The 55,329-nt window shown below is 71.9% G+C and carries 55 protein-coding genes (2 of these 55 cut by a window edge); 21 read left to right on the forward strand and 34 right to left on the reverse strand.

The features are described 5' to 3' along the window. Together MHO01S_RS09375 and MHO01S_RS09380 are read right to left on the reverse strand one after the other, a co-directional pair. Positions 1-211, reverse strand: the beginning of a protein-coding gene (locus MHO01S_RS09375; protein WP_060959719.1) for a hypothetical protein. 1,196 nt of this gene lie to the left of the window's left edge; 211 of the gene's 1,407 nt are visible here — the first part of the coding sequence; its start codon is at positions 209-211; its stop codon lies beyond the left edge, outside the window. Next, positions 208-501: a type VII secretion target gene (locus MHO01S_RS09380; protein ID WP_060959718.1), complete on the reverse strand. Its 294-nt coding sequence runs from the start codon at positions 499-501 to the stop codon at positions 208-210. Before MHO01S_RS09380 ends, MHO01S_RS09375 begins: the two co-directional genes overlap by 4 nt. A 153-nt stretch (positions 502-654) precedes the next feature. Between MHO01S_RS09380 and MHO01S_RS09385 the strand changes: the two genes are divergently transcribed. Further along, on the forward strand, positions 655-2,877 hold the full coding sequence (locus tag MHO01S_RS09385) for an ATP-dependent Clp protease ATP-binding subunit (RefSeq protein WP_082808061.1): 2,223 nt from the start codon (positions 655-657) through the stop codon (positions 2,875-2,877). Positions 2,878-2,897: 20 nt separating this feature from the next. Here the strand turns inward: MHO01S_RS09385 and MHO01S_RS09390 are convergent, their stop codons facing one another. Continuing rightward, positions 2,898-4,196: an MFS transporter gene (locus tag MHO01S_RS09390; protein WP_082734159.1), complete on the reverse strand. Its 1,299-nt coding sequence runs from the start codon at positions 4,194-4,196 to the stop codon at positions 2,898-2,900. Positions 4,197-4,252: 56 nt separating this feature from the next. Here MHO01S_RS09390 and MHO01S_RS09395 point away from each other — a divergent pair, with 56 nt between their 5' ends. Further along, complete coding sequence (locus MHO01S_RS09395; protein WP_231735092.1) at positions 4,253-4,750, forward strand: ArsR/SmtB family transcription factor; 498 nt, start codon at positions 4,253-4,255, stop codon at positions 4,748-4,750. Between the two features lie 114 nt (positions 4,751-4,864). Here the strand turns inward: MHO01S_RS09395 and MHO01S_RS09400 are convergent, their stop codons facing one another. Then, the gene (locus tag MHO01S_RS09400) at positions 4,865-5,446 is read right to left on the reverse strand and encodes a nitroreductase family protein (RefSeq protein WP_061782202.1); all 582 of its coding nucleotides are present in this window, start codon (positions 5,444-5,446) and stop codon (positions 4,865-4,867) included. Between the two features lie 189 nt (positions 5,447-5,635). Here MHO01S_RS09400 and rraA point away from each other — a divergent pair, with 189 nt between their 5' ends. From rraA to MHO01S_RS09415, 3 genes are all read left to right on the forward strand, one after another. Beyond that, on the forward strand, positions 5,636-6,103 hold the full coding sequence (rraA, locus tag MHO01S_RS09405; protein ID WP_060959715.1) for a ribonuclease E activity regulator RraA: 468 nt from the start codon (positions 5,636-5,638) through the stop codon (positions 6,101-6,103). Between the two features lie 68 nt (positions 6,104-6,171). Beyond that, complete coding sequence (locus tag MHO01S_RS09410; RefSeq protein WP_060959714.1) at positions 6,172-6,552, forward strand: VOC family protein; 381 nt, start codon at positions 6,172-6,174, stop codon at positions 6,550-6,552. A gap of 66 nt (positions 6,553-6,618) precedes the next feature. Then, positions 6,619-7,932: a cation:proton antiporter domain-containing protein gene (locus tag MHO01S_RS09415; RefSeq protein ID WP_060959713.1), complete on the forward strand. Its 1,314-nt coding sequence runs from the start codon at positions 6,619-6,621 to the stop codon at positions 7,930-7,932. Positions 7,933-7,942: 10 nt separating this feature from the next. On the opposite strand, the gene MHO01S_RS09420 is transcribed toward MHO01S_RS09415, so the two are convergent. Both MHO01S_RS09420 and MHO01S_RS09425 read right to left on the reverse strand, forming a co-directional pair. Then, a complete protein-coding gene (locus tag MHO01S_RS09420) occupies positions 7,943-9,031 on the reverse strand; it encodes an ABC transporter permease (protein ID WP_060959712.1) in 1,089 nt (362 codons plus the stop codon). Continuing rightward, on the reverse strand, positions 9,028-9,912 hold the full coding sequence (locus MHO01S_RS09425; protein ID WP_060959711.1) for an ABC transporter ATP-binding protein: 885 nt from the start codon (positions 9,910-9,912) through the stop codon (positions 9,028-9,030). The genes MHO01S_RS09420 and MHO01S_RS09425 overlap by 4 nt, the downstream gene beginning before the upstream one ends. Before the next feature lie 259 nt (positions 9,913-10,171). Here MHO01S_RS09425 and MHO01S_RS09430 point away from each other — a divergent pair, with 259 nt between their 5' ends. Beyond that, complete coding sequence (locus MHO01S_RS09430; protein WP_223848798.1) at positions 10,172-11,542, forward strand: glycosyltransferase family protein; 1,371 nt, start codon at positions 10,172-10,174, stop codon at positions 11,540-11,542. 15 nt (positions 11,543-11,557) lie between these two features. Here MHO01S_RS09430 and MHO01S_RS09435 read toward each other — a convergent pair whose 3' ends face one another. Then, on the reverse strand, positions 11,558-12,241 hold the full coding sequence (locus MHO01S_RS09435) for a response regulator (RefSeq protein WP_082808062.1): 684 nt from the start codon (positions 12,239-12,241) through the stop codon (positions 11,558-11,560). Further along, positions 12,238-13,491 (reverse strand): sensor histidine kinase, encoded by a 1,254-nt coding sequence (locus tag MHO01S_RS09440; RefSeq protein ID WP_061782203.1) that lies wholly within the window; start codon positions 13,489-13,491, stop codon positions 12,238-12,240. The genes MHO01S_RS09435 and MHO01S_RS09440 overlap by 4 nt, the downstream gene beginning before the upstream one ends. A gap of 92 nt (positions 13,492-13,583) precedes the next feature. On the opposite strand from MHO01S_RS09440, the gene MHO01S_RS09445 reads away from it, so the two are divergent. Beyond that, positions 13,584-14,033: a VOC family protein gene (locus MHO01S_RS09445; protein ID WP_060959708.1), complete on the forward strand. Its 450-nt coding sequence runs from the start codon at positions 13,584-13,586 to the stop codon at positions 14,031-14,033. Beyond that, complete coding sequence (locus tag MHO01S_RS09450) at positions 14,033-14,659, forward strand: dihydrofolate reductase family protein (protein ID WP_060959707.1); 627 nt, start codon at positions 14,033-14,035, stop codon at positions 14,657-14,659. Before MHO01S_RS09445 ends, MHO01S_RS09450 begins: the two co-directional genes overlap by 1 nt. Before the next feature lie 7 nt (positions 14,660-14,666). On the opposite strand, the gene MHO01S_RS09455 is transcribed toward MHO01S_RS09450, so the two are convergent. From MHO01S_RS09455 to MHO01S_RS09465, 3 genes are all read right to left on the reverse strand, one after another. Beyond that, the gene (locus MHO01S_RS09455) at positions 14,667-15,506 is read right to left on the reverse strand and encodes an exodeoxyribonuclease III (protein WP_060959706.1); all 840 of its coding nucleotides are present in this window, start codon (positions 15,504-15,506) and stop codon (positions 14,667-14,669) included. Between the two features lie 136 nt (positions 15,507-15,642). Beyond that, the gene (gene pntB / locus MHO01S_RS09460; protein WP_060959705.1) at positions 15,643-17,058 is read right to left on the reverse strand and encodes a Re/Si-specific NAD(P)(+) transhydrogenase subunit beta; all 1,416 of its coding nucleotides are present in this window, start codon (positions 17,056-17,058) and stop codon (positions 15,643-15,645) included. Continuing rightward, positions 17,055-18,611, reverse strand: coding sequence for a Re/Si-specific NAD(P)(+) transhydrogenase subunit alpha (locus MHO01S_RS09465; protein WP_060959704.1), 1,557 nt, complete (start codon positions 18,609-18,611; stop codon positions 17,055-17,057). The genes pntB and MHO01S_RS09465 overlap by 4 nt, the downstream gene beginning before the upstream one ends. A 150-nt stretch (positions 18,612-18,761) precedes the next feature. Between MHO01S_RS09465 and pyrE the strand changes: the two genes are divergently transcribed. Next, positions 18,762-19,337 carry an orotate phosphoribosyltransferase gene (pyrE, locus tag MHO01S_RS09470; protein WP_060959703.1) on the forward strand — a complete coding sequence of 192 codons (576 nt, stop codon included), beginning with the start codon at positions 18,762-18,764 and terminating at the stop codon, positions 19,335-19,337. A gap of 121 nt (positions 19,338-19,458) precedes the next feature. Here the strand turns inward: pyrE and MHO01S_RS09475 are convergent, their stop codons facing one another. The 7 genes from MHO01S_RS09475 to MHO01S_RS09500 all read right to left on the reverse strand — a co-directional run bounded on the left by MHO01S_RS09475 (position 19,459) and on the right by MHO01S_RS09500 (position 25,383). Then, positions 19,459-19,638 (reverse strand): hypothetical protein, encoded by a 180-nt coding sequence (locus MHO01S_RS09475; RefSeq protein WP_223848799.1) that lies wholly within the window; start codon positions 19,636-19,638, stop codon positions 19,459-19,461. Continuing rightward, entirely contained in the window at positions 19,638-19,766 is a 129-nt protein-coding gene (locus MHO01S_RS16895; protein WP_255266080.1) for a hypothetical protein, read from the reverse strand. The genes MHO01S_RS09475 and MHO01S_RS16895 overlap by 1 nt, the downstream gene beginning before the upstream one ends. A 34-nt stretch (positions 19,767-19,800) precedes the next feature. Beyond that, positions 19,801-21,069 (reverse strand): GDSL-type esterase/lipase family protein, encoded by a 1,269-nt coding sequence (locus MHO01S_RS09480; RefSeq protein ID WP_060959701.1) that lies wholly within the window; start codon positions 21,067-21,069, stop codon positions 19,801-19,803. Then, on the reverse strand, positions 21,066-21,869 hold the full coding sequence (locus MHO01S_RS09485) for an alpha/beta hydrolase family protein (RefSeq protein ID WP_060959700.1): 804 nt from the start codon (positions 21,867-21,869) through the stop codon (positions 21,066-21,068). Before MHO01S_RS09485 ends, MHO01S_RS09480 begins: the two co-directional genes overlap by 4 nt. 19 nt (positions 21,870-21,888) lie before the next feature. After that, the gene (locus tag MHO01S_RS09490; protein WP_060959699.1) at positions 21,889-23,202 is read right to left on the reverse strand and encodes an MFS transporter; all 1,314 of its coding nucleotides are present in this window, start codon (positions 23,200-23,202) and stop codon (positions 21,889-21,891) included. Between the two features lie 313 nt (positions 23,203-23,515). Next, positions 23,516-24,577: a LacI family DNA-binding transcriptional regulator gene (locus MHO01S_RS09495; protein WP_061782204.1), complete on the reverse strand. Its 1,062-nt coding sequence runs from the start codon at positions 24,575-24,577 to the stop codon at positions 23,516-23,518. Continuing rightward, complete coding sequence (locus MHO01S_RS09500) at positions 24,574-25,383, reverse strand: HAD-IIA family hydrolase (protein ID WP_060959698.1); 810 nt, start codon at positions 25,381-25,383, stop codon at positions 24,574-24,576. The genes MHO01S_RS09495 and MHO01S_RS09500 overlap by 4 nt, the downstream gene beginning before the upstream one ends. 41 nt (positions 25,384-25,424) lie before the next feature. Here MHO01S_RS09500 and MHO01S_RS09505 point away from each other — a divergent pair, with 41 nt between their 5' ends. After that, positions 25,425-26,387: an SDR family NAD(P)-dependent oxidoreductase gene (locus MHO01S_RS09505; protein ID WP_060959697.1), complete on the forward strand. Its 963-nt coding sequence runs from the start codon at positions 25,425-25,427 to the stop codon at positions 26,385-26,387. Between the two features lie 222 nt (positions 26,388-26,609). On the opposite strand, the gene MHO01S_RS09510 is transcribed toward MHO01S_RS09505, so the two are convergent. Together MHO01S_RS09510 and MHO01S_RS09515 are read right to left on the reverse strand one after the other, a co-directional pair. Continuing rightward, the gene (locus MHO01S_RS09510) at positions 26,610-27,254 is read right to left on the reverse strand and encodes a metal-dependent transcriptional regulator (protein ID WP_060959696.1); all 645 of its coding nucleotides are present in this window, start codon (positions 27,252-27,254) and stop codon (positions 26,610-26,612) included. A 23-nt stretch (positions 27,255-27,277) separates the two neighbouring features. Further along, positions 27,278-28,582: an Nramp family divalent metal transporter gene (locus MHO01S_RS09515; protein ID WP_082734158.1), complete on the reverse strand. Its 1,305-nt coding sequence runs from the start codon at positions 28,580-28,582 to the stop codon at positions 27,278-27,280. 173 nt (positions 28,583-28,755) lie between these two features. Between MHO01S_RS09515 and MHO01S_RS09520 the strand changes: the two genes are divergently transcribed. Beyond that, complete coding sequence (locus MHO01S_RS09520; RefSeq protein ID WP_061782205.1) at positions 28,756-29,415, forward strand: TrmH family RNA methyltransferase; 660 nt, start codon at positions 28,756-28,758, stop codon at positions 29,413-29,415. 13 nt (positions 29,416-29,428) lie between these two features. On the opposite strand, the gene MHO01S_RS09525 is transcribed toward MHO01S_RS09520, so the two are convergent. After that, entirely contained in the window at positions 29,429-30,748 is a 1,320-nt protein-coding gene (locus MHO01S_RS09525; RefSeq protein WP_061782206.1) for an MATE family efflux transporter, read from the reverse strand. Between the two features lie 67 nt (positions 30,749-30,815). On the opposite strand from MHO01S_RS09525, the gene MHO01S_RS09530 reads away from it, so the two are divergent. The 3 genes from MHO01S_RS09530 to MHO01S_RS09540 are packed head-to-tail and all read left to right on the forward strand — an operon-like array spanning position 30,816 to position 35,566. Then, a complete protein-coding gene (locus MHO01S_RS09530; protein WP_061782207.1) occupies positions 30,816-32,618 on the forward strand; it encodes a lipase family protein in 1,803 nt (600 codons plus the stop codon). Between the two features lie 42 nt (positions 32,619-32,660). After that, entirely contained in the window at positions 32,661-34,670 is a 2,010-nt protein-coding gene (locus tag MHO01S_RS09535; protein WP_060959692.1) for a M13 family metallopeptidase, read from the forward strand. Then, on the forward strand, positions 34,667-35,566 hold the full coding sequence (locus MHO01S_RS09540; RefSeq protein ID WP_061782208.1) for a serine hydrolase: 900 nt from the start codon (positions 34,667-34,669) through the stop codon (positions 35,564-35,566). The genes MHO01S_RS09535 and MHO01S_RS09540 overlap by 4 nt, the downstream gene beginning before the upstream one ends. Before the next feature lie 24 nt (positions 35,567-35,590). On the opposite strand, the gene purU is transcribed toward MHO01S_RS09540, so the two are convergent. From purU to MHO01S_RS09570, 6 genes are all read right to left on the reverse strand, one after another. Next, positions 35,591-36,463: a formyltetrahydrofolate deformylase gene (purU, locus tag MHO01S_RS09545; RefSeq protein ID WP_060959690.1), complete on the reverse strand. Its 873-nt coding sequence runs from the start codon at positions 36,461-36,463 to the stop codon at positions 35,591-35,593. 116 nt (positions 36,464-36,579) lie between these two features. Then, on the reverse strand, positions 36,580-38,106 hold the full coding sequence (gene menE, locus MHO01S_RS09550; protein ID WP_060959689.1) for an o-succinylbenzoate--CoA ligase: 1,527 nt from the start codon (positions 38,104-38,106) through the stop codon (positions 36,580-36,582). Further along, positions 38,106-38,558 (reverse strand): MaoC family dehydratase, encoded by a 453-nt coding sequence (locus MHO01S_RS09555; RefSeq protein WP_060959688.1) that lies wholly within the window; start codon positions 38,556-38,558, stop codon positions 38,106-38,108. The genes menE and MHO01S_RS09555 overlap by 1 nt, the downstream gene beginning before the upstream one ends. A gap of 42 nt (positions 38,559-38,600) precedes the next feature. Next, on the reverse strand, positions 38,601-39,794 hold the full coding sequence (locus tag MHO01S_RS09560) for an acyl-CoA dehydrogenase family protein (protein ID WP_061782209.1): 1,194 nt from the start codon (positions 39,792-39,794) through the stop codon (positions 38,601-38,603). A gap of 3 nt (positions 39,795-39,797) precedes the next feature. Further along, on the reverse strand, positions 39,798-40,685 hold the full coding sequence (locus MHO01S_RS09565; RefSeq protein ID WP_060959686.1) for an amidohydrolase family protein: 888 nt from the start codon (positions 40,683-40,685) through the stop codon (positions 39,798-39,800). 7 nt (positions 40,686-40,692) lie between these two features. Further along, positions 40,693-41,619 (reverse strand): SDR family oxidoreductase, encoded by a 927-nt coding sequence (locus MHO01S_RS09570; protein ID WP_061782210.1) that lies wholly within the window; start codon positions 41,617-41,619, stop codon positions 40,693-40,695. A gap of 88 nt (positions 41,620-41,707) precedes the next feature. Here MHO01S_RS09570 and MHO01S_RS09575 point away from each other — a divergent pair, with 88 nt between their 5' ends. Continuing rightward, entirely contained in the window at positions 41,708-42,160 is a 453-nt protein-coding gene (locus tag MHO01S_RS09575; protein ID WP_061782211.1) for a MarR family winged helix-turn-helix transcriptional regulator, read from the forward strand. Positions 42,161-42,166: 6 nt separating this feature from the next. Here MHO01S_RS09575 and MHO01S_RS09580 read toward each other — a convergent pair whose 3' ends face one another. The 4 genes from MHO01S_RS09580 to MHO01S_RS09595 all read right to left on the reverse strand — a co-directional run bounded on the left by MHO01S_RS09580 (position 42,167) and on the right by MHO01S_RS09595 (position 47,307). Next, entirely contained in the window at positions 42,167-43,351 is a 1,185-nt protein-coding gene (locus MHO01S_RS09580; RefSeq protein ID WP_060959683.1) for a 4-hydroxybenzoate 3-monooxygenase, read from the reverse strand. Between the two features lie 98 nt (positions 43,352-43,449). Then, the gene (locus MHO01S_RS09585; RefSeq protein WP_061782212.1) at positions 43,450-44,202 is read right to left on the reverse strand and encodes an IclR family transcriptional regulator; all 753 of its coding nucleotides are present in this window, start codon (positions 44,200-44,202) and stop codon (positions 43,450-43,452) included. A gap of 61 nt (positions 44,203-44,263) precedes the next feature. After that, the gene (locus MHO01S_RS09590) at positions 44,264-45,844 is read right to left on the reverse strand and encodes an amidohydrolase (RefSeq protein WP_061782213.1); all 1,581 of its coding nucleotides are present in this window, start codon (positions 45,842-45,844) and stop codon (positions 44,264-44,266) included. Further along, complete coding sequence (locus MHO01S_RS09595; RefSeq protein ID WP_060959680.1) at positions 45,841-47,307, reverse strand: APC family permease; 1,467 nt, start codon at positions 47,305-47,307, stop codon at positions 45,841-45,843. The genes MHO01S_RS09590 and MHO01S_RS09595 overlap by 4 nt, the downstream gene beginning before the upstream one ends. 139 nt (positions 47,308-47,446) lie before the next feature. On the opposite strand from MHO01S_RS09595, the gene MHO01S_RS09600 reads away from it, so the two are divergent. Continuing rightward, a complete protein-coding gene (locus MHO01S_RS09600) occupies positions 47,447-48,040 on the forward strand; it encodes a TetR/AcrR family transcriptional regulator (RefSeq protein WP_060959679.1) in 594 nt (197 codons plus the stop codon). Between the two features lie 44 nt (positions 48,041-48,084). Here the strand turns inward: MHO01S_RS09600 and MHO01S_RS09605 are convergent, their stop codons facing one another. The 3 genes from MHO01S_RS09605 to MHO01S_RS09615 form a co-directional block, all read right to left on the reverse strand. Then, the gene (locus MHO01S_RS09605) at positions 48,085-49,263 is read right to left on the reverse strand and encodes a cobalamin-independent methionine synthase II family protein (RefSeq protein ID WP_060959678.1); all 1,179 of its coding nucleotides are present in this window, start codon (positions 49,261-49,263) and stop codon (positions 48,085-48,087) included. A gap of 190 nt (positions 49,264-49,453) precedes the next feature. Further along, positions 49,454-50,935: a peptide MFS transporter gene (locus MHO01S_RS09610; RefSeq protein ID WP_060959677.1), complete on the reverse strand. Its 1,482-nt coding sequence runs from the start codon at positions 50,933-50,935 to the stop codon at positions 49,454-49,456. A gap of 9 nt (positions 50,936-50,944) precedes the next feature. Continuing rightward, positions 50,945-52,345 (reverse strand): MFS transporter, encoded by a 1,401-nt coding sequence (locus MHO01S_RS09615; RefSeq protein WP_060959770.1) that lies wholly within the window; start codon positions 52,343-52,345, stop codon positions 50,945-50,947. Between the two features lie 101 nt (positions 52,346-52,446). Here MHO01S_RS09615 and MHO01S_RS09620 point away from each other — a divergent pair, with 101 nt between their 5' ends. From MHO01S_RS09620 to menC, 5 genes are all read left to right on the forward strand, one after another. Then, on the forward strand, positions 52,447-53,196 hold the full coding sequence (locus MHO01S_RS09620) for a hypothetical protein (protein WP_060959676.1): 750 nt from the start codon (positions 52,447-52,449) through the stop codon (positions 53,194-53,196). Beyond that, on the forward strand, positions 53,193-53,588 hold the full coding sequence (locus MHO01S_RS09625; protein ID WP_060959675.1) for a hypothetical protein: 396 nt from the start codon (positions 53,193-53,195) through the stop codon (positions 53,586-53,588). Before MHO01S_RS09620 ends, MHO01S_RS09625 begins: the two co-directional genes overlap by 4 nt. 53 nt (positions 53,589-53,641) lie before the next feature. Further along, positions 53,642-54,094: a MarR family winged helix-turn-helix transcriptional regulator gene (locus tag MHO01S_RS09630; RefSeq protein ID WP_061782214.1), complete on the forward strand. Its 453-nt coding sequence runs from the start codon at positions 53,642-53,644 to the stop codon at positions 54,092-54,094. A 36-nt stretch (positions 54,095-54,130) separates the two neighbouring features. Next, positions 54,131-54,553 (forward strand): organic hydroperoxide resistance protein, encoded by a 423-nt coding sequence (locus tag MHO01S_RS09635; RefSeq protein ID WP_060959673.1) that lies wholly within the window; start codon positions 54,131-54,133, stop codon positions 54,551-54,553. Positions 54,554-54,770: 217 nt separating this feature from the next. Then, on the forward strand, positions 54,771-55,329 hold the 5' portion of the coding sequence (menC, locus tag MHO01S_RS09640) for an o-succinylbenzoate synthase (RefSeq protein WP_061782215.1). It continues 590 nt past the right edge of the window; only the first 559 of its 1,149 coding nucleotides appear in the window; its start codon is at positions 54,771-54,773; its stop codon lies off the right edge, out of view.

Below are 55,329 nucleotides of genomic sequence, written 5' to 3' on the forward strand. Positions count from 1 at the left end.
CGTAGCGCTCCCGGATGCGGGAGAGATAGGTCTTCGTGTCGCCGATCGTGCCGGCCAGGGCCTCGACGGCCTCGCTCGTCTCCTGCGCGGACGCGTCGATCACCGCCTGCAGCATCTCGACCGCGTCCGACACCGCACGGGCGGTCGAGCTGTACCGCGAGGCGTGCCCGCGGATGCCGGCGACATCGCCGCCGAGGGGTGCCATGGTCATCCGTCGCTCCCGTCCGTGAGTTTGTCGGCCAGCTGGCCGTCGACGCCGTCGAACGCCTCCGCCGCGCCGTCGGCGCGCTGCTGGAGCTGGTCCACGCGATCGGCGAGGTCCTTGCGGCGCCGGTCCCACCCGGAGGTGAAGGAGTCGACGGCGGAAGCGAGCCCGGCGTGCGGGATCATGCCCGCCAGGTCGCGCGCGTCGCCGTCCGCGGCGGTGAGGGTGCCGTGGACGGTCGCGAGCTGGTGCGCGAGGTTTCGGAGGTTCTCCGTGTTGACGACGAGATCGGCCACGTCGTCACTTTAAGCGGCCCCGCACGGCATCGCGATGGGGAGGAGTCCCCATCTGCCGCCCCCTTGCCGCCCGCATCACGTTTTGATAAAGTTGAGTCCAGATGGCTCAAGTTTGAGCCTCGCAGATTTCCTCACGAGTTTCAAGGAGAAACGATGAACGCACAACCCCAGCCCGGGCAGGAGGAGCAGCAGAGCGCCCTCGAGCAGTTCGGGATCAACCTCACCGACCGCGCGCGGCAGGGAAAGCTCGACCCGGTGATCGGACGCGACAGCGAGATCCGCCGCGTCAGCCAGGTGCTCACCCGCCGCACGAAGAACAACCCCGTCCTCATCGGCGAGCCCGGCGTCGGCAAGACCGCCGTCGTCGAGGGCCTCGCCCAGCGCATCGTGGCGGGCGACGTCGCCGAGTCGCTGAAGGACAAGGAGCTCGTCTCGCTCGACATCTCCGCTCTCGTCGCCGGCGCGATGTACCGCGGCCAGTTCGAGGAGCGCCTCAAGAGCGTCCTCAAGGAGATCACCGAGTCGGAGGGTCGCATCATCACCTTCATCGACGAGCTGCACGTGCTCATGGGCGCGGGCGGCGGCGAGGGGTCGGTCGCGGCGTCCAACATGCTCAAGCCGATGCTCGCCCGCGGCGAGCTGCGCCTGATCGGCGCCACGACGCTCGACGAGTACCGCGAGTTCATCGAGAAGGATGCCGCGCTCGAGCGCCGCTTCCAGCAGGTGTACGTCGGTGAGCCCAGCGTGGAGGACACGATCGCGATCCTCCGCGGCCTGAAGGAGCGCTACGAGGCGCACCACAAGGTCGCGATCGCCGACGGGGCGCTCGTGGCCGCGGCATCCCTGTCGAACCGCTACATCCCGAGCCGTCAGCTCCCCGACAAGGCCATCGACCTGATCGACGAGGCCGCGTCGCGGCTGCGCATGGAGATCGACTCCGCACCGCTGGAGATCGACGAGCTGCGCCGCCACGTCGACCGGCTCAAGCTGGAGGAGCTGGCGCTCAAGCGCGAGAAGGATGCCGCGTCGAAGGAGCGGCTGGCCACGCTCCGCGAGACCCTGAAGGTCGAGCAGGCCCGCCTCGACGAGCTGCAGGCCCGGTGGGAGCGCGAGCGCGCCTCCCTCAACGCGGTCGGCGACCTCAAGACGCGCCTCGACCAGGCGCGTGTCGAGGCCGAGCGGGCGCAGCGCGAGGGCAACCTCGAAAAGGCGTCGCGGCTGTACTACGCGGAGATCCCGGCGCTGGAGCGCCAGGTGGCGCAGGCCGAGAACGCAGAGGCCGCCGAGGGTGGCGAGCGGATGGTCGGCGACCAGGTCACGGATGCCGACATCGCCGCCGTCATCGCGGCGTGGACCGGCATCCCCGTCGGGCGCCTGCTGCAGGGCGAGAGCGAGAAGCTCGTGCACCTCGAGGCCGAGCTCGGCAAGCGCCTGATCGGGCAGAAGGACGCCGTGAAGGCGGTGTCCGACGCGGTGCGCCGCTCGCGCGCCGGCATCAGCGACCCGAACCGGCCGACCGGTTCGTTCCTGTTCCTCGGCCCGACCGGCGTCGGCAAGACCGAGCTCGCCAAGGCGCTCGCAGAGTTCCTGTTCGACGACGAGCGCGCCATGGTGCGCATCGACATGAGCGAGTACGGCGAGAAGCACTCGGTCGCGCGGCTCGTCGGTGCCCCTCCGGGATACATCGGCTACGAGCAGGGCGGTCAGCTCACCGAGGCCGTCCGGCGCCGTCCGTACTCGGTGGTGCTGCTGGATGAGGTCGAGAAGGCGCATCCCGAGGTGTTCGACATCCTGCTGCAGGTGCTGGACGACGGCCGCCTCACCGACGGGCAGGGGCGCACGGTCGACTTCACGAACACGATCCTGATCCTGACGTCGAACCTCGGCTCGCCGATCCTCATCGACCCGACGCTGTCGGTCGCGCAGAAGCGCGAGCAGGTGATGGCCCTCGTGCGGACGGCGTTCCGCCCCGAGTTCCTGAACCGCCTCGACGACATCGTCATGTTCCAGGCGCTGAGCCAGGACGACCTGGCTCAGATCGTGGAGCTGTCGGTCGACGCGCTGCAGCGGCGCCTGCGCGATCGCCGGCTGACGCTGGCGGTCACGCCCGACGCCCGCGCGTGGCTCGCCGAGCGCGGCTACGACCCGATCTTCGGTGCGCGGCCGCTGCGCCGGCTCATCCAGTCCGAGATCCAGGACCGTCTCGCGATGGCGCTGCTCTCGGGCGGTGTGCGCGACGGCGACCTGGTGCGGGTGGACGTCGCGGCCGACGGTGCGAGCCTCGTGCTCACCAGTGCGGGAGCGGCGCCCGACGAGGGCACGGATGCCGCGGCATCCGACGACGACGTGATCGAGGCCGAGCTGCTCGACGACTGACGACGCCCGGGTCCGCCGACTCAGGCGGCGTCCGCGGGGAGGGTCCGCATCCGCCAGAACGGGCCGATGACGACGGGCAGTGCCGACAGCAGCGCGCCGAGAGCGCCGATCCAGATCGTGGGGACGGTGCCGATGGCGGTGCCGAGAGCCCCGGCGGCCAGTGCGGCCAGCGGCATCACCCCCCAGACGCAGAAGCGGATCGAGGCGTTCATCCGCCCCAGCAGGCGCCGCGGGGTGATGCGCTGGCGGAACGTGACCTGCGTGATGTTGTAGAGCACGACGGCGAAGCTCATGGCCGCCCACTGCGCGGCGAGCAGCACGAAGGCGGGACCCGAGGGCAGCAGCGCCGCGAGCGGCAGCGGGATCGTCGCCAGCGAGAACCCGATGGCGCTCAGCGGGATGGCGCGTGCCTCGCCGACGCGCGCGGCGATGCGGCCGGAGAGGGCGGCCCCGAGCAGCCCCCCGACCGCGCCGAGCGAGAACAGCAGGCCCATCGCCGCGGGCGAGAACCCGAGCACGCGCAGGACGTAGATCGGCACGAGAGTGAAGACGATCGTCGAGAAGAGGTTCGAGATCGCCGTCGTCGCCACGATCCGCCGGAGCAGTCCGTGTCCCAGCACCCATCGCAGACCCTCCCCGATCTCGCGGTGCAGCGGCGCGCGGTCGACCGGGGAGCGGAGCACCTCATGGTCCCGCGTGAAGGCCAGGGAGGCCAGGGAGAGCACGTACGTGAGCGAGGTCGCCGCGATCGCGAACGGCGCCGAGAGGATGCCGACGAGCCACCCGCCCGCCGCAGGGCCCGCGAGTCCGGCGAGCTGATTGGTCGACTCCAGTTTGCCGTTGGCCTCGGCGATCTGGTCCCCGCGCACGAGCGAGGGGACGATGCTCTGGTAGGACACGTCGAAGAACACGGTCGCGACCCCGACGGTCAGGGCCACGGCGTAGAGGTGCCACATCTCGAGACGTCCGGTCAGATGCAGCAGCGGGATGACGGCGAGGGCGAGCGCCCGGGCGCCGTCGGCCACGATCATGACGCGACGCTTGCGCATGCGGTCGATCCACGCGCCGGCCGGGAGCCCCACGACGAGGAAGGCAGCCGTCGCCGCCGCAGTGAGATAGCCGACCTGGGCATCGGTCGCGTGCAGCAGGAGCACGGCGAGGACGGGGATCGCCAGCTCGACGACCTGCGCGCCGAACTGGCTGAGCGCCTGCCCCGACCACATCGTGAGGAAGTTGCGGTCGCGCCACAGCGAACCGCCGTGACCGGCGGGGGTCGGCGCGGGGATCGTCTCCGGCGCCGCGGCATCCGATTGGGACATGTCAATCAGTATGGGCTACTGATTGGGAAAGTCAATCAGTTGCTAGGATGAGGCGCATGGACGACGTCTCCGGCCGCGCGGCCGCGCGAGCACTCAGCTCCCCGCTGCGGATGCGCATCCTGCGACTGTGCCGATTCGATGCGCGCACCAACAAGGAGCTCGCCGACCTGCTCGAGGCCAATCCCGGCACGATGCTGCATCACGTCCGCACTCTGGTCGACGCCGGCTTCCTGCAGCCTCAGCCCGCTCGCACCGGCGCGCAGGGGGCGCGGGAGGTCCCGTACCTGGCGACCGGCCGATCCTGGGACGCCGCCATGGACGACGGGGTGCCGATCATGATGGAGACCGTGCGGCAGCAGGTCGCGCTCGCCGATCCCGAGACGGTGCAGCTCGCGTGGCTGGGCCTGCGCCTGAACGCGGAGGCGAAGGACGAGCTCGACCGCCGCGTCACGGCGCTGCTCGACGAGTACAAGGATCGCCCGCCGGACGTCGACGGCGAGCCCTACTCGCTCGTCGTGATCACGCATCCCGACCTCAACCCGCCGCCGCGCTGATCACCCGCCCGGGTGAGACACACCTGCAGATGCGAAAAACCACTCCTGCACGTGTTTCTCGTGCGGGGAGTGGTTTCTCGCGGAGCGGGCGCGGCGGAGGCCGCGTGCCGGGCGTCAGTCGTTGGCGATCAGCGACTCGGCGATCGGACGGCGCACGCGCGGGGCCAGCTCGCGCTCGCGCAGCGCCTCGGGGGCGGCGTCGATGTCGCCCAGGGCGCCGACGGCCATCACGGTCACGGCGACGATGTCGTCGCCGAAGCCGAACGCCGCGGCGATCGCGTCGCGGTCGAAGCCGCCCATCTGGTGGGTGTGCAGGCCCGACGCGTGCGCCTGCACCGTGAAGTGCGCGGCGGCCTGGCCGGTGTCGTACGCGGCCCACGGCAGCGGCTTGCCGTCGAGGGCGGCCGACGAGGCGAACACGACGAGGGCGGCGGCATCCGTGGCCCACGACTGGTTGAAGCCCATCAGGGCGTCCACGATCTGCGCGTGCGCGGCCGAGCCGCGGCGGGCGACCACGAAGCGCCACGGCTGCGTGTTGTTGGCGGACGGCGCCCAGCGGGCGGCCTCGAGCGCGCTGGCGAGCGCATCCTCGTCGATGGGCGTCGCGGGGTCGAAGATGCGGGTGCTCCAGCGCTCGGCGAGGACGTCGAGAATCGGCGCGTCGGTGTCGGCGGGGTGTGCGGCGATGGTGCTCATGGTCGTCTCCTGAAGAAGGATGAAGGACGGTTTGTCGGTGGGACGCCATCGGCCCGGTCGATGCAACCGTATGCACACGCGATCTGTTCCCGCCGAGAAGGCGCCGGCTTTTGCCGTTCGCGGAAGGACCGCGGATCTTCCTCGGATGCCGAGGGCACCGGGGCCTGTGCCGGTCGCTACGGTGGCCCCATGACCATCGCGACGGCCGACCTGTACGACGAGCGCGGCGACGCGCTGGACTCCCTCGCCCTGCAGCTGCACGACATCGGCGGACGCGCGGCGTTCGACGGCCCGATCCGCACGATCCGCTGCCACCGTGACAACGCCCTCGTCAAGGCGACGCTCGCGACCCCCGGCGACGGCGCCGTGCTCGTGATCGACGGCGGCGGCTCGCTGGAGTCGGCGCTCGTGGGCGACCTGATCGCGGCATCCGCGGTCGAGAACGGCTGGGCCGGCCTCATCGTGCACGGTGCGATCCGCGACCGCGTCGCGATCGGCGCGCTCGATCTCGGTGTCAAGGCCCTCGGCTCGAACCCCCGCAAGAGCGCCAAGGCGGGCATCGGCGAGCTCGATGTGCCGGTGGAGATCGCCGGCGTCGTGTTCCGCCCCGGCGCGCACGTGTGGGCGGATGCCGATGGGATCCTCGTCGAGCGCTGAGGGTCTTGCGCGGTCCTCGCCGGAGGTCGATGCTGAGAGCGCCGCCGCATCCACTTCGGGAGTGTCAGATGATCGCGTTCGCCTCCGCCTTCTCCGGGTTCTCCGTCGACGACATCGACGCCGCGGAGGGGTTCTACCGTGAGGTGCTCGGCCTCGCCGTGCACCGCAACGCGATGGGCATCCTGGACATCGACCTCCCCGGAGGCGGCCGGGTCATCGCCTACCCGAAGCCCGATCACCGACCGGCTGCGTTCACCGTCCTCAACCTCGTGGTCGACGACGTCGACGCTGCGGTCGACGCGCTGAACGCGGCGGGCGTGGTGACCAAGATCTACACCGACCCGGATTTCGGCACCGATGAGCGCGGGGTCTCGCGCGGACGCGGCCCCGACATCGCGTGGTTCCGCGACCCCGCGGGAAACGTGCTCTCGGTGATCGTCACCGACTGAGGCGACGACTGGCAGACTGATCCCCGAACCGGGGCGTGCTCACCCCGCGCGACGAGAGGGTGAACGGTGCCGCTGATCTTCCTGCTGGGCTTCGTCGTGATCGGGCTCTGGTCGGTCGTCGCCCATCGCTTCGAGCGCACCGGCGTCGCCGGACCGGCCGTCCTCGCGGTCGCGGGGGCCGCGCTCGTGCTGATCGACGTGACGGGCTTCGCCGATGCCGTGGGCAGCGACTCCGCCGAGCACGTGGTCGAGCTGATCCTCGCCGTGCTGCTGTTCGTCGACGCCTGCGAGGTGAGCGGCGGCGTCTTCGGCGGCGAGGGCCGCATCATCGCGCGCCTCGTCCTCATCGCGTTGCCGCTGTCGCTGCTCGCCGTCGTGCTCAGCGGCGTCTTCCTGCTGCCGCAGCTCAGCGTCTTCGTGCTCATCGTCATCGCCTGCGTGATCATGCCCACCGATTTCGCCCCCGCCGCGCCGCTGCTGCGCTCGCCGCGGATCCCGGCGCGGATCCGGCAGATCCTCAACGTCGAGAGCGGCTACAACGACGGTCTCGTCTCGCCGATCTTCGGCATGGGGCTGGCCGCGGCCATCGCGTGGCCCACGATCCTGGCGGCCGTGAACTCCGACACGCTGTCCGCGGAGAACGAGGCGCAGCTCGAGGAGCGCATGGGTGAGTTCTTCGAGGCCTTCTTCGGGGCGGTGCCCGCCACCCTGTTCGCGATCGTCGTGGGCGCCGTGATCGGCGGGGTGTTCGGGTTGTGCGTCCGTTGGGCGTCGCGTCGCAGCTGGGCGGATGCGCCCGGCATCCGCTACGTCATGCTGCTCGTGCCGCTGATCACGTTCGGCGTCGCCACGCTCAGCGCCGTCGCGGCGAACGGGTTCGTCGCGGCCTTCGTCGCGGGCATCGTGTACCGGCTGGCCCGCACGCGGCGGACCGACGAGCGCACGATCCCGCACCAGGAGGTGCTGTTGGTCGAAGAGGCGGGCACCCTCGCCGCCAACATCGTGTGGTTCGTCCTCGGCGCCATGACGACGGTCGTCGTGTTCAACGGCTTCGACGCGCGTCTGCTGGTGATGGTCGTGCTCGCCCTGACGCTGTTCCGCGTCGTCCCCGTGTACGCGGCGCTGCTCGGCTCGTCGCTGTCGTGGGGCTCGCGCACGTTCGTCGGCTTCGTCGGTCCGCGCGGCACGGCGACGATCGTCTTCGGCCTGCTCGCCTTCAACAAGCTCCCCGACACCGAGGCCTACGACGTCCTCGCGGTGATGGTCCTCACCGTCGTCGGCAGCATCCTCCTGCACGGGATCGTCATCCCGCAGGTCGTGAATCGGCGGATGCCGGTGCTCGCGTCGTCCGCGCAGTCACCGGCATCCGCCGAGCACTGATCCTCCGCGGTCAGCCCGCGAGGGCCTCCGAGAGCTTCACGCGCGCGCCCATCCGCAGCAGCGAGTTCTGGTAGATCTTCGCGCCCACCCAGATCGCCGCGGCGCAGGTGACGAGCATGATCGCGAGCGAGAGCACCGGCTCCCACCACTGCGCATCGCCGAGGAAGATGCGCACCGGCATCCCGACGGGGGCGGAGAACGGCACGTACGACATGATCGTCATCACCAGCGGGTTGTCGTTGAAGAAGATGACGAGGAAGTACGGCGCCATCACGAGCATGGTCAGCGGGGTGGTGGTCGAGCCGATGTCCTCCATCCGCGAGACCATCGCGGCGGCGGCGGCGAACAGTGCCGCCAGCAGGATGAAGCCGAACAGGAAGAACACCGTGAACCAGGCGAGCGGCGCACCGAGCCCCGCCAGCAGATCGCTCTGCCCCGTGACGGTGAGCCCCACGATCGCGATCGCGGCGAGGCCGATGATCTGACCCATCGCGAGGATCGTGTTGCCGATCACCTTGCCGGCCAGCAGCGCCCGCACGGGCACCGCGGAGATCAGCAGCTCGACGACACGCGTCTGCTTCTCCTCCACCACCGACTGCGCGATCGTCGAGCCGAAGGTGAGGGCGGCCATGAAGAAGATGATCCCGAACCCGAGGGCGACCAGGTAGCGCAGCGCCGGGTTCGTGCCCGACGGGTCGATCAGCTCCACCTGCGGCGTCAGGCTGAGCACCTGCAGCAGCGACGTCGGAGCCGCATCCTTGGCGACCACGGTGTAGTCGAACGGTGCCGCGCCGCCGGGAATCAGCGCCGCCTCGACGGTGCCGTCCTGCACGAGGGCGCGGGCGGCCGCGGCATCCGCGACCTCCGTCGGGTTCAGGGCGGGGTTGTCGGCGACCGACGCCGCGGTCTCGGCGGTCACCGCGATCGGCGTGCGATTGTCGGACTGCGCGGAGAAGCCTCCCCAGAGCACGCCGACGAGCGCGAGCACGAAGAGGATGCCGGTGGAGATGAGGTACGCCTTGCTGCGGAGCTTCGAGCCGACCTCGCGCTCGGCGACGAGCCACGTGCTCTGGGCGAAGGACGGAGCGCTGGTGTTCACTGGATGACCTCCTTGAAGATCTGGGCGAGAGAGGGCTGCTTCGGGGCGAAGCTCGCGACGGCGCCCGCGGCGACGGCACGGTGCAGCACGCGCTGGGCGGCGGCGTCGTCGTCGACGTCGAAGAGGGCGTAGCCGCCGTCGAACGAGAGCACGTCGACGCCGGGCTCATCGCGCAGCCACCCCAGGTCTCCCGCCGAGACGAGCTCGTAGCGATGCTGGGCGTGCTCCGCGCGCAGCGCGTCGCGTGTGCCGGCCGCGCGGATCGTGCCGCCCGCGATGATCACGAGGTCGTCGCAGAGGCGCTCGACGACGTCGAGCTGGTGCGACGAGAAGAGCACGGCGGCGCCCTCGGCGGCGCGCGCCTGGAGCACACCGGCCACGACGTCGACGGCCATCGGATCGAGGCCCGAGAACGGCTCGTCGAGGATGAGCACCTGCGGATCGTGCACGAGCGCGGCCGCGATCTGGGCGCGCTGCTGGTTGCCGAGCGAGAGCGTCTCGACGTTGTCGCGCAGGCGCTCGCCGAGTCCCAGCTCGACCAGGAGCGCCTCGGCGCGCGCCGTCGCCTCGGCCTTGTCGAACCCGTGCAGCCGGGCCAGGTAGACGATGTGCTCGAGCACGCGCATCTTCGGGTAAAGGCCGCGTTCCTCGGGCATGTAGCCGAACCGGCGTCGGTCGGCCGCCGTGACGGGGGCGCCGTCGAGGGCGACCTCGCCGCCGTCGCGGCCGAGCACGCCGAGCACGATGCGCATCGTCGTGGTCTTTCCCGCGCCGTTGCCGCCGACGAATCCCGTCAGACGGCCCGAGGGCACCCGGAAGCTCACGTCGTCGAGCACACGCGTGGTGCCGTAGCTCTTGGTGATGCCGGTCAGTTCGAGCATGTTCTCCTCCTCACGCGGCGCTGTCGGGGAGGGGGTCGTCCCGCGCCGTCGCCGTCGTCTCCACGCTAGGGAGAACGGATGCCGCAGACCTCCCCCGCACGGTGGGGATCCGGCTCGCCTCCGCTGCCGGGGAGGCCGCGGCATCCGTCGCGCGGGGGAGTTCTCACGGCGCAGAACCGCGGTGCACTCGGCGAATTGTCAGGAACAGGTAACACCGCGTCCACCATTCCCCCAGGTGATCTCTTCTACACTCTGTCGGGTGACGAGCGCTCCTGAGGTGACCCGCGCCCTCGGCGCCCGTGTATCCGACCGTGCTCGGGAATGGTGGCCCCGGGCCCTCCATTTCGCGTTCACGCGTCGCGGCCTGCTCATCGGCTTCGCCGTCGTGCACGCCCTCTTCTTCCTGGCGCTGCTGAAGGTCATGATCTTCGGCGGCACCGAGGGCGACCTCCCGCTGTACCGCCTGTGGGCCGAGCAGGCCATGCACGGCCACTGGCCCGTCATCGACATGCCCTGGGTCTACCCGGCCGGGGCTCTCGCGCCCATCATGGCGGCCATCGTCGCCGGGCCGTGGAACTACCAGCTCGTCTGGCTGCTCATGATGGTCGGGGCGAACTTCGTCGCCGTCCTGGCCCTCACCGACAACCTCCGCAACCGCAAGGGCTACGTCGCCGCCTGGTACTGGCTCGCGATCCAGGTGCTGCTGGCGCCCGTGTCCATGCTGCGCCTCGAGGGCTTCGCCGCGCCGCTGGCCATCGCCGGTCTCGTCTGGCTCGTGCGTCGTCCGTTCGTCGCGGGCGTGCTCATCGCCGCCGCGACGTGGATCAAGGTGGCCCCCGCCGCCCTCGCGGCGGCGGCCGTCGTGGTGTCGTCGATGCGGATGCGGATCATCGCCGGCGGCCTGGCGCTGAGCGCCGCCATCGCCGGCATCGTCGTCGCCCTCGGCGGCGGCGCGAACCTCTTCAGCTTCGCGACCATCCAGGGCGACCGCGCCCTCCAGCTCGAGGCCCCCGTCGCCACCCCGTGGGTGTGGGCGACGGTTCTGGGTCTGCCGGGCGCGCAGATCCACCAGAACTACGTGCTGGCCACCCGTGAGGTCGCCGGCCCCGGCGCGGCCGCCGCCGGCGTGCTCGTCGGCTACGCGATGCCGATCGCGTTCGCCGTCATCGTCGTGCTCCTGTGGCGCGCGCGTCGCCGTGCGGTGCAGGAGGGCGCGCTGTCGCTCATCGGCGAGCAGCACCTCATCCTCCGCGGGGCGTTCGCGCTCACGTCGGCGCTGATCGTCTTCAACAAGGTGGGCTCGCCGCAGTACATGCTGTGGCTGGCGCCCATCGTCGCGGCCGGGCTGCTGATCGATCGCAAGGCGTGGACCTCGGTCGCCGTCTGGCTGGCCGTCACCTGCTTCCTGACGACGCTCGTGTTCCCGGTGCTCTACCTGCCGCTGATCGATGCGCACCCGTTCGCCGCGGGCGTGCTGCTCGCGCGCAACGTCCTGCTGGTCGGTCTGTTCGGCTGGAGCCTCGTGGCGCTGTGGCGCCCCGACGCCACCCTGGTGTCGCTGCGCGAGCGTCTCTCGCGGGCCGCCACCACGGCGACGACCGGTTCGATCCCCGTCGCCATCCGCGGCTGACGCACCCGGCGCCGGTCAGACCAGACCGTGCCGGTGGGCGTAGACCACCGCGGCGACCCGGTCACGGGCGCCGAGCTTCTGCAGCACGTTCGAGACGTGCGTCTTCACGGTCGCCTCTCCGATGAACAGCGCCGTCGCGATCTCGGCGTTGCTGCGCGCGTCGGCGAGCAGCCGCAGCACCTCCGCCTCGCGATCGGTCAGCTCTGCGACCAGCGCGGCGCGCGGCTTCTGCGCCGCGGGCGCCGCCGACGGGGCGACGTACGCGGGGGATGCCGCGAAGCGCTCGATCACGCGGCGCGTCACGGCGGGCGCGAGCAGCGCGTCGCCGGCTGCCGCGACACGCACGGCGGTGACGAGCTCTTCGGGGCCGGCGTTCTTCAGGAGGAAGCCGCTCGCGCCGGCGTGCAGCGCCTGGAAGAGGTAGTCGTCGCGGTCGAAGGTGGTCACGATGACCACGACCGCGTCGACGTCGGGATCGGAGACGATCCGGCGGGTCGCCTCGAGGCCGTCCATGTCGGGCATCTGCACGTCCATGCAGATGACGTCGGGTCGCAGGGCGGATGCCGCGGTCAGCGCTTCGGCGCCCGATCCCGCCTCCCCGACGACGACGATGTCGCCCTGCGCCTCGAGGATCATGCGGAACCCCGCACGCATCACGGCGTGGTCGTCGACGAGCAGCACGCGCACGGGGGCGCTCACGACCGCGCCTCCTTCGCCCGCGCCGGCACGCGCACCCGGACGAGGAACCCGCCGCGCGGGCGTGGACCGGCCTCGAGGGTGCCGCCCGACGCGGCCGCGCGCTCGCGCATGCCGACGATGCCCAGCCCCGCGCGCCCGGCGACGTGCTCGCGGCCGCTGTTGGCGACCTCGAGCTCGACGTGGTCGTCGGCGAAGCGCAGGCGGACATCGGCCGCGGCATCCGGCCCGCCGTGGCGACGGGCATTGGTGAGCGCCTCCTGCGCGATGCGGTAGAGGTTCACCTGCACGAGCTCGGGCGGCTCGACGGCGTCGCCGACGACGGCGAAGGTCGTCGGCATCCCGTTGTCGTTGGCGTGCGCGACCAGCTCGGGGATCGACGCGAGGCGCACCGTCGACGCCGCGGGGGTGTCGGCGTCGGGCGTGCGCAGCGTCTCGAGCAGCTGACGCAACTCGCTCAGGGCCTCGCGGGCGGACGCCTCGACCGTCACGAGCGCCTCGCGGGCGGCGTCGGCGTCGTGATCGAGCACGGTGCGGGCGGCGCCGGCCTGCACCCCCATGGCCGAGACGTGGTGGGCGACGACGTCGTGCAGCTCCCGCGCGATGCGCACCCGATCGAGCGCGACGGCCTGCGCGGCGGTCAGCTCGCGTTCGCGTTCGAGCTCTCGCGTGCGCTCCTCCAGCACGGCGCGCGAGCGCGCGTCGGCCCAGGCCCGCTCCCCGAAGAAGAACGCGCCGCCGAAGAACGCCACGTTCACGAGGAACTGGATGATCATCCACGCCGCGAACGGGGAGAACAGTCCGGCGCGCGACGGGCCGGCGCCGTCCGGGTCGATCGCCGCCTGGAACGTCGTCACGAGCAGCCAGAGGAACATCCCGACCACGACGGCCAGCCGCACGACGGTCGCGCGTCGACGGTCGCTCACCCAGGCGCCCACGGTGTACATCGCGATGAACACCGCGACGTTGCTGACGTACACCTCGGGGATGCGGGCCGAGACGCCCACGAAGAAGGCGAGTGCCACCACGATCAGCGTGATCTCGGGGAAGCGACGACGCAGCGCGAGCGGGAGCGTGAGGGCGGCGACGTACACCAGGGCCCATCCGAAGGCGGGCGTGTCCTCGCCGTAGAACCCCGCGACCTTCCCGAGCCAGGCGCTGATCACCGCACTGACGAGCAGCGCCAGCGCGAGCCAGACGTCGTTGCGCCGCTGGGCGGGCGTCGTCGTGCGGTCGAGGTCGGTCGAGCTCATCCCTCCACGCTAGGGCGAGGCGGATGCCGCGGCATCCCCCGTGCGACGGAGAGGGTCTCGACGCGGCGGGCGGCGCGGTGCATGCTCGCTGTATGACGAGCATCTTCGTGAACATCCCGACGAGCGACCTCGAGCGCAGCATGGCCTTCTACCGGGCCCTCGGCTGCGACATCAACCCGAACTTCACCGACGAGAACGCCGCGTGCGTCGTCTGGTCGGGCGACATCTACTTCATGGTGCTGCGTCGCGAGTACTTCGCGACCTTCACCGACAAGCCGGTGGGCGAGCCGAAGGAATGGGCCCAGACGTCGTTGTCGTTCTCGCGCGACTCGCGGGAGGACGTCGACGCGATCGTCGAGGCCGGCGTCGCCGCCGGCGGCACCGAGCCGCGCCCCGCCCAGGACTACGGCTTCATGTACAGCCGCGACCTCGACGATCCCGACGGCAACAGCCTCGGCTTCCTGTACATGGATCCCGTCGCCGCCGAGCAGGGGCCGCCGACGGACGCCGACGCGCCGGGCGGCGACGCGGACGGCGCGTGATGCGCGGGCGGATCGTCATCGACCTGTTCACGACGCTCGACGGCGTCGCCCAGGCACCGGGCGGCCCCGAGGAGGACACCAGCGGCGGGTTCCCGTTCGGCGGATGGCAGGCGCCGTTCGAGGATGCCGTCATCGGCGAGGACGTCGGCAGCGGCATCCGTCGGATGGACGCCCTCCTGCTGGGACGACGCACCTACGACATCTTCGCCGGGTACTGGCCGCACCACACCGACGGGCCGGAGGGGTTCATCGGTCGGCACTTCGATGCCATCCCGAAGTATGTGGCGACCCGGGCCGGTCTCGAACCGGGGTGGGCGGGCACGAGTGTGCTGACGGGCCCGGATGCCGAGGTCGTCGCGGCCGTCGACGCGCTGCGCGACCGCCACGCGGAGGTGCACGTGATCGGCAGCGTCGACTTCGCTCAGACCCTGCTGCGCGCCCGCGTCTACGACGAGCTGAAGCTGTGGGTGCATCCGGTGGTGCTCGGACAGGGCAAGAAGGTGTTCCCGGACGGCGCCGCACCGGCGCGGCTACGGCTGATCGCCCCGGCCGTGTCGGGCCCCACCGGCACGCTGCTGCTGCGTTACGCGCCCGACGGCGACGTCACGACCGGCGACATGACCTGACCCCCGGTCACCAGATCATCGGCCGGTCGTCGTCGTCCGGGCCCTCGAGGTCGAGGTCGACGACCACCGGAACGTGATCGCTGGGGATCTCGCCCTTGCGCTCGTCGCGATGGATCGCGGCCGCGGTCACCGCGTCGGCGAAGGCGTGCGAACCGAGGATGAAATCGATGCGCAGACCCTCGTTGCGCGGGAAGCGCAGCTGCTTGTAGTCCCAGTAGGTGTAGCCCGTGGGAACGAGCGGACGGACGGTGTCGGCCAGGCCGGCATCGAGGAGCGCCTGGAACGCGGCGCGCTCGGGCGGCGAGACGTGGGTGGTCACGCCCTCGACGACGGTGGGGTCGCCGTTGTCGGCATCCGTCGGGGCGATGTTGAAGTCGCCGGTGAGCGCCAGCGCTCGGTCGGGGTCGGCGGCGAGCGTGTCGGCGGTGTAGCCGCGGAGCGCCTCCAGCCAGTCGAGCTTGTAGCGGTAGTGCGGGTCGTCGAGTCCGCGACCGTTGGGCACATAGAGGCTCCAGACCTCGACGCCGCCGATCGTGGCACCGAGCGCGCGGGCTTCGAGAGGAGCGCCGGGACCGTCGTGGCCCTTCGCGAAGCCGGGCATACCGGGGAACCCGACCTGCAGGTCCTCGATCGGCTCACGGCTGGCGATCGCGACGCCGTTCCACTGGTTGAGCCCGTGCGCCTCGACGGTGTAGCCCGCCTCTTCGAACGCCTCGTACGGGAACTGCTCGGGCTTGCACTTGATCTCCTGCATCGCCAGCACGTCGATGCCCTCGCGGACGGCGAAGTCGACGGTGCGGACGACGCGGGCGCGGATCGAGTTGACGTTCCAGGTGGCGATGCGCATGGCATCCAGCGTATTGGCCCCCGCCGACGCCCCGGTCACCCGGCGCCCGCCTGCACAACTCCTCCCCAGCCGTCGGCAGTGCTGTCTCGGTACCCGCGCCGCGCGGTTCCGGCGGAGTTGTGCAGGCAGACTCGGGTCACAGCGCCCGCAGGATGTCCTCCACCCGTTGCTTGGCGTCGCCGAACAGCATCTGCGTGTTGTCGCGGAAGAACAGCGGGTTCTGCACGCCGGCGTAGCCCGAGGCCATCGACCGCTTGAACACGATGACGCTGCGCGCCTCCCACACGTGCAGCACCGGCATGCCGGCGATGGGAGAACCCGGGTCTTCGGCCGCGGCCGGGTTGACCGTGTCGTTCGCGCCGATCACGAGCACCACGTCGGTGTCGGCGAAGTCGTCGTTGATCTCGTCCAGCTCCAGCACGATGTCGTACGGGACCTTGGCCTCGGCCAGCAGCACGTTCATGTGTCCCGGCAGACGCCCGGCGACGGGGTGGATGCCGAAGCGCACCTCGACGCCCCGCTCGTGCAGCCGCTTCGTGAGGTCGGCGACCGGGTACTGCGCCTGGGCGACGGCCATGCCGTAGCCGGGGGTGATGATGACCGACCGGGCGTCGCGGAGGAGTTCGGCGACGGCCGCGGCATCCGTCTCGTGGTGCTCGCCCTCCTCGGCGTCGGCGCTGCGGGGCGCCTCGATGCCGAACCCGCCGGCGATCACCGACAGGAACGACCGGTTCATCGCCTTGCACATGATGTACGAGAGGTACGCACCCGACGAACCCACGAGGGCGCCGGTGACGATCAGCAGGTCGTTGTTCAGGAGGAAGCCCGCCGCGGCCGCCGCCCAGCCGGAGTAGCTGTTGAGCATCGAGACGACGACCGGCATGTCGCCGCCGCCGATCGAGGCCACCAGGTGCCAGCCGAGAGCGAGGGCGAGCACGGTCACGGCGACGAGCAGCCAGATCGACGGGGTCGCGACGTACCAGACGGTCAGGGCGAGGAACAGTACGAGCGCGCCGACGTTGAGGGCGTTCTTGCCGGGCAGCATGAGCGGCTTCGACGACATGCGCCCCGAGAGCTTCAGGAAGGCGACGATCGAGCCCGTGAAGGTCACGGCGCCGATGAACACCCCGATGAACACCTCCGCGTGGTGGATGCCGACGAGCTCGGGCGCGATCCCGTCGGCGTACAGGTGGCCGTTCCAGCCGACGAGCACGGCCGCGAGGCCCACGAAGGAGTGCAGCAGGGCGATGAGCTCGGGCATGCCGGTCATCTCGACCACGCGCGCCCGCCACAGGCCGATGGCGCCGCCGACCACGACCGCGGCCACGAGCAGCCCGATCCCGAGCGCGGCGGTCGCGCCGTCGGGCAGGAGGGTGCCGTTCGCGATGACGAGCACGAGAGTGGCGAGCAGGGCGATCGTCATGCCGGTGATGCCGTAGACGACGCCGCGACGGGCGGTCTCCTGTTTGCTGAGGCCGGCGAGGGCGAGGATGAACAGCAGCGCCGCGACGATGTACGCGGCGGTCGAGACGGACTGGGCGAGCGCGGTCACTTCTCGTCGCCCTTCTGGAACATGGCGAGCATGCGACGGGTCACCGCGAAGCCTCCGAAGATGTTGATGGACGCCAGGAGCACCGCGATCGCCGCGAGCACCTGCACCACGGGGTTCGGAACGACGATCTGGGTCATGGCGCCGACGACGATGATGCCGCTGATCGCGTTGGTGACGCTCATCAGCGGCGTGTGCAGGGCGTGGGCGACCTTACCGATGACGTAGAAGCCGATCACGACCGACAGGGTGAGAACGAGGATGTGCTGCGGCAGGGGCGCGGGCGCGACGGCGCACACGAGGAACAGCGCGGCGATGCCGGCGACGATCAGACCGGTCTTCGCTCCCGCCGAGAGCCCCTTCTTGGCGGCCGGTGCGGGGGTGGATGCCGCGGCATCCGCCCCCGGCGTCGCGGGCGCGGCCGAGACCTGCACGGGCGGCGGCGGCCAGGTGACGGCGCCGCCGCGCGTGACGGTGACGGCGCGCTGCACGACGTCGGTGTCGTCGATGACGAGCTGCCCGTCCTTGCCGGGGGTGAGGAGGGCGAGCAGGTTCAGCAGGTTGGTGCCGTAGAGCTGCGACGCCTGCTGGGGGAGGCGTCCGGCGAGGTCGGTGTAGCCGAGGATGATGACGCCGTTCGCGGTGACGACGCGCTCGCCGGTGACGGAACCCTCGACGTTGCCGCCCTGGCCCGCGGCCATGTCGACGATGACGCTGCCGGGCTTCATCGCGGCGACGTCGGCGGCGGTGATCAGTCGCGGGGCCGCGCGACCCGGGATGAGCGCCGTCGTGATGACGATGTCGACGTCGGCGGCCTGGTCGCTGTACAGCTTCGCGGCCGCGGCGTCGTAGGCGGCGCTGGTGGCCTTGGCGTAACCGTCGGCCGAGACCTCCTTCTGCTCGTCGGGCACGACGACCTCGAGGTAGGTGCCGCCGATCGAGGCGACCTGGTCGGCGACCTCGGGGCGCGGGTCGGTGGCGCGGACGATCGCACCGAGGCTCGAGGCGGCGCCGATCGCCGCGAGTCCGGCGACGCCCGCGCCGGCGACGAGCACCTTGGCGGGCGGGACCTTGCCGGCGGCGGTGACCTGCCCGGTGAAGAAGCGGCCGAACTCGTTCGCGGCCTCGACGACGGCGCGGTAGCCGGCGATGTTGGCCATGGAGCTGAGCACGTCCATCGACTGCGCGCGCGAGATGCGTGGCACGGCGTCCATGGCGAGGGCCGTCACGCCGCGGGCGGCGAGAGCGGCGAGCAGGTCGGGGTTGAGCGCGGGGCTCAGGATGCCGATGAGCGTCGCCCCCGGCTGCAGCAGCGCGATCTCGGCATCCGTCGGGGCCGCGACCGACAGGACGACGTCGGCGCCCCAGGCCTCGTCGCGGGTGGCGATGGTCGCACCGGCGGCGGTGTAGGCGGCATCCGGGAACGACGATGCCGCGCCCGCGCCCGCCTCGACGCTCACGTCGTAGCCGAGCGCGCGGATCTTGCCGACGGTGGTGGGGGAGGCGGCGACGCGGGTCTCGCCGTCGCGCTCGCGGACGATGCCGATACGGGCCATGGTGCTCCTTCGATCGGGTCGGGCGGAGCGTCCGGGATCGCCCGGGCACCGCGCCGGGTGACGTTCCCGACTCTAGGGTGCGAGGCGGACGCCGCGGCGGGTGATGACGCGGAAATAATCCCGGTTCTTCGCTTCCGTAGACTCGTGTGCATGACCGCCGCCTCCACGCCCGAGCTCGAGTCCGAGCGCCGCGCCCTCGTCGACCTCATCGCCGCCGAAGCCGTCTTCCACGGCGACTTCACGCTCTCCAGCGGCAAGAAGGCGACGTACTACGTCGACATGCGCAAGCTCACGCTCGACCACCGCGCGGCTCCCGCGATCGGCCGGCTCGTGCTCGACGCGGTGCGCGACCTGAACGTGGATGCCGTGGGCGGCCTCACCCTGGGGGCCGACCCGATCGCGAACGCCGTCATGCACGCGTCGGTCGCCGCCGGTACCCCCGTGGACGCGTTCGTCGTGCGCAAGGAGCCGAAGGACCACGGACGCGGTCGCCAGATCGAGGGCGCCGAGGTGGCGGGGAAGCGTGTCGTGATCGTCGAGGACACCTCCACCACGGGCGGCTCCCCCCTGAAGGCCGCCGAGGTCGCCGCCGCCGCCGGTGCGGAGATCGTCGCGGTGGTCACGGTCGTCGACCGCAAGACCGGCGCCCAGGCCGCCGTCGAGGCCGCCGGCTACGAGTGGCGGTCGATCATCGATCTCGACGACCTGGGCCTGCAGGCGCAGTAAGGGCCTGCGGCTCGCGCGTCCCGCGCCGCAACGGATTCGGAGATCAGCACCGGATTCGGATGCGGTCGGCCGGCAGATCCGAATCCGTTCTCGGCATCCGATTCTGGGAACGCCGGTGCGCTCAGCGGAAGATGGGCAGCTGCGACGCCAGTGCGAACACGAGGCCCGCGAGCGTCAGCAGCAGGATGCCGCGGCCGTTGGGCAGCGGGGTTCCCTGCGGGGCGTCGCGGCGGCCGCGCACGAACAGCACGAGCGCGACGATCAGCAGGATCATCGCCGTGACGACGAACACGATGGCCATCACTGGTCGCTCCCGTCGCCGCGGTCGCGCCGGCGGCCGCGGATCACCTGCATGACGAACACGACGAGCGTCCCGGCCAGCACGAGGGCGGTCGAGGCGAACAGCAGGGTCTGCTCGGTCGCGTTCACGGTGTCTCCTCCGCCCGCGTGGAGGCGGGCAGTCTCAGCCTAGCCGCGTCCGCGGGGCGAGCCCGGTCCGCGGAACGAGACCGCCCGCGCCGAACACCGCGGCGGCGAACCGCGCCGCGATCTCGGCATACAACTCCGTGTCGGGATGCAGGCTGTCGGGCAGCGTGTAGCGCGCCTCATCGTCGGGGCCGTAGAGACTCAGGCCGTCGAGGTACGCGATCCGCTCCCCGGATGCCGCGCGCACCCGCACCACCTCGGCCAGCTGCCGCCGCGACTCGGTCATGGTCAGCGCGCCACGGGCGACGTCGGCGGCCTCCCCGGCGGCATAGCAGCGGACGTGACCGTCGTCGAAGAACTCCACGTCCGACGGTCCGGGGGTGTCTTCGCTCCCCGGCCAGAGGATCGACGACGCCAGCACGATGGGGGTGTCGGGATGCCCGGCGCGCACCCGATCGAGGAAGCCGTGCACCGCGGGGGTGAACGTGCGCTGATCGAACGACCGGGCCCCCACGATGTTGATGCCCACCTTCAGCGTGATCACGTCGGCGGGCGTGGCGGCGATGGTGTCGGCGACGAACGGATCGAGCATGCACTGTCCGCCGAAACCCAGGTTGATCAGCGAGAGATCGCTCGCCCGCGCGGCGATCACGGGCCACACACCGGTCGGCGACGGCGTCTCGACGCAGTGGCTGATCGAGCTGCCGTGGTGGATCCACACCGGTGCGCGCGACGGCTCCGCGGCGGTCACCGGGGCGTCGGCCCCGAGGTCGAGCAGATCGACGATCATCCCCTGCGGCAGCCACACGGTCACGGCCTTCTCGGTCGCCGCACCGCCCGAGTCGCCCGTGCCGCCCGTGTCGCCCAGGGCGATCTCCAGCGTCGCGGGCTCGGTGACGGGCTCGTCGGCCGCGGCATCCCCGGTCCACGACAGCCGCCGCAGGTCGGTGATGGGGGCGCGCGCCGTGTGCACCGGCCGGCCGTCGACCTCGACGACCACATCGTTGACCGGCCCGGCGAGCTCGGCGAAGTACAGCTGCGTGCACCGCAGCGTCAGCGACAGCCGCGTCGCGGCGGTCGTGAACCGCAGCCGCACGCCGCTGGCGTTCGCCGTGATCGCCCGCAGGATCTCGCCGTTCGGCGGGAACTGCGCCCACGTGCTGCGTGGCAGGCGCAGGGGGCGGATGCCGCGGCTCTCGTCGACGTCGAGGTGCCCCTCCAGCAGCACCTGAGCGTCGCCGAGGCGTACGACCTCGCCGATCCCGGTCGTGTCGGTGGCGCGGGTGGAGGTGACGGACGTGCTCACGATGCGGTCCTCTCGGAGTGGATCTGGATGAACGAGACGGTGCGGGAGATCAGCTCGTCGCGCTGGGGGAGCTCGGCCCACCCGTGATCGGCCCCCTCGACGACGACCACCTCGGCGCGCTCGCCGAACACATCCGCCGCGGCGTAGCGCTCGGCAGAGGAGACGGGCACGAAGTCCGCCGTGCCGTGCAACAGGAGCGCCGGCCCGCCGTACCCTGCGGCCCGCGCGTACGGGTCGAACGCGAGGGCGTCGTCGCGCATGGCCGGCCCCATCCGCATGCCGAGGAAGTCGAAGAACCCGTCCGGGCCGTCGAGCGCGGCCAGCGACCGCCCCTGGATCTGCCCCGAGCGGATGTCGTCGACGAACACGGCCGCCGTCGACCACATCGTCAGCGACCGGATGTCGCCGTCTTCCGCTGCCGCGACCGCGGCGATGACCGAGCCGAGGCTCATGCCCACCAGATGCAGGTTCGCGGCATCCACCTCGGGGCTCTGCCGCACCGCCGCCAGCACGACCGCCGTATCGGCGACGTCGCCGGATGCCGTCGTGTCGAAGAACTCCCCGTCGCTCTCGCCGTGACCGGCGCGGTCGAACGCCAGCACGCCGAACCCGGCCGCGACCAGCGTGCGGGCAAGCGACACGAAGACGCCGGTGGTCTCCACCCGCGACCCGCCGAAGCCGTGCAGCAACACGACGGTCGGTCGCGGCTCCCGGGCCGCGCCCGCCGCGGCATCCGGCAGGTAGTGCGTGCCGCGCAGCGTCCGTGCGCGGACGGTGGTCTCGAAGGGAACGAGTCGCATGGGAGTTCTTTCGTCGGGGTCAGCGGGCGAGCGTCGCAGAGCGGGGGAGGTCGGTGGATGCCGTGACCGTCTCCGACTCCACGTCGAACGCGTTCGTCACGCCGCGGCGGAAGCCGATCCAGCCGATGAGGAAGCCGGCGGCGGCGACCACCGAGACGGCGACGTAGACGGCGCTCGGGTTGAGGAGCAGCAGGGCCGGGGTGACGACGTTGAACGCGGCGGTGGCGAACCGGGCGACGGCGTAGACGGTGCCCTGCGCCGTGGAGCGCAGCATGGTGGGGAAGGACTCCTGGGTCCACACCTTCATGATCGTCTCGAAGCAGAAGGCGCCGGCGAACGTCGTCACGACGACCGAGACGACGAGGGCGGGCAGGGTGAAGCCGAACACCACGGGCACGAGGTTCGCGACGACGACCGCGATCGCGCCCGCCACGTAGTAGCTCATGCGGAACGTCGTGTCGGCGACGGCCATGAACCACACGGCGCCGAGGATCGCGGCGGGCATCGCCAGCAGCGTCCACGTCTGGTACTCGTTCACCGGGATGCCGGCGACGTTCACGGCGACGAAGGTGCCGAAGCTGCCGGCGACGCTGATCGCGATGGATGCGAGCGTGTAGTAGATCAGCAGCGTGACGAACGGGCGGCGGTACTGCGGGCGGCCGAAGTCGCGCAGGCGCCCGCGCTCGGCGCGGACGGTCTGCACGCCGCTGCGGCGCTCCTGCTGGGCGGCGAGCCACGTCGCCGACTCCGGGATCGTCAGGCGCAGCGCGAGCACCACGAGCCCCACGCCGCCGAAGGCGGCGAACATGATGCGGCCGCCGGTCTCGCCGAGCGCGCCGAAGAAGATGCCGATGAGCACCGCCAGCAGGATGCCGAAGCCGCCGAGCAGGTTGGAGAAGACGAGGATCTTGCCGCGGTTGCGGTCGGTCGCCGCTTCGGAGATCGAGGCGAGCGCCGCCGGCAGGTCGGCGCCGACGCCCAGGCCGATCAACGCGATGCCCGGCAGCAGGATGCCGAACGAGACGCCCAGGAACGGCGTGATGGCGCCGAGGACGATGAGCGTCATCGTCACGAGGAAGACGCGGCGGCGGCCGAACCGGTCGGCCAGGCGGCCGCCGACCAGCGAGCCGACGGCGACCCCGGCGGTCAGCACGCCGGTCAGCAGGCCCACCTGGTCCGCGGTGAGCCCGGGGGTGCCGGGGACGAACGACTGGAAGAGCACGAGGGCGACGGCGATGCCGGTGGTCGCGGCGGCGTCGACGAACGTCGCCATCCCGCAGACGAAGCCCACCCACCAGGGGTTGGGGGCGGTGCGAGCGGTGAGTGCGCTCATGGTCATACTCCTTTGTACGTGCGGGATGGAGGTGGCTGGCGGCATCCGCATGCGTGTCCGAACTCCGGGCTCCGACGCCGTCGAGAGACAAGCTATACCGATATAGCACCGCGATGCAAGCGTGAATGTCGCCGTACGGGCCGGAGGAATCGGAGCGGCCGGGGCGGCATCCTCGACGTGGCGGACGTCGGCCGTGACCAACGTCGGATTCCCGCGCTCGATGCCCCCGCGGTCGGCCCGGTTCGGCCGACAGCGTGCGGATTCTCCGGCGATCGTCACGCCGCGGATCGGACTCGGGTCTCGACCCCGGCGCTCACGCCCGGGGTGCGGCGATGGAGCCGCCGGCGCTGACCGGCATCTCGACCAGCTCGTGACGCACGCCGTCGCCCGGGGACAGCAGCAGGTCCGCCGCCCGGCGGCCGATCTCGGCCTGGGGCAGGCGCAGCGAGACGAGTTGCGGGTCGGTCGCCTCGGCGAGCACGCCGCCGTCGAACGACACGAGCGAGACGTCGTCGGGCACCCGCAGCCCCGCACGGCGCAGGGCCTGGAAGACCCCCACGCCGACGGCGTCGTTGACGCAGATGATCGCCCGCGGGCGCGCCCCCGTCGCGAGCAGGCGCTCCGCGGCATCCCGGCCGTCGTGCACGGTCCAGTCGTCGTCCACCGCCACGTCGCCGGCAAGCCCGATGCCGGCCCCCGCGAGCGTCTCGCGGATGCCCTCGAGGCGCCGCGGCAGCGCGACCGGGCCCCACTCGTGCCAGGCGGAGCCGCCCGTGCGGCCCGGAGCCAGCGTGCCGACGAACCAGATGTCACGGTCGTGGCCGGCGTCCAGCAGCGCGCGGGCGGCGGCCGCTCCGGCGGCGCGCTCGTCGGGTACGACCGAGCTGATCGCGGGCGCGTCGGCCTCGCAGTTCATGAGCACGAGGGGGGTGTGCCGGGCGGATGCCGGGGGTGTCACGCGCCGCGTGAACATCGAGGCGTACAGGATGCCGTCGATGTCGCGGGCGACGAGGTCGTCGAGGAAGCGGCGCTCCATCTCGGCATCCCCCTGCGTGTCGACGGTGAACAGGAGCAGCCCCGCCTCGCGCAGGCGCTCCAGCGCCCCGCGCACCATCGAGTTGGCGAACGACGTCGAGCTGACGAAGTCCGAGACCAGGGCGACGGTGCCCGACCGGCCCGTGCGCAGCGTCTTCGCCGTGACGTTGGCGCGGTAGCCGAGATCGTCGGCGGCTTTGCGCACGCGCGCCATCGTCTCTTCGGACAGGCGCTGGTCGAGGCGGCCGTTCAGGGCGAACGATGCGGCCGAGCGGGAGACGCCCGCCCGCTCCGCGACCTCGGTGAGGGTGACCCGTCGACCGGAGCTGCGCTCCGTCACAGGCCCTCGGGCATCTCGGACTCCGCCGGCTCGGCGGCGAGCAGGTCGGCGACCGAGTCCACGATCTCGTCGGGGCGGAAGGGATAGCGCTCGATCTCGGCGTCATCGGAGATGCCGGTGCGCACGAGGATCGTGTGCAGGCCCGCCTCGATGCCGGCCACCACGTCGGTGTCCATGCGGTCGCCGATCATCCCGGTGTTCTCGGAGTGCGCGCCGATGCGGTTCATCGCCGAGCGGAACATCATCGGGTTCGGCTTGCCGACGACGTAGGGCTCCTTGCCGGTCGCGTGCGTGATGAGCGCTGCGAACGAGCCGGTCGCCGGCACGACGCCCGTCGGGGTCGGACCGGTCGCATCGGGGTTGGTGATGATGAAGCGCGCGCCGGCGTTGATGAAGCGGATCGCCTGCGTGATGCGGTCGAACGAGTAGTTGCGGGTCTCGCCGATGACGACGTAGTCGGGCTGCGTCTCCGTCTGGACGTACCCCGCCTCGTGCAGAGCGGTCGTCAGCCCCGCCTCGCCGATCACGAACGCCGTGCCGCCGGGCTGCTGCGAACGCAGGAAGTCCGCCGTCGCGAGCGCCGACGTCCAGATGCGGTCTTCGGGCACCTCGAGGCCCGAGATGCGCAGCCGCGCGCTCAGATCGCGCGGCGTGTAGAACGGGTTGTTCGTCAGCACGAGGAACGGCGTGCCGGCGTCGCGCCACTGCGCGAGCAGCTCGGCGGCGCCGGGGATGGGCTTGTTCTCGTGGACGAGGACGCCGTCCATGTCCGTCAGCCAGCATTCGATATCGGCCCGTGTCCGCATGGGGCCAGCCTAGCGGGGCCGTCCGGTCGTAGTCTCGACGCGTGGCACGCGATGACTGGGACCCGACGACGCTCCCCGACCTGTCCGGGAAGCGGTACCTCGTCACGGGGTCGACGGCGGGCCTGGGCTTCTTCTCCTCGCTGCAGCTGGCCGGTGCCGGCGCCCACGTCATCATGACCGGCCGCAATCCGAACAAGCTCGCCGTCGCGCGCGCGGCGGTGCGTCGTCAGGTGCCGGATGCCGAGATCGCGACGCTCCTGCTCGACACGAGCAACCTCGGGTCGGTGCGCGCGGCGGCCGCGACCGTCCGCGGCCGCGCCGGCCTGCACGGCCTGCTGCTGAACGCCGGGATCGTGCACCCGCCGCGCCGTCGCGAGACCACCGCCGATGGACACGAGGTCGTCTTCGCGACCAACGCGCTCGGCCACTATGCGCTCGCCGGCGAACTGCTGCTGCCCCTCGCCGCGGGGCGCGGACGCATGGTGTGGGTCGGGTCGATGTCCACCGCCATGGGCAACTACGACCCCGTCGACCCCGAGCTGGAGACGAACTACTCGCCGTGGCGCGCATACGTGCAGTCGAAGGTCGCGACGACCGCTCTCGGCTTCGAGGCCGACCGGCGGCTGCGCGCCGCGAACGTGCCCATCGACAGTGTCGTCGCGCACCCGGGCTACGCCGTCAGCGGCCGCACCCGCGGCATCCTCGGGGTCAACGAGCCGTCGCGGATGACGCGCTTCGTCGACAACCTGCAGGCTCCGATCACCCAGTCGAAGGAGCACGGGGCCTGGCCGCTCGTGCGGGCGCTCGTCGAGCCCGACGCGACGGGCGGTCAGTTCTGGGGCCCGTCGCGCCTCGTCGCCGGGCCGCCGGCACTCGGCACCGCCAGCAAGCTCACGCGCGACGAGGACATCGCCGCGCGGCTGTGGGCCTACTGCGAGCACGCCACGGGGATCACCTGGCCGTACCTGAAGGCCAGTCGCACCCGCCGCCCCTGGCGGCGCTGAGCCCGCCGGCCAGCTCCTCCGCGGTCCCGGTCGCGATGCCCCCCTCATCCCGACCGTGTCCCACTTATAGCGGGGTGCGTCCCAGATTGTGCGGTGCGGAGGGCCCGCAGGGGACCTCTTGTGGGACATCCCTGCCGGGAACATCCCTGCCGGGGACATCCCTGCCGGGGACATCCCTGCCGGGGACATGCCTGCCGGGGCGGCGGGCGGGCGCCACCCGGGTCAGGCGGTCAGCCAGACCGCACCGGCCGCGCCGGCGGGAAGCGTCACGGTCGCGCCGTCGTCGACGCGGACGACGTCGGCTCCCGCGACCACGAGGCGGTGCCCCACATCGATGCCCGCTCCCTCCAGCGCCCGAAGCAGCTCGGGATCGCGGTCGCTGACGCGGAGCACCTCGCCGGTGTGGCCCAGGTCGGCGGCGGCCAGGAGCACGAACGGGAGGCGGTGGACGTTGCCCGCGGCATCCGGGATCGCATCGCCGTGGGGGTCGAACCGCGGGTGACCCAGTCGCTCGTCGATGCCCGCGAGCAGCCGGTCGCTGATCGTGTGCTCGAGCACCTCCGCCTCGTCGTGCACCTCGTCCCAGGCGTAGCCGAACTCCTGCACGAGCCACGTCTCGATGAGGCGATGCCGGCGGATGATGGATGCCGCGCGGAGCCGACCCGCCTCGGTGAGGGACACCGGACCGTACGGGCGGTGGTCGACCAGGCCCAGGCCGACGAGCTTCTGCACCATCTCGGTCACCGTCGAGGGGGCGAGCTTCAGCTCGGATGCCAGCTGCGACGACGTGATCGGCGTGGTCTGCCACTCGGTGTGGTGGTAGATCGTCTTCAGGTAGTCGTCGATCGCGACGGAGTTCGCAGCCACGTCTTCAGGCTAGCGGGCCGGTACTATCCTCCCGACAGCACGAGCCACAGCAGCACGGCGTTCAGCGCCACCAGGAACGCCGAGGCCAGCGCGCCCGCGACGGTCGTCCACCAGCGGTTGCGGTGCGCGCCGAGCACGTCGCGCCGCGCCGTCAGCGCGACGAGGGGGATGAGCGCGAACGGGATGCCGAAGCTCAGCACCACCTGGCTGAGGATCAGCGCCCAGGTCGGGTCGACCCCGAGCGCCAGGATCGCGATGGCCGGCACGAGGGTGACGAGCCGCCGCGCGATCAGCGGCACGCGGATGCGCAGCAGTCCGTGCATGATCTCGGCCCCCGCATACGCGCCGACCGCCGTGCTGGCCAGCCCGCTCGCGAGGAGGCCGACGGCAAACATCGTCGCGACCACCCCGCCCAGGCCGGCGGAGAGGGCGGCGTACGCACCCTCGAGGCTGTCGGTCCCGGCCACCCCGGCGAGGTTCGCCGCCGCCAGCAGCAGGATCGCGAGGTTGACGGTGCCCGCCACGACGAGCGCGATCGTCACGTCCCACCGGGTCGCGCGCAGCAGGGTCGGGGTCGACTGCGCGCGGTCCTCCGCCCGCGCGCCCGGTGCGGAGAAGCGGTCGCGCGCCAGCGCGCTGTGCGCGTAGATCGCGTGCGGCATGATCGTCGCACCCAGGATGGATGCCGCGAGCAGCACCGACTCGGAGCCCTCGAACCGGGGGACCATGCCGGCGGCGACGCCCGCGGCATCCGGTGGGGCGACGAACACCCCGTAGGTGAAGCCGATGGAGATCACGACGAGCAGGCCGATCACGACGAACTCGAAGCTGCGGGCGCCGCGGCGCTGCTGAACGAGCAGGAGGGCGATCGACACCGCCCCGGTGATGAGCCCGCCGACGGGCAGCGGCACCCCGAACAGCAGCCAGAGGGCGACGGCGCCGCCGATCACCTCGGCGACGTCGGTCGCCATGGCGACGAGCTCGGCCTGCAGCCAGTACAGGCGGCGGGCCCAGGGGGTGCGCAGGCGGGTGCCGAGGGTCTCGGCGAGGCTCTGGCCCGTGACGATGCCCAGCTTGGCCGACAGGTACTGGATGAGCCACGCCATCGTGTTGCCCAGGACGACCACCCAGACCAGCAGGTAGCCGAAGCGCGCACCGGCGGTCATGTTGCTCGCGACGTTGCCCGGGTCGAGGTAGGCGACCCCCGCGACGAGCGCCGGCCCGAGCAACCACGCCGCGCGCCGCGTCCTCGCCGGTACGGCTGCGGGCCGCGCAGGCCGGGTCGCACGGCTACCCGTCTCCAGCGTCGAGGGAGGATTTTTCGGCATGCCGAAAAATTAGCAGAGATTTCGGTGCGCCGAAATCTGGCACGTCGGGGATGCGGCGTCTGCGTGACTCCGCCCGAGCGGCGACAGGTGGGGGTGTAACAGGCCGCGAGCCCGGCTCGGGCGGAGTTGTGCAGGCCGGAGGGCCGTGACCGCCGGATCGGTAGCCTGGAGCGATGACCGACCCCGCGCGATCGCCGGATGCCGCGCCCGACGCGGACGGCGAGCCGCAGCTGCCCGTCGGCGTCGGGCCGTGGCCCGGGGGAGCGGACGCCTGGCCCGACGACCCCCGGTACGACCGTGACCTGCTCGCCGACGGCGACCGCCGCAACGTCGTCGACCGGTACCGCTACTGGACCATGGCCGCGATCGTCGCCGACCTCGACGAGCACCGGCATCCGTTCCACGTCGCCATCGAGAACTGGCAGCACGACATGAACATCGGCTCGATCGTCCGCAGCGCCAACGCGTTCGGCGCGGCCGAGGTGCACATCATCGGCCGGCGCCGGTGGAACCGCCGCGGCGCCATGGTCACCGACCGCTACCAGCACGTCCGCCACCACGAGGACGTCGCCGCCTTCACCGCGTGGGCCCGGGATGCCGCGATCCCCGTGATCGCGGTCGATAACGTCGACGGGTCGCTGCCGGTCGACCGGGCCGAGCTGCCCGAGCGGTGCGTGCTGCTGTTCGGGCAGGAGGGCCCCGGACTGTCGGCCGAGGCGGTGGCGGCGGCATCCGCCGTCGTCGAGATCACGCAGTACGGATCGACCCGCTCGATCAACGCGAGCGCCGCCGCGGCGGTCGTCATGTACGAGTGGTGTCGCCGCTGGGCGTGAGCCGCCGTCGTGCTCAGGCGCCCGCGGTGGTCCATTCCGGCCGCCGCACCCGCCAGCCGAGGGTCGCCAGCCGCGCCAGCATGTACACGCCGAAGAAGCAGATCGCGAGCCACATCAGGCCCGAGGCGCCCGTGGGATGCACGATCCACAGCACCGCGAGCGCGGGGATGTAGGGGACGAGGTTCACCGCTCCGGCCAGCGCCAGGTAGCGCACGTCGCCCGCGCCCATGAGCACGCCGTCGAGGACGAAGACGACGCCGCAGACGGGCTGCGCGACCGCCAGCGCCACGAGTGCCGGCTGCACCAGCGCGGCGACGTCGGGCGAGCCGGTGAAGACGAGACCGATCACCCCCGACAAGGCGCCGATGGCGCCGCCCACGAGCACGCCGAACCACACGCCCCACGCCACGGTGCGGCCGAGGACGCGGCGCACGAACGTCTCGTCGCCCGCCCCGAGTCCGCGCCCGATGAGGGCCTGCGCCGCGATCGCGAGCGCGTCGAGCGCGAAGGCGGCGGTGGAGAAGATCGTGAAGGCGACCTGCCAGCCGGCCAGTTCGTCGGTGCCGAGGGCCGTCGCCGCGAACACCGTGGCCAGGAACGCCGCGCGCAGCGAGACGGTGCGCAGGAACAGCCAGCCGCCCGCCCGTGCCGATCCGCGCAGTCCGTCGCGCTGGGGGCGCAGGGATGCCGCGTGGCGCTGGGCCAGCCGGCCCACGACGACGGCGTACGCGCCGACCGTGGCCCACTGCGCGGCCACGGTGCCCGCCGCGGAGCCGGCGATGCCCCACCCGAACCCGTAGATGAAGACGGCGTTGAGCAGCGCGTTCAAGCCGAACCCGAGCCCGGCGATCCACAGCGGCGTCACGGTGTTCTGCATGCCGCGCAGCAGTCCCGTCGCGGCGAACACGATGAGCATCGCCGGCAGGCCCCACATCGACAGCTGCAGGTAGATCACGGCCTGCGCGGCGACGTCGGCGCCCGCGCCGAACAGCGAGACGAGCCAGGGGGTCAGCAGCGATCCGGCGACGGCGAGCACGGCGCCCAGGCCGAGCGCGAGCCAGAGGCCGTCGATGCCGGCGCGGACGGCGTTGGTCTGGTCGCCGGCGCCGAATCGCCGCGCGACGGCGGGTGTCGTCGAGTAGGCGAGGAACACCATGAGGCCGACGATCGTCTGCAGCACCGCGGAGGCGATGCCGAGACCGGCCAGCGGCACGACCCCGAGGTGGCCGACCAGGGCCGCGTCGACGATGAGGAAGAGCGGTTCGGCGACGAGCGCGCCCAGGGCCGGAACCGCCAGCCGCAGGATCTCGCGGTTGAGGGTGGGGGCGACCATACTCCGAGCCTAGGGGCCGGTGCCGACCCCGTCCGGAGCGCGAGCGCGACTCCTCTAGCCTGGATCGATGGCGCGGCACGGCATCCTGCAGGACCTCCCGCTGTGGCGGCTGCACGCGCGGATGCCGGAAGGGCTGCGGATCGCGCTCGCGATCGCGACCGTGGCGCTGGGCGCCGTGATCGTCTGGCGCCCGACGACGGCGCTCGACGTGCTGGCCCTCCTCCTCGGCGGCGGCATGGTGCTCACCGGCGTGCTGGAGGCGAACGGCCGCGCCGAGGAGCGCGGCGGCCGCTGGTGGCGGTGGCCGGTCGCGATCGGCTGGTTCGCCCTCGGGCTGTTCGTGCTCGTGTGGCCCGGACTCACGGTGCGGGCGGTCGCCGACATCACCGGCATCCTGCTGCTCCTCAACGGCGGGATCGGGGTGCTGTCCGCGTTCCGGGCGGGCCGCGGCTGGGATGAGCGGATCTCGGATGCCGCCTTCGGCGCGACCGGCTTGATCTTCGGCGTCCTGGCGCTCGTCTGGCCCGACATCACGCTGCTCGTCGTCGCCGTCGTGTTCGGGGCCTCGCTCATCATCCGCGGCAGCGTCGACCTGTGGGCGGCGCTCCGCCGGCGCCGCGACGAGCGCCGTGACCCCCGGCGCCCCGTGCCGCAGCGCCGCTGGGGGCGCACCGCCATGGCCCTCGGCTCCGTGGCCCTCGCGGTGACCGTCGCCATCGTGACGACGCCGCTGCGCGACGGCTCCACGGTCGTCGACGAGTTCTACGCCGCTCCGCGCGACGTGCCGTCCGAGCCGGGCCGGCTGATCCGTGCGGAGGAGTTCACGAACGAGGTCCCCGCGAAGGCGCGGGCCTGGCGCATCCTCTACACGACGACCGGCGTCGACGGACGGCTCCGCGTCGCGAGCGGGATGGTCATGGTGCCGCGCGACCGCGCGGAGGGCACGCGCTGGCCGGTCGTGCAGTGGAACCACGGCACGACGGGGTTCGCCCAGCACTGCGCTCCCACCCTGCAGCAGCGCCCGTTCTGGGTCGGCGCGATGTACTACCCGCGCAAAGTCGTCGCCGAGGGGTGGGCGATGGTCGCGACCGACTACAGCGGACTGGGCACCACGGGGCCGCATCCGTACCTGTTCGGCGAGGCGAGCGCGTGGGCGTCGCTCGACGCCGTGCGCGCCGCGTGGGAGCTCGAGGACGCGCACCTCAGCCGCAACACCGTGATCTGGGGTCACTCCCAGGGCGGCGGTGCCGCGCTCTGGTCGGGGGCGCTGGCCCGCTCCTACGCCCCCGGCCTGTGGGTGCGCGGCGTGGCGGCCCTCGCTCCCGCCGTCGATCCGCTGCGGCTCGTGCGCGACGTCTCGCAGGTGGCGGGCGGGACGATCTTCGCCTCCTACGCCTTCGCCGCCTATGAGGCGATCGATCCCGAAGTGACCTACGACCGGTACATCCGCCCGGGCGCGCAGACGGTCGTCCGGGCCATGTCGCAACGCTGCCTGAACGAGCCCACGATGGCGCTGTCGGTGCTGGCGGTCGTCGGACTCAGCGAAGACCGCGACATCTTCGCGGACGACCCCACGACGGGTCCGCTCGGCGCCCGGCTGCGCCAGAGCACCGCCCCCGCGCTCATCGGTCCCCCCGTGTTCGTCGGTCAGGGGCGCGCCGACACGATCATCTCGGTGGGGGCGCAGGACGACGCCGTCGCGCGCATGTGCGACGCCGGCCAGCGCGTCGACTACCGTCGCTACGACGGATACGAGCACGCCCAGATCATGGAGGGCTACGCCCCGACGACCGCCGATCTGCTGGCGTGGACGCGGGCCCGGTTCGAGAGCGAGCCGGTGCCCGACGGATGTACGACGAACGACGGGTGAACACGGATCGCGCGGTCAGAACCGGCGCGTATCCTGTACGGCATGACCGATCCCTCCCTGCGCTCGGGTATCGAGCTGTCCGCGTTGAGCCCCGGCATCCGTCCTCAGGACGACCTCTTCCGCCACGTCAACGGAGCCTGGTTGGAACGCACCGAGATCCCCGACGACAAGGCGCGGTGGGGCTCGTTCCACCTCATCGCGGAGCAGGCCGAGAAGGACGTCCGCGCGATCATCGAGGAGTCGACGGCGGCGGAGCCCGGGACCGAGGCGCGCAAGATCGGCGACCTGTTCACGAGCTTCATGGACACGGAGCGGATCGAGCAGCGCGGCGCCGAGCCCCTGCGCGACCAGCTCGCCCGGGTCGACGCGATCAACTCCGTCCCCGCGCTGCTGCGCACGGTCGGCGAGCTCGAGCGCGAGGGCGTCGGCGGCATGATCGGCGTGTACATCGAGCCCGACCCGGGCAACCCCGAGCGCTACGTCTCCTTCTTCGTCCAGTCCGGGCTCTCGCTGCCCGATGAGAGCTACTACCGGCTGGAGAACTTCGACAAGACCCGTGTCGCGTTCCGCGACTACGTGCAGACGATGCTCGCGCTCGCCGGCGTCGACGCCGCGGGCGAGGATGCCGGGCGCCAGGCCGACCGGGTGCTCGCGCTCGAGACCGAGCTGGCGACGCACCACTGGGACAACGTGCGCACCCGCGACGCGGTCGCCACCTACAACCTCATGACCTGGGATGAGGTGCAGGGGCTCGTCGGCGTCGACCTCGATCCCTGGCTCGACGCCGTCGCGCCGGGGCGCCGCGACGGGTTCGCCGAGATCAACGTGAATGAGCCGAGCTACTTCTCCGGCCTCGGCGGCCTGCTCGTCGAGGACCGCCTCGACGACTGGAAGGCCTGGCTGCGACTGCACGTCGTGCGCGCGTCGGCGGCGTTCCTGTCCGCTGCGTTCGTCGAGGCCAACTTCGCCTTCTACGGCACCGAGCTCACCGGCGTCCCGGTCAACCGCGAACGCTGGAAGCGCGGTGTCGGCTTCGTCGAGGCGGCCATGGGCGAAGCGGTCGGCAAGGTGTACGTCGATCGCCATTTCCCGCCGGCGGCCAAGGAGGCGATGGACGAGCTGGTGGCGAACCTCATCGAGGCCTACCGCGCGTCGATCGCGACGCTGGAGTGGATGACGCCCGAGACCCGCGACCGTGCGCTGGAGAAGCTCGCCGCCTTCACGCCCAAGGTGGGCTACCCGCAGAAGTGGAAGGACTACACCGCTCTGGAGGTCGACGCCGCCGACCTCATCGGCAACGTCCGCCGCACCAACGCGTGGGAGCACGAGCGGCAGATCGCCAAGCTCGGAGCACCCATCGACCGCGACGAGTGGTACATGACCCCGCAGACGGTCAACGCGTACTACAACCCGCTGATGAACGAGATCGTCTTCCCCGCGGCGATCCTGCAGTACCCGTTCTTCGAGCTCGATCGGGATGCCGCGGCCAACTACGGCGGCATCGGCGCCGTGATCGGCCACGAGATCGGCCACGGCTTCGACGATCAGGGGTCGGCCTTCGACGGCACCGGCGCCCTCCGCGACTGGTGGACCGACGAGGATCGCGCGGCGTTCCAGCAGCGCACGGCGGCCCTGATCGCCCAGTACGACGAGCTCGTGCCGCAGGGTCTCGCCGCCGAGCACCACGTCAACGGGGCGCTCACGATCGGCGAGAACATCGGCGATCTCGGCGGGCTCGGCATCGCCATCAAGGCGTACCGGCTCTCCCTGGGGCTGGACAGCGGCGCCGACGTCACGGACGAGAACGCCGACGGGCCGGTGATCGACGGTTTCACCGGCATCCAGCGGCTGCTGCTGAGCTGGGCGCAGATCTGGCAGCAGAAGGGGCGCGACGCCGAGACGATCCGTCTGCTGACGATCGACCCGCACTCGCCCAACGAGTTCCGCTGCAACCAGATCGTCCGCAACGTCGACGAGTTCTACCGGGCGTTCGACGTCGCCGAGACCGACGCGCTGTGGCTGGACGCCGACCAGCGCGTCACGATCTGGTGACCACCGCATCGCCGCGGCGGGGGGAGCGCCCCGCATCCCGCCGCTCGCCGCGGCGATCCGGCGGGCGGACGCGATCGTTCTCGACGGCGCTCGCCGCGCTCGACGCCGTGGCGGCGGCCGGTGCGCAGGTCTCGGTGTGCGTGACCGACCTCGACTCGGGCGAGACGGTGCTCGCCGGCGACGCCCACCTCGTGCTCCCCGTGGCGGGCATCGGCGTCGTGCCGCTGCTCATCGAGGTGGCCGCGCAGATGGATGCCGGCACGCTCGATCCCCTCGAGATCATCGAGCGCACGTCGGTGCCGCCGGTCACGGTCGGCGGCCTCTGGCACCGGCTGGCGGCGCCCGCCCTGCCGGTGCGCGACCTCGCCGTGCTGGCGGCGGCGGCGTCGGACGCGGCCGCCGCGAACGCCCTGCTCGAGCGCGTCGGGCTCGACGCCGTCCGTGCGCGCGTCGAGCAGATCGGTCTCGTCAAGACGGCCCTGATCGACGGCTTCCGCGATCAGCGCGGCCTCGACGACGCCCCGCACGTCGGCCTCGCCTCGACGGGAGAGCTCGTCACCCTCTTCGCGGGCCTCGTGAACGCCCAGGTCGTCTCACCGGCGGTGAGCGCACAGGTGTCGGAGTGGCTGAGCCTCAACCAGGATCTGGCGCTCGTCGCCGCGAGCACGGCGCTCGACCCCTTCGCGCACGACGACGACCGCCACGGTCTGCTCTTCGTCAACAAGACCGGCCGGGGCGACGGCATCCGCGCCGAGGCCGGAGTCATCGCCGGGCCGCGCGCCGGCGCCGCCTACGCCCTCATCGTGTGCTTCGACGATCTGTCGGTCGCGCACCGGCTGCGCGCGCACGAGGCGTTCCGCGCCCTCGGGCTCGACCTCATGGAGTACGTGTACTGACGCCGGGCCGGGCCGGGCCGCCGCTCAGAAGACGATCGTGTGGTTGCCGTGGCGGATGACCCGGTCCTCGGCGTGCCACTGCACGGCGCGGGAGAGCACCGCCCGCTCGACGTAGGCGCCGCGCGACTGCAGGTCGGAGGCGGTCATCGAGTGGTCGACCCGCGTCACGTCCTGCTCGATGATCGGTCCTTCGTCCAGGTCTTTGGTGACGTAGTGGCTGGTCGCGCCGATCAGCTTGACCCCGCGCTCCTTGGCCTTCTTGTAAGGCCCCGCGCCGACGAAGGCGGGCAGGAAGGAGTGGTGGATGTTGATGACGGGCACGCCGAGCTTCTCGAGGAAGTCGTCGGAGAGGATCTGCATGTACCGTGCCAGCACGACGAAGTCGACGTTGCCCGTGAGCAGCTTCAGGATCTCGGCCTCCGCGACCGACTTGTCGGCGCCGCTGGAGGGGACGTGGAAGAACGGGATGCCGAAGGAGCGCACGTCCTCCGCCGACACCGTGTGGTTGGAGACGACCATCGGGATGCTGACGTTCAGCTCGCCCCGCCGATGACGCCAGAGCAGCTCGAGCAGGCAGTGGTCGCTCGTGGAGGACAGGATCGCCATCCGCTTGGGGACGGACTGGTCGGTGAGCCGCCACTGCATCCCGTAGGGCTCGAGCGTGCGCGCGAGGTCGTCCTCGATCTCGTCGACCGCGGCCGCGAGGTCGGTGCGGTGGAAGACCACCCGCTGGAAGAACGCCCCGCCCTCCGGGTTGTCCGAGTACTGGTCGAGGCTGACGATGTTCGCGCGGTGACGCGTGATCAGTGCGGTGACGGCGGCGACGAGTCCGGGCTGGTCCGGTCCGTGGACGATCAGGCAGGCGTGGTCGCGCAGGGCATCGGTGTGCAGGGACATGCGGATCTCCTCAAGACGGCGCGGCGGTGCGGCCGCGGACCCCATCGGATGTCGGCCGCAGACCGCCGAACGTGTAGAAGCGATTTTGTCAGGTCTGCGGCCGCCCGGTCGTCACGTCAGTGTCGCCGCCCGAACCGGGCGCGCAGATCCGCCTTGCGGATCTTGCCGGATGCCGTGCGCGGCAGCTCCTCGACCACGACCACGTTCTTGGGGAGCTTGTAGCGAGCGAGCACCCCGTCCAGGGCGGCGCGCACCGACGCCGTGGACACGTCCTGTCCGTCGCGCACGGTCACCACGGCCCAGGGCACTTCGCCCCACCGCTCGTCCGGCACCCCGATGACCGCGACGCCCGAGATCCCGCGGATGTCGTTGATGAGGTTCTCCACTTCGGCGGGGTAGATGTTCTCGCCCCCGGAGATGATCATGTCCTTGAGGCGGTCGGCGATGAAGAGGTAGCCGTCGGCGTCGACGTAGCCGAGGTCTCCGGAGCGGAACCAGCCGTCGTCGGTGAAGACGGCGGCCGATTCCTCCGGCAGGTTCAGATAGCCGGCGAAGACGTTCGGCCCCGTGACCTCGATCTCCCCGACGGTGCCGGGGGCGACCGGCATCCCGTTCTCGTCGGCGATGCGTATCTCGGTGAAGAAGTGGGGCAGGCCCACGCTGCCCTGCTTGCGCGTCGTCGCCTCGGGGGCGAGCGAGGTCACGCCCGGCGATCCCTCGGTCATCCCGTAGCCCTGCGAGAACGACAGGCCGCGCCGCTCGTAGGCGTCGAGGATGCGGGTGGGCACGGCCGATCCGCCGCAGGTGAGCTTGCGCAGGCTGGAGACGTCCGTGCGATCCCAGTCGGGGTGGTCGGCCATCAGCTGATACGTCGTCGGCACGCCGCTGAGCATGCTGACGCGGTGACGCTGCACGAGCTCGAGGGCGCGGCCGGCGTCGAACCCCGGTTCGAGGACCATGGTGGCGCCCTTCATGATCACCGGCAGGGCGCCCATCCCGAGGGAGGCGGCGTGGAACAGGGGCGAGATCATGAGGGCGACGTCGGTGGAGACGACGTCGTAGTCGACGATGCAGTTGAGCGCGCTCCAGGTGAGGTTGCCGTGGGTGAGCACGGCGCCCTTGGCGCGGCCGGTCGTACCCGAGGTGTACATGACGATCGCCGGGTCGTCCAGACCGATCTCGGCCTCGACGGGCCGGCGTCCGGCGGCGGAGCGCAGTCGGTCCAGGCCCGGGATGCCGGGGGCGCCGTCGCCGGTGAGGAGGACGTGGGCGATCCGCGCCGCCTCGACGCCGTCGACGACCCGCTCGGCGAGCTCGACGTCGTGGATGAGCACGCGTGCCGACGAGTCCGTGAGCACGTGGCGGATCTCGGGGGCCGCCAGACGGGTGTTCACCGGGACGAACACCGCGCCGAGCCGGGCGCAGCCGAACAGCACCGCGAGGAAGTCGGGGCTGTTCTCGCCGAGGTAGGCGACCGCATCCCCCTTCTGCACGCCGCGCTCCGCCAGCAGCGCCGCGACGCGGTCGACCAGGTCGGCCAGCTCCGCGTAGGTCAGCGCGTGCGCACCGAAGACGAGCGCCGTCTTGTCCGGGCACTTCAGCCGGCGCTTGGCGATCCAGGAGCCGAGGCCGCGGTCGTTCATCAGGCGTAGAAGCGGTACAGGCCGCGGGCCACGACCGCGGGCTTGGGGGCGCCCTCGATCTCGATCGTCTGGTCGACGGTGAACTGGTAGCCGCCCGGGATGTCGAGGACCTCCGCGATGACGGCGCCGCCCCGGATGCGGGCGCCCACCGCGACGGGGGAGACGAATCGCACCTTCTCCAGCCCGTAGTTGACCTTCGTGCCCACCCCGTCGAGCTCGAAGAGCTCGGACCAGAACCGGACCGTCAGCGACAGCGACAGGAAGCCGTGCGCGATGGGGCGCCCGAACGGTCCGGCCGCGGCCCGCTCGGGGTCGACGTGGATCCACTGGTGGTCGTCGGTCGCGTCGGCGAACAGGTCGACGCGGTCCTGCGTGATCTCGATCCAGTCGGTCCAGCCGAGGTCGGTGCCGGCGAGGTCGGGGGCGTCCGCGTAGGCGGCGGTCGTGGTCATGGGGTGTCCTTTCGGTCGGGTACAGACGAAGGTCGGTCGGGTTCAGACGAAGGCGGACACGCCCGTGAGGCCGCGTCCGACGATCAGTGAGGTCATCTCGTGCGTGCCCTCGTAGGAGTAGACGGCCTCGGCGTCGGCGAAGAACCGGGCCGCGTCGTGGGTGAGCAGGATGCCGTTGCCGCCCTGCACCTCGCGGCCGAGCGCCGCGCTCTCGCGGGCGAGTCGGGCGGTCTGCATCTTGGCGAGCGCGGAGTCCTCGTCGCGCAGCGTGCCGTCGTCCTGGAGCGCCGACAGTCGGGTGACGATGCCGAGCGAGGCGGTGAGGTTGCCGAGCATGCGCGCGAGCTTCTCCTGCACGAGCTGGAAGCCGCCGATCGGCCGTCCGAACTGCTCGCGTTCGCGCACGTACGCCACGGCGGCATCCAGCGCGCCCGCCTGCAGGCCGGTCGCGATCCACGCGACGTCCGAGCGCAGTGCGCGCAGGATCTCGGCGACGTCGCGCCACGACGCGACGCGCCCCAGCCGCGACGCTTCCGGCACGCGCACCCCGTCGAGGTGGACGTCGAAGTTCTGCATCATCCGCAGCGACGTCTTGCCCTCGATGCGGACGAGCCGCACGCCCGGCGCCTCCCTCGGGACGAGGAACGCCGTGATCTCGCCGTCCCGGTCGGACCGGGCGAACACGACCAGCACGTGAGCGGTGTCCGCTCCGCCGATCCATCGTTTGGCGCCGTCGATCACCCAGTCGTCCCCGTCGCGGCGGGCGCGGGTCGCGAGGCCTCCGGCGATGTCGGAGCCGTGGTCGGGCTCGGTCAGCGCGAACGCGCCGCGCAGCGCGAACGAGCGGATGTCCGGGTCGAGCGCATCGGCCTGCTGCCGCGTCCCGCCCCGGCGGACGGCGGTGCGGAACAGCCCGGCCTGCGCGTTGTAGGCCGTCGCGATCGACACGTCGGTCCGGGCGAGGACGAAGGTGCGGTACCCGGAGAACATCGACGACGAGGCCTCGGCCGCCTCCAGCCCCGCGGGGCTCATCAGAGCGAGGTCGATGAGCGCATCGAGCGCCGCGGGCGGCAGCGTCGCGCGCTCCCAGGCCTCCGCCAGCAGTGGGGCGACGTCGGCGCGCAGGGTGTCGTCCAGCCGGGTGAGGACCGCCCGCGCGGCGGCGCTCAGGTGGGCCGGGGCGTATCCGAGGGGGTCGAAGCCGAACGGCGCGGCCGTGGTCAGCGTCGGAACCATCGCTCAGCCCAGCCCCAGCAGTGCGACGGCGTTGTCCTTGAGGATGCCGGGCATCACCTTCGGCGTGAGCGCGGTCTCCTCCACGTCGCGCAGCCACCGGTCCGGCGTGAGCAGCGGGAAGTCGGAGCCGAAGAGCACGCGCGCGCGCAGGAAGGAGGTGGCCGCCCGCACGAGGGCGGGAGGGAAGTACTTCGGGCTCCATCCCGAGAGGTCGATCCACGTGTTGTGCTTGTGCGTGGCGACGGCGATGGCCTCGTCCTGCCAGGGGACGGAGGGGTGGGCCATGACGATGCGCAGATCGGGGAACTCCGCGGCGACCGTGTCGAGCAGCATCGGGTTCGACAGCGCGAGCCGCAGCCCCCGCCCGCCCCGCATGCCGGCGCCGATGCCGGTCTGACCGGTGTGGAACAGGGCGATCGTGCCCGCGCTCTGGAGCTGCTCGTAGAGCGGGAACCAGCGCGGATCGCTCGGGTCGAACCCCTGCACGGTCGGGTGGAACTTGAACCCGCGCACGCCGTGGTCCTCGATGAGGCGTCGCGCATGGTCGACGGCCGCCGGTCCGCGCAGCGGGTCGACGGAGCCGAACGGGATCAGGACGTCGTTGTTGCGCGCGGCGCCCGCGGCGATCTCCTCGCTCGACAGCGGCGGGTGCTCCAGGGCGGTCCGCGCATCGACGGTGAAGACGACCGCCGCCATCGACCGCTCGCGGTAGTAGGCGGCCACGGCGTCCAGGTCGGGACGGCCGACGTCGGCGCGGAAGTAGGACGTCGCCGCCGCCGCGAGATCGTCGGGGAGGGAGCTGTGCCCGTGCGGATCGACCTCGATGTGCACGTGCATGTCGATCGCGGTCGTCGTCGACACGTCGATCGCGGGCTCGTATCGCGTGGTCATGGGCGGGTCAGGGCCGCGGACGCTGCAGATCGTCGGGCAGGGGAGGGAAGTGCTCGCCGACGGACTGCAGGCTCGCGCCGATCAGCGTCGGGAACTGCTCCTCCAGGGCCGCGGTGCTCCAGCCGCCCTCGTGATAGGCGGTGACGATCGGCTCCGGATGGGACCAGAGCTGGATGCGGTCTCCGCCCACGCCGATGGCCTGTCCCGTGACGGTTGCCGCGGCATCCGAGGCGAGGTAGGCGATGAGCCCCGACACGTCATCGGCGGTGCCGAAGCCGAGGTCGTGGCGGTAGAACGCGGGCATGGGCTCGCCCGCGGCGTCGGCCTCGACGGCGGCGGCGAAGTACGGGACGGTGGCCGTCATGGCCGTCGCCGCCACCGGGATGACGGCGTTGGCGGTGATGCCCGCCTTCTTCAGCTCGATCGCCCAGGTGCGCACCATGCCGACGATCCCCGCCTTCGCGGCCGCGTAGTTGGTCTGGCCGAAGTTGCCGCGCTGGCCCGTGGGCGAGCCGATGCAGATGATGCGACCCGCGACCCCGGCGCCGCGCATGTGGGTCGCCGCCTCGCGCACACACGTGAACGTGCCGCGCAGGTGCACGTCGACGACGGTGTCGAACGCCTCGTCGCTCGTCTTCCAGAGGACGCCGTCGCGCAGCACGCCGGCGTTGGTGACGAGGATGTCGAGGCCGCCGAAGGTCTCGACGGCGACGCGCACGAGCTCGCGGGCGGTCTCGGCCGATCCCACGGCCGCCGCCACCGCGACGGCCCGGCCGCCCCGCTCCTCGATCGCCGCGGCGGCGGCCTGCGCCGTCGGGGCATCCACGTCGTTGACGACCACCGCCGCGCCCTGCCGGGCGAGCTCCTGCGCGTAGGCGAGGCCGAGTCCGCGGCCCGAGCCGGTGACGATGGCGACTTTTCCGTCGAGAGACATGGGAACTCCTTCGTTCGTGGCTCCATTGAACCGGCAATAGTTGAAGAAGTCAATTATTGAATTCTGTGAGATTTGCTACGATCTGGTCATGCCGCACACAGAGGGATCCCGGGTCGGCGCCCCCGCCCGACTCGCCGAGGATATGAGCTTCCTGCTCGCTCGGGCCACCGCGCTCTCCGTGGCGGCGGGCAACGCCGCCCTCGCCCCGCTCGGGCTGAAGGCGCGGTCGTACTCGGTGCTCGCGCTCGCCGTCGACGTCGACGGGCCCTCGCAGCGCGAGCTCGCCGAGTTCCTCCGCCTCGACCCGAGTCAGGTCGTCTCCCTCGTCGACGACCTCCAGGGCCGCGGGCTCGTCGAGCGGCGTCCCGATCCGGGCGATCGCCGGGCGAACGTGGTCGTCGCCACCGCCGCGGGCCGTGCGCTCTACGAACGCGCACTGGTGGCCGCCGAGGCCGCCGAGCGGCAGCTGCACGCCGCGCTCGATGACGCGGAGCGCGGTCAGCTCGCGGCGCTGCTGCGCCGCATCGCCTTCCCCGACTGAGCGCCCTCAGCCCACGCGCGTCTCGAACGGCCACCCCGTGTAGGCCTCCGCCAGGTAGGCGCGTCCCGCCTCCGACTCGACGATCGAGCGCAACTCGGCCCGCTGCCGCTCCCGGTCGAAGGCGGTCGCCTCGGGAGTGCTGTGCAGCATGCTCGTCATCCACCAGGAAAAGTGCTGCGCCTTCCAGATGCGGCGCAGCGCGGTCTCGCCGAACGCGTCGAGCGGCCGTTCGTCGCGTCGGTGCAGCAGCGCCTCCAGCGCCCGATGCAGCAGCACGACGTCGGCGACCGCCAGGTTCATGCCCTTGGCGCCGGTCGGAGGCACGGTGTGCGCGGCGTCGCCGATGAGCGCGACCCGGCCGCGTCGCAGCTCGCCGGCCACGAAGCTGCGGAAGCGCAGCACGTCGCGCTGGAAGATCGGACCCTCCTTCAGCACGGTGCCGGGCACGCGCGCCTGCAGCCGGTCCCAGATCTCCCGCTCGCTCAGGGCGTCGGGATCGGCGCCCGGGTCGCACTGGAAGTACATGCGCTGCACGGTGGCGCTGCGCTGGCTGATGAGCGCGAACCCCTCCGGCGCGTGGCTGTAGATCAGCTCGTCGGCACTCGGCGGCGCCTCGCAGAGGATGCCGAACCACGCGAACGGATACTCGCGGAACGACCCCGCCGCCGATCCGCCCAGCGCCGCCCGGACGACCGATCGCGATCCGTCCGCCCCGACCACCATGTCGGCCTCGATCTCGACGGGCCGCCCCTCGGCATCCGTGCCCGTCAGGCGCGGGCTGGCGGGGTCGGTCGTGTCCACGGTCTCGATGCGCGTGCCGAACCGCAGGTCCTGCCCATCGGCGAGGCGCGTGGCGATGAGGTCTGCGAGCACTTCGTGCTGGGGATACAGCCACACGCTGCGGCCGGTCAGGGCGGGAAAGTCGATGCGGTGCCCCTCGCCGTCGAATCGCAGCTCGATGCCGTCGTGTCGCCGACCGTCGGTGAGCACGCGGGTCGAGGCTCCCGTCTCGACCAGCAGGTCGACCGTGCCCTGCTCGAGGATGCCGGCGCGGATCGTGGTCTCGATCTCGGCGCGACTGCGCGCATCGACGACGAGGGAGGCGATTCCGGAGGAGGCCAGCAGGTGTGAGAGCAGGAGTCCTGCCGGGCCGGCGCCGACGATGGCGACGGGGGTGCGGACGGCGGTCATGGCGTCTCCTTCGACGACGGGCCTGGCGGTGCTGCGCTCCAGTGTGGCGCGGCATCCGGGCCTGTCTCGCAGATTCCCGATGAATGGGAATGCCGAGATCAGTGTCGCGCGGCGCGCAGGGCGGCCTCGATCGCGGCGGCCCCGGCGCGCAACGCGCGCAGCGCGGGCGCGGGGTCGTCGTCGCGCCGGAGCACGACCGCCAGCGCCGCGACCACGACACCGGCGTCGCGGATCGGCACCGCCACCCCGGTCGAGACGGACTCGACGGTGCCGACCGCCACCACGTGGCCGTCACGGCGGATGTCGGCGAGGAGGCGGCGCAGCCGTGCGGCATCCGTGGTCGTCTCCCGGGCGACGCGGCGCAGCGGCCCGGAGAGCACGCGCTCCCGGACGGCGGAGGGAGCGTGCGCGAGGAGCACGAGCCCCGCCGACGAGGCGTGCAGCGGGAGCCGGCCCGCGATGCGGGTGATGTTGGCCCCGGCATCCGGGTCGGAGAGCCGTTCGACGAACAGCGCCTCGTCCTGCTCCAGCACCGCGAGCTGCGTGTGCTCGCGGACCTCGGCCTGCACGGCGGCCATGGCGGGAAGCGCCGCCTGCCGCAGGCGCAGGGCCCCCGAGCCGCGCAGCGCCAGCTCCCACAGCCGCATCCCGACGCGTACCCGCCGGTCGTCGTCGCGCTCGAGCAGACCGGCCGCGACGAGGTCGTCGACGATGCGGTGGGCGGTCGAGGAGGCCAGCCCCGCCCGGCGGCCGATCTCGCTCGCCGTCTGCACGGTGCGATCCGCCGTGAAGGTCTCGAGCACGCGCACGAGCCGCGACGTCAGGGAGTCCCCGCTGGGAGAGTTCGCCATGCCGCCACCTTCTCACGCCGCGCCCCGCCCGTCCGCCGGGGCCGCCGGTCGCCCGTCGCGCTCACCCGGCCAGGTAGCGGACCCGCCCGTCGACCACGGTGGCGTGGACGCCCACGGCCGCGACCTCCTCGGGCGCCGAGACGGACGGGTCGGCGCTCAGCACGGTGAGATCGGCACGCATCCCCACGGCGATGCGCCCCTCGTCGCCGGCGCACCCGGCGGCGACGGCCGCGCCGGTCGTGAACGCCGCGAACGCCTGGGCGGCGGTCAACGCCTCGTTCGCCCCGATCGGCCCAGCCGCGCCGTGGCGCCGGGTCTGCGCCTCGACGAGGATCTCCCGCGGATCGAACGGCGCGATCGGCCAGTCCGAGCCGAGCGCCAGGGTCACGCCGCCGTCGGCGAGCGAACGGGTCCGCCACGAGTGCTCCGCGCGGTCGGCGCCGACGCGGGTGCTCCAGTTGTCGCTGCGGTCGGCGCGCACGAACCGGGTGCAGTGCGTCGGCTGCATGCTCGCGACCGCGCCGCTGCGCGCGACCGCGGCGACCACGTCGTCGCCGGTCAGCTCCAGGTGCTCGATGCGATGCACGGAACCCGGGTGGGCGGCGCGGGCATCGGCGATGGATGCCGCGGCGTGGCGGACCGCCGCGTCGCCGATCGCATGCGTGGCCGTCGGGACGCCGGCGGCCGCGAACCGCGCGATCGCGGCCGCGTAGCGCGAGGGGGAGGGCCACGTGCTACGCACCGAGCGGCCGTCGCGGTCGGGACGCGTCAGCCACGCCGTGCCGTTGTCGATCGTGCCGTCCAGGAACAGCTTCACCCCGTGGCGGCGCCACGACGCGCCGCCGGTGCCGGTCGCGGCGATCAGGGCCTCCCAGTCGTCCGGGGTGGACGCGGGGTCGACCCACGGGTGGATGCGCAGGCGCAGCGGCATCCGGTCCTCGCTCTCGACCGCCGCGTACAGTGCGGCAGGGTCTCCTTCGAAGTCCATGACGTGCGCTCCCGTGAGCCCGACGGACGCCATCTGCTCGAGAGCCCCCGCCAGTCGCGCGGCCACGGCGGACGCCGGCTCGAGCGGGACGAGGCACTCGATCAGGTCGATCGCCTCGTGCTCGTGGAGGAACCCCGTGGGGGTGCCCGCGTCATCCACGTCGACGTGGGCGCCCGACGCGAACGTCCGGCGACCCGTGACACCCGCCCGGGCGAGGGCGGCGCTGCTCGCGAGCGCGGAGTGGGCGTCGAACATCCGCAGCAGCGTCGGGACGTCGCCGACCGCGTCGTCGAGCGCCTCCGCCGTGATCGCCGCTCCCGCCCAGACGTCGTGGGACAGTCCCCACCCGAGGATCCACTCGCTCACGCCGCGTCGTGCCGCCGCGAGCGTCGAGCGCAGCTCGTCGAGCGTGCGCACCTCCCGCAGATCGATCCCGCGGGCCATCCGGGCGCCCAGCACGGGGTGGGTGTGGGCGTCGACGAGGCCGGGCGACACGATGCCGGGCAGGCGCAGCGTGCGCGTTCCGACACCGCTCCAGCCGGCGGCGTCGCTGCGGTCGCCGATCGCGACGATGCGGCCCCCGGCCACGGCCAGGGCTTCGCCGGCCGTGCCGTGCAGGGCATCGGCGACGAGGACGAGGTCGGCGGCCGTCACTGCTCCGGCCCGCCGATCCCGGCGTACGCGGCCGGCCGTGATCGGCGCAGCCCTTCCGCCAGCACGAGGCCGATCAGGAACGACACCGGGATGACGCCCACGATGACGGCGTTCGTCGCGGCATCCGCGCCCGTGAGCACATCGATGTTCACGACGATGAGCACGAGGAAGACGAGCATGAGCACGCCGCCGAGGAGGCCGGTGGGAAGTGCGTACCAGGGGCGGTCGGCGGGCCCGCGGCGGACGAAGAAGACGACCACCGACGCCGCGGCGAGGATCTGCAGGACGACGACGCCGACCACGCCCGGCGTGTTGACCCAGATCAGCAGCTGCCGGTACGGGTCGGCGCCGGCGAGCACGAACCCGCCGACCACCACGGCGGCCAGTGCCGTCTGCACGAGCCCGGCGACCCACGGGGCGCCGTTGCGCTCGCGGGTGCGGCCGAGCGCGGCGGGGAGCACGCCGTCGCGGGCGAGAGCGTAGGTGTACCGGTTGATCGAGTTGTGGAAGGCGAGAAGCGCGGCGAAGACGCTCGTCACGATGAGGAGGAGGAAGACGCTCGTCGCCGCCTCGCCGAGCCGGCTGCCGGCCGTGACGAACAGGAACGTCTCCACGCCGTTGTCGGCGATGAACGCCTGCACGAGATCCTCGCCGTGGGCCTGGATGAGCAGCCACGTCAACGCGAAGTAGAACAGCGTCATCGCGGCCACCGCGACATAGGTGGCGCGCGGGATCGTGCGATGCGGGGTGCGTGCTTCGGACCGATAGAGCACCGTCGACTCGAAACCGATGAAGGCGGCGAACGCGAGACCCAGCACGACGGCGAACTGCGGCGTGAAGACGTTCTCCGGTGCGAACACCCCGTCGCCGAAGCCGGCGGACGTCCCACCCGTGACGAGGATGGCCACACCGAGCGCGGCGAGCGCCAGCGTCTCGGCGACCAGCAGCACGCCCAGGACCTTGGCGCCCATGTCGATGCCCGTGAAACCCATGGCCCAGACGCCCGCGATCGCGACGGCCGCGAGGACGCCCCACGGGACATCGATGCCGAAGACGGTGGCGAGCATCGCCCGGGTGTTCACCGCGAACAGCCCGTAGATGCCGATCTGCATCGCGTTGTACGAGACGAGGGCGAGGATGCCGGAGCCGAGTCCCATGTGCTTGCCGAGGGCGGCCGCGATGTACGTGTAGAAGCCGCCGGTGCGCGAGACGCGGTTGGTCATCGCCATGAAGCCGGCCGCGAAGATCGCCAGGGCGATGCCGACGACGAGGTAGGCGGTCGGGGCCGCCGGACCCGCGATGAGGATCGCGAGCGGCACGGTTCCCGCGATCACCGTCAGCGGCGCGGCGGCCGAGACCACGAGGAAGGTGATCCCCCTCGCGCCGAGCGAGTTCTGCTTCAGGGCGCCGATGGCACCGGACGGGTCCGCGGGTGCGGACGGAGTGGGCGTCGTCGTTGACATGTCGTCCTCCAGAGGGTGTCGGGTCAGGAATGAGCCGGATTTATCTAACGGTGTTAGGCAGTATGTCCGGCTCGTGCGACGGCGACAAGTACGCTGTGTAACTGTCTTGTTTCGGGAGGTGTGTGTGGGCAGACCCTCGGTGGCGCGTCTCTCGGTCGAGCGCATCGTCGATGAGGCCCTGGCGCTCATCGACAGCGGCGACACGTTCTCCATGCGCGCGCTCGGCAAGCGCTTGGACGTCGCCGCGCCGTCGCTGTACTACCACGTCGGCGGGCTCGAGCATCTGATCGATCTCATCCGCGATCGCATGGTGCAGGACTTCCCGCCACCCCCTCCGGATCGTGGGCGCCCCTGGCGCGAGGAGCTGGAGGCGATCCTCCACTCGATGCGCGCCGGCTACGCGGCCCACCCGCGACTGGTCGCCCTCCTCGTCGGCACGCCCATCACCTCGGAGGCGGTGCTGGGCATCTACGAGCGCATGGCGGCAGCCCTGTTCGCCGCCGGCTTCGCAGCGGATGCCGTGTCGGTCCACCTCGAGGCGCTGGACAGTTTCGCTCTCGGCATCGCGCTCGAGCGTGCGGCTCCGGCCGAGGTGTGGCGGACGTCTCCCGCGACGAGCGCGCTCGCCGCGGCGAGCGCGGCGTGGGCGGATGCCGACGCGCGCCTCGACGCCGCCTTCGAGGTGGGCCTGCTCGCCCTCCTCGACGCGATCGAGCGCGCGCCGCGCGCGTAGCGCGCTCCGCGCCGCGGCGGGCGGACGAAGACGGAACCCGCGGGTCAGGCGCGGCGGGCGCCCTCGCCGAGCGTCTCGAGCTTCGCCCAGGCGATGTCGGGGTGGACGCGTCCGCCGAGCCCGCAGTCGGTCGAGGCGATGACGCGGTCGGCACCCACGATGTCGGTGAACCGGCGGATGCGCTGCGCGACGAGCTCCGGGTGCTCCACGACGTTGGTCGCGTGGCTGACGACGCCGGGCACGAGCACCAGGTCGTCGGGCACGGCGGCATCCGCCCACGCACCGAACTCGTGCTCGTGGCGGACGTTGCCGGCCTCGAACGAGATCGAGCCGACGTTCGCCTGCAGCACGACGGGCAGGATGTCCTTCAGCTCGATGTCGGTGGTGTGCGGCCCGTGCCACGACCCCCAGCACAGGTGCAGGCGCACCTGCTCCTTGGGGAGCCCGGCGATGGCGTGGTTGATCGCGTCGATGCGGATCTTCGTGAAGGCCTGGTAGTCGGCGATCGAGGGTTCCGGGTTGATCTGGTCGAAGTTCTCGGCGAGCGACGGGTCGTCCAGCTGCAGGATGAGACCGGCGTCGACGATCGCGCGGTACTCCTCGCGCAGGGCGTCGGCCCACGCGAAGATGTGCTCCTCGTCGCCGGCGTAGTACTCGTTGCGCACGCGCGCCGCAGACCCGGGGGCGATGGCCGTGAGGAAGCCGCGCTCGCCGTCCCGGAGGGCGCCGGTGAGGTGACGGATGTCGGATGCCACGGCATCGTGACCCCGGTACGCGAGCGGTCCGGTCGTCGTGGGGAACGCGGTGGCGGTGCGTCCCGCCTCGACGGCCTCGGCGTAGACGGCCGGGAACAGCTGCCGATCGCGGCGGTCGAGGAAGCTCGTGAGGCGGATCTCGCCGGGCGCGGAGCGCACCGGCGGCTCGTTGAACGCGTTGACCTCGGTGAGCGACAGGCCGCTCACCCGCTGGAAGGAGTACGACCACCAGGCGCCGTAGTCGACCGCGTTCGACATGGCCTTGCCGAACTCGCCGTCGCCGACGAGGGTGATGCCGGCGGCGCGCTGACGCTCCACGACGTCCGCGACCGCCTGGGCGGTCAACGACTCGAACGCGGGCGTCGACTGCAGCGTGAAGCCGTCGTCTGCGAGGGTGCGCGAGGCGTTCGCCTCGATGAGGGCGGCGGTGCGGGGCAGGCTGCCGGAGGTCGTGGTGGCGACGGACATGGGTCTCCTCCTGAGGACGATGGCCCGCGGGGCGGGCGAGTGTCAGAAGGCTCTTGCAGCGGCGAGGGGCGCAGGCTGCTCAAGGCGGAGGCTTCCGGTTTTCGAGCCACCGCCAGGATACGGCGACCGGCGCCGTCTGCGCGGACGTGTGACGTCGGGTGACACCCGCGTCCGGTGGGCGGATGCCGCCTCAGCGCACGCCGCGCATGAGCCGGAGGACCGGCTTCGCGAAGAGCAGCAGCAGCACGCCGACGCCGATCGCGATGAGGCCCAGCACGGAGAAGTAGGGCACCTCGTCGTCGGGGTCGTAGAGGGTCGCGAGCTGGCCGGCGATCGCGGTGCCGAGCGCCACCGACAGGAAGAACAGCGCCACCATCTGGGTGTGGAAGGCCTCGGGGGCCAGCTTGGTCGTCACCGACAGGCCCACCGGCGAGAGCAGCAGCTCCGCCACGGTGAACACGAACAGGATGCCGACGATGGCCAGCAGCGGCGTCGAGTTCTCGCCGCCGCCCGCGAAGGGCAGGAACAGCAGGAACGCCGCGCCCATCACGATGGCGGCGACGCCGAACTTCACCGGCGTGGCGGGTTGGCGTGCGCCGAGCTTCGTCCACACCGCGGCGAAGACGCCGGAGAGCACGATGATGAACACCGGGTTGATGGAGTTCACCCACGACACCGGCATCTCCCAGCCGAACAGGTCGCGGTTCAACCGCTTGTCGGAGTAGACCGTCAGCACCGTGAACTGCTGCTGGTACAGCGACCAGAAGGCGACCGAGGTGAGGAACAGCGGCACGAATCCCCACACGCGGCTGCGCTCCTCGGCATCCACCCGGCGGCTGGACAGGATGACCGCGAAGTAGGCGATCGCCGCTCCGATCACCGTGACGATCACGATCAGGGCGAGGTTGTCGGCGCGGATGACGCCGAGCAGCACCAGGACGACGATGAGGACGACCCCGGCGACCGCGATGCCGATCATCAGCGGGTAGCGCTCGCGGGGCAGCGGGTTGGGCACCGCGCGTGCCTCGGCGGGCAGCTGACGGCGGCCGAACGAGTACTGCACGAGCCCCAGGGCCATCCCGACGGCGGCCAGGCCGAAGCCCCAGTGGAAGCCGAGGCTCGACTGGAGGAGGCCCGTCAGCAGCGGGCCGGCGAACGCGCCCAGGTTGATGCCGAGGTAGAACAGCGAGAATCCGCCGTCGCGGCGGGTGTCGTCCGGGCCGTAGAGGGTGCCCACGACGCTGGTCGCGGTGGCCTTCAGCCCGCCGGAGCCGATCGCGACGAGCACGAGGCCCACGCCCACGCCGACGAAGCCCGGCAGCAGCGCGAGGGCGATGTGGCCGGCCATGATGACGATCGCGCTGAGGAACAGCACGCGCTCCGCGCCCAGGATCCGGTCGGCGATCCAGGCGCCGAGGATCGTGGAGAGGTAGACGGCGCCGCCGTACGCGCCGACGATGCCGGCGGCTACGCCCTGATCGACGCCGAGGCCGCCCTCGCTCACCGAGTAGTACAGGTAGATGAGCAGGATGCCCTGCATGCCGTAGAAGCTGAACCGCTCCCACATCTCCACACCGAACACGTGGGCGAGCGCCCACGGCTGGCCGAAGAACCGGGTGTCGCGGTCTCCGGAGGACGCGGGCGCGGGGAGGACGGGCTGGCGCGGACTCATGGTGCGAGGCTAGTGGTCCGCCGGCAACGCGGGGTGGTGCTCGTCGGCGGGGCGCAGCGGGATGAAGGCCGCGACCGTGAGCGCGATGACCGCGGCGGCGAGCCCGAGCCAGAACGACACCTGGAACGCGGATGCCGTGGGCACGGCGCGTCCGTCCTGCACCGTCGACATGCCGGCGAGCACCGCCCCGACGACCGCCGCGGCCGAGCTCGTCCCCAGCGAGCGGAAGAGGGCGTTGAGGCCGTTGGAGGCTCCGGTCTCGGTCTGCGGCACCGAGCGCATGATGAGCATGGGCATCGCGGCGTAGCCGAACCCGATGCCGACGCCGATGAGGAGGTTCGCGATGAGGATGTGCCAGACGGCCGACGCGAACAGCAGGCTGAAGCCGTAGGCGGCGATCAGCGCGATCGCGCCGAGGATGAGCAGCCGTCGCGGCCCGACGGTGCTCGCGAGGCGCCCGGAGAACGGGGAGAGCACCATCATGACCAGGCCGGACGGCATGATCACCAGGCTCGCCGCCAGCAGCGTGAGCCCGAAGCCGGTCGGTGCGGGCAGCTCGAGCAGCTGCGGGTAGGACACGTTGGACGAGAACAGCGAGAACCCCATCGCGACCGACGCGAGGTTCGTCAGCAGCACGGGGCGCCGGGCGGCGACGCGCAGGTCGAGCAGAGGCTCGGCGATCCGCAGTTCGTACCACCCCCAGACGAGGAGGACGGCCACACCGCCGAGGCCGCAGCCGAGGGTCGCCGGTGACGCCCACCCCCAGGCGTCGCCACGCGAGATGGCGAGCAGGATGCCGAGCAGGCCCACCGCGAGACCGAGCGCGCCGACGTAGTCGAAGCGGCCCGCCGTGCGCAGGACGCTCACGGGGACGACGAGCAGGACGAGCACGAACACGATCGCGCCGAGGGCGGCGGCCGTCCAGAAGAGGGCGTGCCAGTCGGCGTTCTCGGTCACGAGCGCGCTCACGGGGAGTCCGAGCGCGCCGCCGACGCCGAGGGTCGCGCTGATGAGGGCGATGGCCGGGTCGACGCGGTCCTCGTGGAGCACGTCGCGCAGGATCGAGATGCCGAGGGGGATCACGCCGGTCACGGCCCCCTGCAGGGCGCGGCCGACGATCAGCCAGACCAACCCCGTCGACAGCGCCGCGATGACGGAGCCGACGACGAGCGTCGCCAGCAGCACCAGCACGATGCGGCGCTTGCCGTACATGTCGCCCAGACGCCCCGCGATCGGCGTGATGACGGCGGCCGCGAGGAGCGTCGCGGTGACCACCCACGCCGTGTCGTCGCGGTCGGCGTGCAGGAGGTCGGGCAGGCGCGTCTGGATCGGGACGACCAGCGTGAACATGAACGACGAGGCGAGGCCGGCCAGCGCCAGCACGGCGACGATGGCGCCCTGCGGCGGCATCCGCGCCAGCCGTCTGCGCGCGGAGTCGTCGGTAGCCATCGTTTCAGGCTATCGTCCGGTCGGCGCGGTGGCTCCGTCGGGGTCCGGCGTAGGGTGACGGCATGGCGGACCTCGACAGCCGGACCCCCGACGGGTTCCGCATCCGACCCCTGCAGACCATGGCCCAGATCACGGCGGCGTCCGCCGTGCTCAGCGAGGTGTGGGGCGGCGATCGCACGGGCATGCCCGCGAACCTCCTGAGGGCGCTCGCGCACGTGGGCAACTACGCCGTCGGGCTGTACGCCGCCCCGACGGAGGGCGATCCCGCGGCGGAGCGCATGATCGGCGCGTCGGTCGGGTTCTTCGCCGCTCCCGACGACCGGTCGCTGCACTCGCACATCACCGGCATCGTCGGCGGGTATCGGGGGCGGGGACTCGGGCGGCTGCTCAAGCAGCATCAGCGGGAGTGGGCGCTCGGGCGCGACGTGCACCACATCACCTGGACCTTCGATCCGCTCGTCGCCCGCAACGCGTCGTTCAACCTGCGCGTTCTCGGCGCGCGCGTGGGCGCGTACTTCGTGGACCACTACGGCGCCATGGACGACGGGGTGAACCGCGGCGACGAGACCGACCGCATCTTCGCCGTCTGGGATCTGGATGCGCCCGCCGCCCCGCCGCGCGAGCAGGACATCGTCACCACCGTGGAGGTGCCCGCCGACATCGAACGGCTGCGACGCGAGGCGCCCGGTGAGGCGCTGGACTGGCGGTACCGCGTGCGGGAGGCGTTCCTCGGGCTCACCGAGGACGGCTTCAGGGTCGCCGGATTCGACGACCGCGGCTACCTCTTCGTCCGCGAGGGGGTGACGGCGTGAGCGTCGGCGGGGTCGTTCCGGAGGATTGGACGGCGCACCGCCGGGAGGACGGCGAACGTCTCGGCTGGATACGGCCGGACGGCGACGCCTGGACGGCGATCGACGTGCTGGGGCGCGTGGTCGCGGCATCCGTCGACTGGCTGGATGCCGAGGACGCGCTCGAGCGGCGGGGTCTCGCGTTCCTGGCCGAGCCGTGGATGCTCGAGCGCGGTGAGGGGCAGCCGGTGCGCGTCCGGCTCGTCGAGGTGACGCCGGCGCGGATCGTCGTCAAGGTCGACGACTACGGCGACATGAGCCGGCCGCACGAGGGGATCGTCCTGCCGTGGCCGCTGCCGCCGCAGCTGCGGCCGCCACGGGAGGGCGATCCGGACGGGTTCACGCTGTCGCGCTGACACGCCTCCCGAGACAAATTGTGCACAACTGAATTGTGTGCAATGCTTTCCTCATGTCCGCTCCCGCCACGCTCGACGAGTTCGTCTGCTTCGCGATGTACACCGCCTCGCACGCCACGACGCAGGCCTATCGCGAAGTGCTGAAGCCGTGGAAGCTCACGTATCCGCAGTACCTGGCGCTGATCGTGCTGGCTGCGGGCGAGCGCACCGTGAGCGGACTCGGCGACGAGCTCGGCCTCGACTCCGGCACGCTCTCGCCGCTGCTGCGGCGCCTGGAAGACCGCGGTCTGGTCCTGCGTCGCCGTGACGCGGCCGACGAACGCGTCGTGCGCGTCGCGCTGACCGCCGCCGGGCGCGAGGTCCACGCCGACGTCGTGGCGGCTGCCGGCTGCCTCGTGCCCGCGTTCGTCGACAGCGGCCGCGGCCTCGGCGAGCTGCTCGAACAGCTCGCCGCCATCACCGCCAACATGCGCGCGCTCGCCGCCGACCTGCGCACCGCCGCCTGAGCGGCGCGCCCTCCCACCTCCACGAAAGGAACCACCATGGACACCCTCTACACCGCAGAAGCCCTCGCCACCGGCGGCGGCCGCAACGGACACGTCCGCACCACCGACGGCATCCTCGACTTCGACGTGCGCGTCCCCAAGGAGATGGGCGGCGCCGGAGAGGCCCCGAACCCGGAGCTCCTGTTCGCCGCCGGGTACGCGGCCTGCTTCCACAGCGCCCTGCAGAGCGTCGCTCGCGCCCAGAAGGTGAGCATCGAGGGCTCCAGCGTGGGCTCGCGCGTCGGCATCGGCCCCAACGGCCAGGGTGGATTCCAGCTGGCCGTCGCGCTCGAGGTCAACATCCCCGACGTCGACCTCGCCGTCGCGCAGCAGCTCGCCGACGCCGCCCACCAGGTGTGCCCGTACTCGAACGCCACGCGCGGCAACATCGAGGTCGCGGTCACCGTCGTCGACGACTGATTTCGCGAACCCGCGTCATAAGCCACGGCATCCGCCCTCTCTTGAGTGAAGACCTCGAGAGGACGCATGCCGTGCGCACTTTCATCACCGCCATCACCGGAGCCCTGCTGCCCCGGGCGCCGCGTCGCAGCACCTACATCGCGCCGCGCTTCGCCGTGCTCCGCGCCCACCGCTGAGCACGAGCCCGCCGCACCCGCGCGCGGCGTAGCCTGAGCGCATGCCGATCGCCCGCCCCGCCGCACCCGTGCGCCTCGACGCCGTCGAGCTGCGCGTCGTGCACCTGCCGCTGGTCTCGCCCTTCACGACGTCGTTCGGCACCGAGACCGTGCGGGAGGCGATCGTCGTGCGCGCCCGCACGGCCGGCGGCGACGGGTGGGGCGAGATCGTCACCCAGCAGGCGCCGCTGTACTCCAGCGAGTACACGCAGGGCGCGTGGGACGTGGCTCAGCGCTTCCTCGTGCCGGCGCTGCTGGATGCCGGGTCCTCCGCCTCCGGCGGCCTTTCGCCCGAGGACGTGTCGGCCGTGCTGGAGCCCTTCGTCGGCCACCGCATGGTGAAGGCCGGCCTGGAGCTCGCCGTCCTCGATGCGGCCCTCCGCGCCGAGGGGCGCCCGCTGGGCGAGTACCTCGGCGCCACGGTCGACCGCGTGCCGAGCGGGGTGTCGGTCGGCATCCAGCGCGACCCGGCCGCGCTCGTCGATGTCGTGGCCGGCTACCTCGACGAGGGCTACGTACGGATCAAGATCAAGATCAAGCCCGGCCGAGACGTCGCCGACA

This window comes from Microbacterium hominis NBRC 15708 (assembly GCF_001592125.1).
Taxonomy (GTDB): domain Bacteria; phylum Actinomycetota; class Actinomycetes; order Actinomycetales; family Microbacteriaceae; genus Microbacterium; species Microbacterium hominis.

What these genes read in the sequence shown, in the direction of transcription:
- MHO01S_RS09385 (WP_082808061.1), top strand. Translation starts at nt 655, where the DNA reads ATGAACGCACAACCCCAGCCCGGGCAGGAGGAGCAGCAGAGCGCCCTC.
- MHO01S_RS09390 (WP_082734159.1), bottom strand. Translation starts at nt 4,196, where the DNA reads ATGTCCCAATCGGATGCCGCGGCGCCGGAGACGATCCCCGCGCCGACC.
- MHO01S_RS09395 (WP_231735092.1), top strand. Translation starts at nt 4,253, where the DNA reads ATGGACGACGTCTCCGGCCGCGCGGCCGCGCGAGCACTCAGCTCCCCG.
- MHO01S_RS09400 (WP_061782202.1), bottom strand. Translation starts at nt 5,446, where the DNA reads ATGAGCACCATCGCCGCACACCCCGCCGACACCGACGCGCCGATTCTC.
- rraA (WP_060959715.1), top strand. Translation starts at nt 5,636, where the DNA reads ATGACCATCGCGACGGCCGACCTGTACGACGAGCGCGGCGACGCGCTG.
- MHO01S_RS09410 (WP_060959714.1), top strand. Translation starts at nt 6,172, where the DNA reads ATGATCGCGTTCGCCTCCGCCTTCTCCGGGTTCTCCGTCGACGACATC.
- MHO01S_RS09425 (WP_060959711.1), bottom strand. Translation starts at nt 9,912, where the DNA reads ATGCTCGAACTGACCGGCATCACCAAGAGCTACGGCACCACGCGTGTG.
- MHO01S_RS09440 (WP_061782203.1), bottom strand. Translation starts at nt 13,491, where the DNA reads ATGAGCTCGACCGACCTCGACCGCACGACGACGCCCGCCCAGCGGCGC.
- MHO01S_RS09445 (WP_060959708.1), top strand. Translation starts at nt 13,584, where the DNA reads ATGACGAGCATCTTCGTGAACATCCCGACGAGCGACCTCGAGCGCAGC.
- MHO01S_RS09450 (WP_060959707.1), top strand. Translation starts at nt 14,033, where the DNA reads ATGCGCGGGCGGATCGTCATCGACCTGTTCACGACGCTCGACGGCGTC.
- MHO01S_RS09455 (WP_060959706.1), bottom strand. Translation starts at nt 15,506, where the DNA reads ATGCGCATCGCCACCTGGAACGTCAACTCGATCCGCGCCCGCGTCGTC.
- MHO01S_RS09465 (WP_060959704.1), bottom strand. Translation starts at nt 18,611, where the DNA reads ATGGCCCGTATCGGCATCGTCCGCGAGCGCGACGGCGAGACCCGCGTC.
- pyrE (WP_060959703.1), top strand. Translation starts at nt 18,762, where the DNA reads ATGACCGCCGCCTCCACGCCCGAGCTCGAGTCCGAGCGCCGCGCCCTC.
- MHO01S_RS09475 (WP_223848799.1), bottom strand. Translation starts at nt 19,638, where the DNA reads ATGGCCATCGTGTTCGTCGTCACGGCGATGATCCTGCTGATCGTCGCG.
- MHO01S_RS09485 (WP_060959700.1), bottom strand. Translation starts at nt 21,869, where the DNA reads ATGCGACTCGTTCCCTTCGAGACCACCGTCCGCGCACGGACGCTGCGC.
- MHO01S_RS09490 (WP_060959699.1), bottom strand. Translation starts at nt 23,202, where the DNA reads ATGAGCGCACTCACCGCTCGCACCGCCCCCAACCCCTGGTGGGTGGGC.
- MHO01S_RS09500 (WP_060959698.1), bottom strand. Translation starts at nt 25,383, where the DNA reads ATGCGGACACGGGCCGATATCGAATGCTGGCTGACGGACATGGACGGC.
- MHO01S_RS09515 (WP_082734158.1), bottom strand. Translation starts at nt 28,582, where the DNA reads ATGCCGAAAAATCCTCCCTCGACGCTGGAGACGGGTAGCCGTGCGACC.
- MHO01S_RS09520 (WP_061782205.1), top strand. Translation starts at nt 28,756, where the DNA reads ATGACCGACCCCGCGCGATCGCCGGATGCCGCGCCCGACGCGGACGGC.
- MHO01S_RS09525 (WP_061782206.1), bottom strand. Translation starts at nt 30,748, where the DNA reads ATGGTCGCCCCCACCCTCAACCGCGAGATCCTGCGGCTGGCGGTTCCG.
- MHO01S_RS09530 (WP_061782207.1), top strand. Translation starts at nt 30,816, where the DNA reads ATGGCGCGGCACGGCATCCTGCAGGACCTCCCGCTGTGGCGGCTGCAC.
- MHO01S_RS09535 (WP_060959692.1), top strand. Translation starts at nt 32,661, where the DNA reads ATGACCGATCCCTCCCTGCGCTCGGGTATCGAGCTGTCCGCGTTGAGC.
- purU (WP_060959690.1), bottom strand. Translation starts at nt 36,463, where the DNA reads ATGTCCCTGCACACCGATGCCCTGCGCGACCACGCCTGCCTGATCGTC.
- menE (WP_060959689.1), bottom strand. Translation starts at nt 38,106, where the DNA reads ATGAACGACCGCGGCCTCGGCTCCTGGATCGCCAAGCGCCGGCTGAAG.
- MHO01S_RS09555 (WP_060959688.1), bottom strand. Translation starts at nt 38,558, where the DNA reads ATGACCACGACCGCCGCCTACGCGGACGCCCCCGACCTCGCCGGCACC.
- MHO01S_RS09560 (WP_061782209.1), bottom strand. Translation starts at nt 39,794, where the DNA reads ATGGTTCCGACGCTGACCACGGCCGCGCCGTTCGGCTTCGACCCCCTC.
- MHO01S_RS09565 (WP_060959686.1), bottom strand. Translation starts at nt 40,685, where the DNA reads ATGACCACGCGATACGAGCCCGCGATCGACGTGTCGACGACGACCGCG.
- MHO01S_RS09570 (WP_061782210.1), bottom strand. Translation starts at nt 41,619, where the DNA reads ATGTCTCTCGACGGAAAAGTCGCCATCGTCACCGGCTCGGGCCGCGGA.
- MHO01S_RS09575 (WP_061782211.1), top strand. Translation starts at nt 41,708, where the DNA reads ATGCCGCACACAGAGGGATCCCGGGTCGGCGCCCCCGCCCGACTCGCC.
- MHO01S_RS09580 (WP_060959683.1), bottom strand. Translation starts at nt 43,351, where the DNA reads ATGACCGCCGTCCGCACCCCCGTCGCCATCGTCGGCGCCGGCCCGGCA.
- MHO01S_RS09585 (WP_061782212.1), bottom strand. Translation starts at nt 44,202, where the DNA reads ATGGCGAACTCTCCCAGCGGGGACTCCCTGACGTCGCGGCTCGTGCGC.
- MHO01S_RS09595 (WP_060959680.1), bottom strand. Translation starts at nt 47,307, where the DNA reads ATGTCAACGACGACGCCCACTCCGTCCGCACCCGCGGACCCGTCCGGT.
- MHO01S_RS09605 (WP_060959678.1), bottom strand. Translation starts at nt 49,263, where the DNA reads ATGTCCGTCGCCACCACGACCTCCGGCAGCCTGCCCCGCACCGCCGCC.
- MHO01S_RS09610 (WP_060959677.1), bottom strand. Translation starts at nt 50,935, where the DNA reads ATGAGTCCGCGCCAGCCCGTCCTCCCCGCGCCCGCGTCCTCCGGAGAC.
- MHO01S_RS09615 (WP_060959770.1), bottom strand. Translation starts at nt 52,345, where the DNA reads ATGCCGCCGCAGGGCGCCATCGTCGCCGTGCTGGCGCTGGCCGGCCTC.
- MHO01S_RS09620 (WP_060959676.1), top strand. Translation starts at nt 52,447, where the DNA reads ATGGCGGACCTCGACAGCCGGACCCCCGACGGGTTCCGCATCCGACCC.
- MHO01S_RS09630 (WP_061782214.1), top strand. Translation starts at nt 53,642, where the DNA reads ATGTCCGCTCCCGCCACGCTCGACGAGTTCGTCTGCTTCGCGATGTAC.
- MHO01S_RS09635 (WP_060959673.1), top strand. Translation starts at nt 54,131, where the DNA reads ATGGACACCCTCTACACCGCAGAAGCCCTCGCCACCGGCGGCGGCCGC.